This is a genomic window from Micromonospora sp. NPDC049201, assembly GCF_055586805.1.
In genome coordinates this window covers 1-57,671 of the sequence record NZ_JBVJHM010000015.1, presented here as the reverse complement: position 1 = coordinate 57,671, position 57,671 = coordinate 1, and the positions used below count along the sequence as shown (strand labels likewise).

General features: G+C 72.0%; 47 protein-coding genes, 1 tRNA gene, 1 rRNA gene and 2 pseudogenes (1 of these 51 running past the window's edge). 11 read left to right on the top strand and 40 right to left on the bottom strand.

Annotated features, from left to right (window positions below):
- Positions 1-877 carry the beginning of an ATP-binding protein gene (locus ACZ6O5_RS27650; protein ID WP_465980705.1) on the bottom strand. The gene continues 1,142 nt to the left of window position 1, outside the view, so the window shows 877 of its 2,019 coding nt (coding positions 1-877); its start codon is at positions 875-877; the stop codon falls past the left edge of the window.
- Positions 878-1,517: 640 nt separating this feature from the next.
- Here ACZ6O5_RS27650 and ACZ6O5_RS27645 point away from each other — a divergent pair.
- Both ACZ6O5_RS27645 and ACZ6O5_RS27640 read left to right on the top strand, forming a co-directional pair.
- Positions 1,518-1,946: a nuclear transport factor 2 family protein gene (locus ACZ6O5_RS27645; protein WP_357305627.1), complete on the top strand. Its 429-nt coding sequence runs from the start codon at positions 1,518-1,520 to the stop codon at positions 1,944-1,946.
- Between the two features lie 76 nt (positions 1,947-2,022).
- Positions 2,023-4,947, top strand: a complete 2,925-nt coding sequence (locus ACZ6O5_RS27640; RefSeq protein ID WP_465980703.1) for a TIGR03767 family metallophosphoesterase — start codon at positions 2,023-2,025, stop codon at positions 4,945-4,947.
- A gap of 117 nt (positions 4,948-5,064) precedes the next feature.
- Here ACZ6O5_RS27640 and ACZ6O5_RS27635 read toward each other — a convergent pair whose 3' ends face one another.
- The 6 genes from ACZ6O5_RS27635 to ACZ6O5_RS27610 form a co-directional block, all read right to left on the bottom strand.
- Positions 5,065-6,837: a PLL family lectin gene (locus ACZ6O5_RS27635; RefSeq protein WP_465980701.1), complete on the bottom strand. Its 1,773-nt coding sequence runs from the start codon at positions 6,835-6,837 to the stop codon at positions 5,065-5,067.
- Between the two features lie 89 nt (positions 6,838-6,926).
- Positions 6,927-9,047 (bottom strand): DUF8189 domain-containing protein, encoded by a 2,121-nt coding sequence (locus tag ACZ6O5_RS27630; RefSeq protein ID WP_465980699.1) that lies wholly within the window; start codon positions 9,045-9,047, stop codon positions 6,927-6,929.
- 274 nt (positions 9,048-9,321) lie between these two features.
- Entirely contained in the window at positions 9,322-10,968 is a 1,647-nt protein-coding gene (locus tag ACZ6O5_RS27625; RefSeq protein ID WP_465980697.1) for a PLL family lectin, read from the bottom strand.
- A 65-nt stretch (positions 10,969-11,033) separates the two neighbouring features.
- Positions 11,034-11,891 (bottom strand): tetratricopeptide repeat protein, encoded by an 858-nt coding sequence (locus tag ACZ6O5_RS27620; protein WP_465980695.1) that lies wholly within the window; start codon positions 11,889-11,891, stop codon positions 11,034-11,036.
- An 84-nt stretch (positions 11,892-11,975) separates the two neighbouring features.
- A complete protein-coding gene (locus ACZ6O5_RS27615; protein WP_465980693.1) occupies positions 11,976-12,137 on the bottom strand; it encodes a hypothetical protein in 162 nt (53 codons plus the stop codon).
- Positions 12,138-12,491: 354 nt separating this feature from the next.
- Entirely contained in the window at positions 12,492-13,205 is a 714-nt protein-coding gene (locus ACZ6O5_RS27610) for an MBL fold metallo-hydrolase (RefSeq protein ID WP_465980894.1), read from the bottom strand.
- A gap of 307 nt (positions 13,206-13,512) precedes the next feature.
- Here ACZ6O5_RS27610 and ACZ6O5_RS27605 point away from each other — a divergent pair, with 307 nt between their 5' ends.
- Positions 13,513-14,013, top strand: coding sequence for an SRPBCC family protein (locus ACZ6O5_RS27605; protein ID WP_465980691.1), 501 nt, complete (start codon positions 13,513-13,515; stop codon positions 14,011-14,013).
- Positions 14,003-14,572, top strand: a complete 570-nt coding sequence (locus tag ACZ6O5_RS27600; protein WP_465980689.1) for a TetR/AcrR family transcriptional regulator — start codon at positions 14,003-14,005, stop codon at positions 14,570-14,572. The genes ACZ6O5_RS27605 and ACZ6O5_RS27600 overlap by 11 nt, the downstream gene beginning before the upstream one ends.
- Before the next feature lie 239 nt (positions 14,573-14,811).
- Here the strand turns inward: ACZ6O5_RS27600 and ACZ6O5_RS27595 are convergent, their stop codons facing one another.
- The 5 genes from ACZ6O5_RS27595 to ACZ6O5_RS27575 all read right to left on the bottom strand — a co-directional run bounded on the left by ACZ6O5_RS27595 (position 14,812) and on the right by ACZ6O5_RS27575 (position 18,482).
- The gene (locus ACZ6O5_RS27595; RefSeq protein ID WP_465980687.1) at positions 14,812-15,351 is read right to left on the bottom strand and encodes a hypothetical protein; all 540 of its coding nucleotides are present in this window, start codon (positions 15,349-15,351) and stop codon (positions 14,812-14,814) included.
- 60 nt (positions 15,352-15,411) lie between these two features.
- Positions 15,412-15,978, bottom strand: coding sequence for a hypothetical protein (locus tag ACZ6O5_RS27590; protein ID WP_465980685.1), 567 nt, complete (start codon positions 15,976-15,978; stop codon positions 15,412-15,414).
- Positions 15,979-16,007: 29 nt separating this feature from the next.
- Positions 16,008-16,964: an ABC transporter permease gene (locus tag ACZ6O5_RS27585; protein ID WP_465980683.1), complete on the bottom strand. Its 957-nt coding sequence runs from the start codon at positions 16,962-16,964 to the stop codon at positions 16,008-16,010.
- Between the two features lie 220 nt (positions 16,965-17,184).
- Entirely contained in the window at positions 17,185-17,589 is a 405-nt protein-coding gene (locus ACZ6O5_RS27580; protein ID WP_465980681.1) for a (R)-mandelonitrile lyase, read from the bottom strand.
- The gene (locus ACZ6O5_RS27575) at positions 17,589-18,482 is read right to left on the bottom strand and encodes a helix-turn-helix transcriptional regulator (protein ID WP_465980679.1); all 894 of its coding nucleotides are present in this window, start codon (positions 18,480-18,482) and stop codon (positions 17,589-17,591) included. Before ACZ6O5_RS27575 ends, ACZ6O5_RS27580 begins: the two co-directional genes overlap by 1 nt.
- Positions 18,483-18,629: 147 nt before the next feature.
- On the opposite strand from ACZ6O5_RS27575, the gene ACZ6O5_RS27570 reads away from it, so the two are divergent.
- Genes ACZ6O5_RS27570 through ACZ6O5_RS27560 form a run of 3 tightly spaced genes read left to right on the top strand, consistent with a single transcriptional unit; the run spans position 18,630 to position 21,027 of the window.
- Complete coding sequence (locus ACZ6O5_RS27570; RefSeq protein WP_465980677.1) at positions 18,630-19,649, top strand: zinc-dependent alcohol dehydrogenase family protein; 1,020 nt, start codon at positions 18,630-18,632, stop codon at positions 19,647-19,649.
- A 4-nt stretch (positions 19,650-19,653) separates the two neighbouring features.
- A complete protein-coding gene (locus ACZ6O5_RS27565) occupies positions 19,654-20,229 on the top strand; it encodes a cyclophilin-like fold protein (RefSeq protein ID WP_465980675.1) in 576 nt (191 codons plus the stop codon).
- A 30-nt stretch (positions 20,230-20,259) separates the two neighbouring features.
- Positions 20,260-21,027: a glucose 1-dehydrogenase gene (locus ACZ6O5_RS27560; RefSeq protein ID WP_465980673.1), complete on the top strand. Its 768-nt coding sequence runs from the start codon at positions 20,260-20,262 to the stop codon at positions 21,025-21,027.
- A 2,421-nt stretch (positions 21,028-23,448) separates the two neighbouring features.
- Here ACZ6O5_RS27560 and ACZ6O5_RS27555 read toward each other — a convergent pair.
- Positions 23,449-23,667 (bottom strand): hypothetical protein, encoded by a 219-nt coding sequence (locus tag ACZ6O5_RS27555; RefSeq protein WP_465980671.1) that lies wholly within the window; start codon positions 23,665-23,667, stop codon positions 23,449-23,451.
- A gap of 43 nt (positions 23,668-23,710) precedes the next feature.
- Here ACZ6O5_RS27555 and ACZ6O5_RS27550 point away from each other — a divergent pair, with 43 nt between their 5' ends.
- Positions 23,711-24,070, top strand: a complete 360-nt coding sequence (locus ACZ6O5_RS27550; protein WP_465980670.1) for a DUF7662 domain-containing protein — start codon at positions 23,711-23,713, stop codon at positions 24,068-24,070.
- Between the two features lie 528 nt (positions 24,071-24,598).
- Here ACZ6O5_RS27550 and ACZ6O5_RS27545 read toward each other — a convergent pair.
- Positions 24,599-26,950 carry a PQQ-dependent sugar dehydrogenase gene (locus ACZ6O5_RS27545; protein WP_465980668.1) on the bottom strand — a complete coding sequence of 784 codons (2,352 nt, stop codon included), beginning with the start codon at positions 26,948-26,950 and terminating at the stop codon, positions 24,599-24,601.
- Between the two features lie 548 nt (positions 26,951-27,498).
- Between ACZ6O5_RS27545 and ACZ6O5_RS27540 the strand changes: the two are divergent.
- A pseudogene (locus tag ACZ6O5_RS27540) lies at positions 27,499-28,062 on the top strand (tyrosine-type recombinase/integrase); the annotation flags it as partial.
- A gap of 26 nt (positions 28,063-28,088) precedes the next feature.
- Here ACZ6O5_RS27540 and ACZ6O5_RS27535 read toward each other — a convergent pair.
- The 9 genes from ACZ6O5_RS27535 to ald form a co-directional block, all read right to left on the bottom strand.
- Positions 28,089-28,162 (bottom strand) — tRNA-Pro (locus tag ACZ6O5_RS27535).
- A gap of 170 nt (positions 28,163-28,332) precedes the next feature.
- Positions 28,333-29,739, bottom strand: coding sequence for a ribosome biogenesis GTPase Der (gene der / locus ACZ6O5_RS27530; protein ID WP_465980666.1), 1,407 nt, complete (start codon positions 29,737-29,739; stop codon positions 28,333-28,335).
- Positions 29,740-29,785: 46 nt separating this feature from the next.
- Positions 29,786-30,466: a (d)CMP kinase gene (cmk, locus tag ACZ6O5_RS27525; protein ID WP_465980664.1), complete on the bottom strand. Its 681-nt coding sequence runs from the start codon at positions 30,464-30,466 to the stop codon at positions 29,786-29,788.
- 173 nt (positions 30,467-30,639) lie between these two features.
- Positions 30,640-31,410: a pseudouridine synthase gene (locus ACZ6O5_RS27520; protein ID WP_465980662.1), complete on the bottom strand. Its 771-nt coding sequence runs from the start codon at positions 31,408-31,410 to the stop codon at positions 30,640-30,642.
- The gene (gene scpB, locus ACZ6O5_RS27515) at positions 31,397-32,410 is read right to left on the bottom strand and encodes an SMC-Scp complex subunit ScpB (RefSeq protein ID WP_465980660.1); all 1,014 of its coding nucleotides are present in this window, start codon (positions 32,408-32,410) and stop codon (positions 31,397-31,399) included. Before scpB ends, ACZ6O5_RS27520 begins: the two co-directional genes overlap by 14 nt.
- Before the next feature lie 25 nt (positions 32,411-32,435).
- The gene (locus ACZ6O5_RS27510; RefSeq protein ID WP_465980658.1) at positions 32,436-33,389 is read right to left on the bottom strand and encodes a segregation and condensation protein A; all 954 of its coding nucleotides are present in this window, start codon (positions 33,387-33,389) and stop codon (positions 32,436-32,438) included.
- 41 nt (positions 33,390-33,430) lie between these two features.
- Positions 33,431-34,354, bottom strand: a complete 924-nt coding sequence (locus tag ACZ6O5_RS27505) for a ParA family protein (RefSeq protein WP_091657002.1) — start codon at positions 34,352-34,354, stop codon at positions 33,431-33,433.
- Positions 34,355-34,707: 353 nt separating this feature from the next.
- The gene (locus ACZ6O5_RS27500; protein WP_465980892.1) at positions 34,708-35,697 is read right to left on the bottom strand and encodes a site-specific tyrosine recombinase XerD; all 990 of its coding nucleotides are present in this window, start codon (positions 35,695-35,697) and stop codon (positions 34,708-34,710) included.
- Entirely contained in the window at positions 35,694-36,809 is a 1,116-nt protein-coding gene (gene ald / locus ACZ6O5_RS27495; RefSeq protein ID WP_465980655.1) for an alanine dehydrogenase, read from the bottom strand. The genes ACZ6O5_RS27500 and ald overlap by 4 nt, the downstream gene beginning before the upstream one ends.
- A 170-nt stretch (positions 36,810-36,979) precedes the next feature.
- Between ald and ACZ6O5_RS27490 the strand changes: the two genes are divergently transcribed.
- Positions 36,980-37,351 (top strand): TM2 domain-containing protein, encoded by a 372-nt coding sequence (locus tag ACZ6O5_RS27490; RefSeq protein WP_465980653.1) that lies wholly within the window; start codon positions 36,980-36,982, stop codon positions 37,349-37,351.
- A 58-nt stretch (positions 37,352-37,409) separates the two neighbouring features.
- Here ACZ6O5_RS27490 and ACZ6O5_RS27485 read toward each other — a convergent pair whose 3' ends face one another.
- The 13 genes from ACZ6O5_RS27485 to ACZ6O5_RS27425 form a co-directional block, all read right to left on the bottom strand.
- On the bottom strand, positions 37,410-38,015 hold the full coding sequence (locus ACZ6O5_RS27485) for an NUDIX domain-containing protein (RefSeq protein ID WP_465980652.1): 606 nt from the start codon (positions 38,013-38,015) through the stop codon (positions 37,410-37,412).
- Entirely contained in the window at positions 38,012-39,757 is a 1,746-nt protein-coding gene (locus tag ACZ6O5_RS27480) for a CTP synthase (protein ID WP_465980650.1), read from the bottom strand. The genes ACZ6O5_RS27485 and ACZ6O5_RS27480 overlap by 4 nt, the downstream gene beginning before the upstream one ends.
- A gap of 154 nt (positions 39,758-39,911) precedes the next feature.
- Entirely contained in the window at positions 39,912-42,143 is a 2,232-nt protein-coding gene (locus tag ACZ6O5_RS27475; protein WP_465980648.1) for a hypothetical protein, read from the bottom strand.
- Positions 42,143-43,276, bottom strand: a complete 1,134-nt coding sequence (locus ACZ6O5_RS27470; RefSeq protein WP_465980646.1) for a glycosyltransferase family 4 protein — start codon at positions 43,274-43,276, stop codon at positions 42,143-42,145. The genes ACZ6O5_RS27475 and ACZ6O5_RS27470 overlap by 1 nt, the downstream gene beginning before the upstream one ends.
- The gene (gene murJ, locus ACZ6O5_RS27465; RefSeq protein WP_465980644.1) at positions 43,273-44,961 is read right to left on the bottom strand and encodes a murein biosynthesis integral membrane protein MurJ; all 1,689 of its coding nucleotides are present in this window, start codon (positions 44,959-44,961) and stop codon (positions 43,273-43,275) included. Before murJ ends, ACZ6O5_RS27470 begins: the two co-directional genes overlap by 4 nt.
- Before the next feature lies 1 nt (position 44,962).
- Complete coding sequence (locus tag ACZ6O5_RS27460; RefSeq protein WP_465980642.1) at positions 44,963-45,826, bottom strand: hypothetical protein; 864 nt, start codon at positions 45,824-45,826, stop codon at positions 44,963-44,965.
- A 61-nt stretch (positions 45,827-45,887) separates the two neighbouring features.
- On the bottom strand, positions 45,888-46,829 hold the full coding sequence (locus ACZ6O5_RS27455) for a copper transporter (protein WP_465980640.1): 942 nt from the start codon (positions 46,827-46,829) through the stop codon (positions 45,888-45,890).
- Positions 46,830-46,857: 28 nt separating this feature from the next.
- Entirely contained in the window at positions 46,858-48,036 is a 1,179-nt protein-coding gene (gene steA, locus ACZ6O5_RS27450; RefSeq protein ID WP_107160788.1) for a putative cytokinetic ring protein SteA, read from the bottom strand.
- 118 nt (positions 48,037-48,154) lie between these two features.
- A complete protein-coding gene (gene recN, locus ACZ6O5_RS27445; protein WP_465980637.1) occupies positions 48,155-49,912 on the bottom strand; it encodes a DNA repair protein RecN in 1,758 nt (585 codons plus the stop codon).
- 473 nt (positions 49,913-50,385) lie between these two features.
- Positions 50,386-51,270: an NAD kinase gene (locus tag ACZ6O5_RS27440; RefSeq protein ID WP_465980635.1), complete on the bottom strand. Its 885-nt coding sequence runs from the start codon at positions 51,268-51,270 to the stop codon at positions 50,386-50,388.
- Positions 51,267-52,115 (bottom strand): TlyA family RNA methyltransferase, encoded by an 849-nt coding sequence (locus ACZ6O5_RS27435; RefSeq protein WP_425790384.1) that lies wholly within the window; start codon positions 52,113-52,115, stop codon positions 51,267-51,269. The genes ACZ6O5_RS27440 and ACZ6O5_RS27435 overlap by 4 nt, the downstream gene beginning before the upstream one ends.
- A 23-nt stretch (positions 52,116-52,138) precedes the next feature.
- Complete coding sequence (locus tag ACZ6O5_RS27430) at positions 52,139-52,369, bottom strand: hypothetical protein (RefSeq protein ID WP_107160780.1); 231 nt, start codon at positions 52,367-52,369, stop codon at positions 52,139-52,141.
- Positions 52,366-53,004 carry a phasin family protein gene (locus tag ACZ6O5_RS27425; RefSeq protein ID WP_465980633.1) on the bottom strand — a complete coding sequence of 213 codons (639 nt, stop codon included), beginning with the start codon at positions 53,002-53,004 and terminating at the stop codon, positions 52,366-52,368. Before ACZ6O5_RS27425 ends, ACZ6O5_RS27430 begins: the two co-directional genes overlap by 4 nt.
- A 112-nt stretch (positions 53,005-53,116) precedes the next feature.
- Here ACZ6O5_RS27425 and ACZ6O5_RS27420 point away from each other — a divergent pair, with 112 nt between their 5' ends.
- Positions 53,117-53,452: an SCP2 sterol-binding domain-containing protein gene (locus ACZ6O5_RS27420; RefSeq protein WP_425790378.1), complete on the top strand. Its 336-nt coding sequence runs from the start codon at positions 53,117-53,119 to the stop codon at positions 53,450-53,452.
- Between the two features lie 49 nt (positions 53,453-53,501).
- On the opposite strand, the gene ACZ6O5_RS27415 is transcribed toward ACZ6O5_RS27420, so the two are convergent.
- The 4 genes and pseudogenes from ACZ6O5_RS27415 to rrf all read right to left on the bottom strand — a co-directional run.
- Positions 53,502-54,539, bottom strand: a complete 1,038-nt coding sequence (locus ACZ6O5_RS27415) for an HAD-IIA family hydrolase (RefSeq protein ID WP_465980890.1) — start codon at positions 54,537-54,539, stop codon at positions 53,502-53,504.
- Positions 54,540-55,068: 529 nt separating this feature from the next.
- Positions 55,069-55,681, bottom strand: a pseudogene (locus ACZ6O5_RS27410) (Replicase polyprotein 1ab); the annotation flags it as partial.
- Positions 55,636-57,441, bottom strand: a complete 1,806-nt coding sequence (locus ACZ6O5_RS27405; RefSeq protein ID WP_465980630.1) for a hypothetical protein — start codon at positions 57,439-57,441, stop codon at positions 55,636-55,638. The gene ACZ6O5_RS27405 and the pseudogene ACZ6O5_RS27410, both read right to left, overlap by 46 nt.
- A gap of 146 nt (positions 57,442-57,587) precedes the next feature.
- Positions 57,588-57,671 (bottom strand): 5S ribosomal RNA (gene rrf / locus ACZ6O5_RS27400); the annotation flags it as partial.

Sequence of the window (57,671 nt, the reverse complement as noted above, 5' to 3'; positions counted from 1 at the left end):
CCGCCAGGTTGCCCCGATACCAGTTGACCGCGATCATGTGGGCTCCGAACCAGCCGATCGAGTCGATGTCGCCCACCGCCTGCCCGGCTTTCGCGCAGGCGTTGGCGTGTTCCTCCGCGGCCGCGAGGTCGCCGGAGCGAATCGTCCGCATGACCTCCATGGCCTGCACGATGAACCCGACCGCCGCATGTGGCTGCTCCTGCAGCATGCCCTGCAGCTCCCGCAGCGACCGTTCGGCGTGGCTGTCGGCAGCGAGCAGCAGGTTCGACGTACGCCACAGCAGGCCGATCAGCAGGTCGCCGCGTCGCCCGGTGCGCAGGCTCGTCTCGATCAGTTCCTCGACGAGCCGCGTGCGAAGGTGGGCCTCATGGGGACCCATCACACAGTGATGAGCAAGGCTCAGCGCTTCCGCCAGCGCCACCGGATCCTGCAACCGTCGCGCATGCTCCACCGCAGCGAACACCCGCTCGTGCGCTCCTTCGCGGTAGTCGGCTTCGGCGGCCAGCCGGGAGCGCAGCCGAACCGCGAGCGGTGACTCGTCGTCCACCAGGTTCAGTGCGCGGCGCAGGCGCAGTTCGGTCAGCGCCGCCGTGGCCGCGCCGCGGTGCTCGTGCACCCAGAGGCCCCCGTAACCCACGGCGGCCAGCGCCTGACTCGGACCGTCCTGCTCGCGTTCGGCCGCGGTGAACGCCCGGTCGAACCATTCCCGGCTGGCCTGGAGGTTGCCGTCGTGGTGCAGGGCACGAGTCCCGTTGATGAGCGTCGAGTGCAGCTCATCAGCGACGGGACGGGATTGTGTCGGGAGATGGGCGGGCGCCGCGGCGAGGGCCAGACGGCTGCGGTCGGCCAGCTGGGACGACGGCAGACGGGCGATCACCGGAGGTCCTCCTGCAAGTGAGGGTGATACATCAACAGTCCGTTCGGATGGTGCGGGCGATCGGCAGACGCGGCGTGAAAGCCCAACTCGGGGCCAATGAGGAGGCTGCGGACAACCGCTTCAGGGCGCAGCCGCGGGGACCCGGCCCGCGCGGGTCACCGGGCCCCGGCGAGGCGGCAACCGTCGCCCGGGCAGATCGACGTCAAACAGCTCTTGCGCTCACGGCTGTTGGCCGCTGGCAGTCATGACGTGTGCGCGCGCCGGGCTGAGGCCGAGGTGATGGTACGTCTGCGGTGGTGCCATGAGGATCTTCTCCAGCGGTGGAGTCGCGGCCGCCCTCACGAAACCCCAGAGGAAGGGATCTTCCCGGGCCGGCCCACGATCATTATTTCAATGCACCCTTGCTCAGCACGCTGAAGTCGCGCTGACGTACCGCTGAGGGGAATTCGACCCTGATGGGCGCTTCATGTCCGGCTGTCCCGAAGTCGGGGCAGCGCGCCATGCGGCTCCGCCCGGGACAGGGGGCGACCTGGAACCGATGAGCTCTGGGCGTTCCGACTCGTTCCGGCCGCAACCTCGGACGCCCCAGCCGCCACCGCCCTACAATCCCGGCAGTTGCCCGTCAGACCGGAGGATCGACATGACTCCCCACGTATCGCCGCAGCCCGATCCGTCCGGTCCGACCGACCTCGACCTCGTACGTCGGATCTACGCCATGCTCGGCTCGGCGGGGGCCGCGGCCGCCGGCGCGACGACAGCCCACCCGGACATCAGCGTGTACCAGTCTGAGCAGTTGCCGTGGGGCGGCCGCTACACCGGCCGCGAGGGCTTCCAGCGCTTCGCGCAGGCTCTGGGCAGCGCGCTCGACAGCCGCGTGGAGATCGAGGAGCTCTACCAGGCGGGCGACCGCGTCGTGCAGAGCGGTCGGGCTCGCGGTGTGGTGCGAGCGACCGGCAAGCCGTTCGAGGCGCGTGAGGTGCACGTCTGGCAGATCCGCGACGGCCTCGTGATCAGCTTGGACATGTACGTCGAGACCGAGCCGATTCTCGAAGCGCTGCGCACCGACTGATCGCCCACCGCCCCGCTCAGCGGAACAGGTTGGAACGCACTCCGAGCCGACACATCGGCAACACTCGGAGGAAAACGTGCCCCTGTCCCGTCGGAATCTGCTCGCCGCTGGCGGCCTGGGGGTGATCGCGGCCGCGCTGGACCCCCTGGGAATCCTGCGCAACAATGGCGCCCCGGCTACCGCCGCGAGCACCCACGAGGTCGTCACGACCCTCACCCGGACCCTCTCGTACCTCGTCACCGAGGATTACCGCCCTATCGCCGAGGGTCCCGGGGAGCCGCACCTCGTCCGCGACGATCTCGCCCTCTACCCGCAGCCCGGCTACAAACGACCGCTCATCGCCTTCGCACAGATGAGCGACATGCACATCATCGACGACAAGTCCCCGTTGCGGGTCGAGTTCCTGGACGCCCCCGACGACGAGCACCAGTGGGGCACCGCCAGCGCGTACCGGCCGCAGGAGATGCTCTCGGCGCACATGAGCGACGCCGCGATCCGCGCGGTGCAGAAGTTCGGCAAGGGTCCTGTGACGAACCTGCCGTTGGCCTTCACGGTCGTCACGGGCGACTCGATCGACAACTCCCAGTACAACGAGCTCCGCTGGTACATCGACCTGATGGACGGCAACCCCGTCCGCCCGAACTCGGGCTCCCCCACCAAGGAGGAGAGCGTCTCCGGCGACCAGTGGCCGCCGCTGCTCGACTACTGGCACCCCACCATGCGGGCGTACGAGGAGGCCCACGGCACGCTCGACCGCTACTACATGGGTCACGCTCCCGGCTACACCCGCGTCTTTCCCAGCCTGCCCACGCTCTTCACCAACGCGCGCCGGGAGTTCCAGGCGCACGGCATCCGCATGCCGTGGTACGCCGCCTACGGCAACCACGACGCGCTGATCCAGGGCAACGCGCCAAAGAGCTTGCCGGAGATGGAGTTCCTCAGCGCCATGGCGGTCGGGAGCGAGAAGCCGGCGACGCCCGTCGCGCCGCTGCCCGACGATCCCAACATCCTGACGTTCATCGGGCTGATGCGGACCGGATTCCACTTCGCGACGGTGACGCCGGATCCCGACCGGCGCCTGCTCGATCGGGCGCAGTTCGTGCAGGCGCACTTCAACACGACCGGCCTGCCGGTCGGACACGGCTTCACGCCGGGCAGCGACCTGACGTACTACGAGGTCCCTGCTCTCGCCGACGACCGGCTGCGATTCCTCTGCCTGGACACCAGCCGCACCCAGTGGCCCGGCCCGCAGGGCGCTATCGACGGCGACCAGTGGCAGTGGCTCGTCTCGAAGCTGGAGTCCTACAGCTCCCGCAATCTGAAGAAGTGGCTCCCCTTTCAGCCCATCGACGGTCCCGGCCAGCGGATCACGGTGGAGACGCGTCCGAACGTGGACGACAAGCTGATCGTCGTCTATTGCCACCACACGCTGGACACCATCTCGAACGACTTCGACTATCCGACCGGCACGCCGTTCATGAACGGCGAGCAGCTCAAGGATCTGCTCCTGTGTTACCCGAACGTCATCCTGATGGTGGACGGGCACACGCACACGAACCGCATCCTCGCCCACGCCCGGCCGGAAGCGGCCCGCCCGGACAGCAGTTGGCGAGGTGGCTTCTGGGAGGTGACCACGGCCTCCCACATCGACTGGCCCATCCAGAGCCGCCTGATCGAGGTCGCCGAACAGGCCGGCACCATCTCGATCTTCACCACGATGATCGACATCGACGCGCCCCTCCAGCACGGTGGTGACCTCAGCAGCCCGGCCGGTCTGGCCTCGCTGGGTCGGGAGCTGGCCGCCAACGACCCGCAGGCCAAGCTGGAAGACGGCAAGCTCGCCCGAGAGGGCACGCCCGCGGACCGCAACACCGAACTGCTGGTGAAGGCACCGTTCCCGATGACTCCCGCCTACGGATCCCCACTGGCGGCCGCGCCCAACACCTCCGGCGTGCTGGAACTGGTCGCGGTCAACCGGCGGGACGAGGTCGTGCGCGCCACCCAGACCCCCGGCGGGTGGTCCCCGTGGGCTCAGTTCGACGGGGCGCTCCGCTCGGTCGCCGCCGTGCAGACAGCCGCGCTCACCACCCAGATCTTCGGCATCAACCGAGGCGGTGAGCTGTTCAGCCGCGCCCAGCGCACGACCGGCGGCTGGAACGGCTGGGTGAAGATCGACAGCGTGCCGCTGACCTCGGTCGCCGCAGGCTGCAACGGCGACGGTCGACTCGAACTCATCGCCACCGACCCCGACGGCCAGATCTGGCAGACCACCCACACGAGTCCCACCGACATCACCTGGAAGCCGTGGGTCCGGTTCGACGGCGAACTGCGTCAGGTCGCCATGACCCGGCTCAAGGACAAGCGGCTGGCACTGTTCGGCGTCAACGCGGCGGGCAAGGTGTGGCACCGCTGGCAGCAGCCGACCGGCGGGTGGTCGAGCTGGATGGATCTGAGCCTGGGCACCCCGGTGGCCTCGGTCGCCGCCGCCACCAACGGCGACGGACGTCTCGAACTGTTCGGCGTCGACCGGACGGGCGCCATCCTCCACCGCTACCACACCAGCGTCACCAACCCGACCTGGACGAGCTGGGAGCCCTTCGGCGGTGTGATCGGCACCATGAGTCACCTGGCCGCGACGACCACGACGGCCGGGCTGATGGAGGTGTACGCGACGGAACGCACCCGGGTGGAGGGCACCAGCCAACTCGGGACGCTGTGGCGGCGTTACCAGACCAGCTCGGGGTGGTCCGCCTGGACCCGGATGGCCGAGCCGGCGGGACAGTCGGTCACGGTGCCGAACATCGTCGGGAAGATGCTCATCGACGGAAAGAACGCCCTGCTGAGCGCGGGCCTGCTGTTGGGCGCGCAGGCGCCGTCGTCGGTGCCGGACCGGTACGACAGCGGTCGGGTGCTGTCCCAGAACCCGAGGGCCGGCGAGCAGGTCCCGGGCGGCACGTCGGTCAGCGTCGTCTACGGCGAGTACTCGGGCGGAAGCCGCTAGACCTCACGCAAGTCCTACCGCGGGCCGCTCCCCTCCGGGGAAGCGGCCCGCGGTGCGTGAAACCGAGATGAGGGCGGTGGGGTCCTCTCGGCCCCACCGCCCTCGGATCCTCAGCTGCTACAGGCCGCTGCCGGAGTTGTAGAACCTCACCTCGACATCGTCCTCACTCACGATGTCGTTATCGAGCACCAGCACGGCGACGTCCGATTCGGCTCCGCTGTCCCACTCGTAGCGGCCCAGCGTCAGACCTTCGATTTCGTCGTCGTCGGACGGGTCGAAGTCGACCACGCGTCGTCCGCCGTACGCGCCGTTGGCCAGGTCGTAGGCGCTGATGTCGAAGGTCGCGTTCGACGTCAGGTACAGATGGCCGCCGGCGGAGATGTGGCCGCCCTGCACCTCCTTGATCTCCCGAGACAGCGGGATCGACCGCAGCCAGCGGTATCCGTTGGCCGGGTCGTACACGTTGACCCGGTCGACGGACTTGATGGGCTGGTCGCTGCGCCCGAACGCCGAGCTGTAGAGCAGACCGTCCCGTGGATTGATCGCGACCCAGGGAATCGAGGTGCCCTGCGGCCGGTAGCCGTCCGCGCCGAGCGGTCCGATGAACTCCGTGCGCATCGTCTCCGGATCGACCACCCACACGTTTGCCGGTTCCACGGCCACCACGATCCGACGTCGCACGGGATCCCAGACCGGCGGACCAAGGTGGTTACCGCTGTTGGCGGGCAGCGCCAGGTAGCCGAGAACCCGATCGTCGCCCTGGGGGAAGCCCGGCCCGAACTTGTAGAGCCGGCGGTGATCGGAGTCGTTGCTGCCGACGTACCAGTTCACACCGTCCGTGGTCAGGCCCTGCGCCTCCTCGGTCCAGTCCTCGTTGCTGAAGTTCACCGTCGTCGTCGCGCGCCAGTTCGACGGGTTCGACATCGGCGGCGACGGCGGCAGGTCGCCCTCCAGGTCAGCCCACGCCGACCAACCGCCGGCATCGCTCTGCCATCGGTGCCGGACGTCGCCCTGGGCGTTGACCCCGATCAGCTCGATGCGACCGTCGTCGCGGCGATCGGCAGCCACCGACTGCAGGCTTCCGTCGAGCGCCGCCCACGCCGACCAGTTGTTCGCCCCGGCGGTCGTCTGCCTGCGCTGCCACAGCTCGTCGCGGCTGTTGGTGCCGATCAGCACCAGCGAGCCGGCGCGGTCGCGCGCGACCGCCAGCGACGCCAGCGTGCCGTCGAGTGAGGCCCAGGCCGACCAGCCGGCGGCCTGCTGCCAGCGGTGCCAGATCTGGCCCTCGGCGTTCAGCCCGAACAGCTCCAGGCGGCCGTCCGCGTTGGCCTCCACCGCCACGGACCGCAGCCCACCGTCCAACCGGGCCCAGGGCGACCACGTCGTCGACCCGGCCGCGGTCTGCCACCGGTGCCACACCTGGTCGTTGGTGTCGGTGCCGAACAACTCCAGGCGGCCGTCGGCGTTGCGCCCCAGGGCCAGCGAGCGGTACGTGCCGTCGAGCCCGGACCACCCCGACCAGCCGTTGCCCGCCTGCCGCCGGTGCCAGACCCTGCCCTCGGCGTTGACACCGAACAGCTCGACGCTGCCGTCCTGGTTCGCCTCCGCCGCCATCGAACGCAGTGTGCCGTCCAGCGACGACCACGCGGTCCACGTCTGCGCGTCCGAGGCGGACTGCGTGCGCACGCTGAGGCGGTCGGTGCCGTCCCTCCCGAACAACGTCAGCCGGCCGCTCGCGTCCCGGGCCACGGCCAGCGTGCCGTGCCCGAGAACCCGGTCGGTAGCGGCGTGCGTGGCAGCCGGCACCATGGTCACCGCAGCCGCCAGGACGATTACCGCGCCCAGGACCAGCGACCCGAGGCGACACGACCCTCGGATGGACTTCCTCACTTCGTCTCCCTTTCTAGAAACGCATGGAGAGCTGGCCCGGAGCCACCCCCGGCGGTCCCGGCGCGGCTCCGGGCCAGCCCGGAAGGCGGTCAGCCCGCGGTGGGGTACACGGTTCCGTTCGCCGTCACGTCGCAACGGCCGTCACCGTTGCGGTCACCGAATGCCGTCACCTTGTCGGCCGTGATGGTGGACTGGCGCAGGTGGTGCCAGCCGAGAGTCGCGGACTGGTACCACCAGTTCGCGCCGGACGCCAGGAAGGTGTCGTTGGTGCCGTCGCCGTCGAAGTCGCAGACATTGGACCTGGTGCCGGTCGTCGCGCTGAACCCGAAGGTGTTGGCCGAAGCGTGCAGTCCGGTTTCGTTCTGCACCATCGCCGCGTCGTCGAGCGCGTTGCCGAACTCCTGCCGGTGGGTGAAGACGTTGTTCGACACGTACATGCCGATGCTCGGCGTACCGCGCAGCTTGATGCCGGTGCCCGCGCTGTAGAGGATCGTGTTGTACCTGATGTCCATGAACTCACCGGCGAGTCCGCAGTTGTAGCTACTCAGGCCGCACGAGTCCCGGGCGTGCATGTCGATCATGTGGGTGTGGTAGACGTCGGTGTTCCAGCCGCCGTTGGGCAGGACCAGGTTGTTGTACATGCGGTAGCCGCTGCCCTCGCGGCCGTCGCCGGCCACCGCGTGCCGGTTCCAGTCGAACACGTTGCGTTCGATGAGGGCGAAGCCGCCGTTGCGCACCGCGACGCCGTACCCGCCCCCGTGACCGCCACCGAAAATGTCGCCGGTCTGGTGCTGGTTGTGGTGCATGTAGTTGTCCACCACACGGACCATGCTGGCGGGGTCGTCGTCCTTGCCGAGCCGCCCCTGCCCGTCGTCGACCAGGACGGTCGAGCCGCGCCAGCCGTACAGCTCACTGTGGTCGATCTGCACGTTGCGGCTGGAGAAGATCCGGATGGCGTCGCTGTCCTCCTCCTCGGTCTCCGCGGGCTCCTCGCCCTGCCCGCCGTCGAGGCGGATGCCGCTGATGCGGACGTTGTCGGAGGTCACCTGGGCCGGGTCGTGCCCCAGTTGGAACAGCACCCGAGGGAAGGACGTGGTGAACAGGCGGGGACCTCGCGGATGCACCGAGGTGTCACCGAGGATCTGCACGCCGGCCGCGATACGGATGAACTCGCGGCCGCTGAGGTCCAGGTTCACGTCGCCGACGATCTTGATGATCGCGTGGGGAACGGTCACCGCGTTCGCGAACAGCTCGGCCTGGGTGTTGTGGGTGATCCAGTACAGCGGGGCGAGGTCACCCGCGAGCGTGGTGAAGTCCGACCAACCGTCCTGCTGCTGCACGCGCACCAGGCTCTCGCCGGCGCCGTTCATGACGACGTGCGCGATCCGCCCGTTCGCGTCCGCCTCCGCCGCCATGGTGCGCGCCTGGCCGGGCACCGAGTCCCAGCCCGTCCATCCGACGCCGCCTCTGTCGATCTGCCGGCGGTGCCACATCTGCTCGGCCGCGTTGGCCCCGAACAGCTCCAGACGGCCGTCCGCCGCCTTGGCCACGGCCAGCGACTTCAGTGCGCCGTCGAGCTGGGTCCACGCCGACCAGCCGGCCGGGCGGGTCTGCGCCCGGTGGAAGATCTCACCTGCGTCGTTCAGCGCGAACAGCTCGACCCGGCCGTCCTCGTTGGTCTCCGCCGCGACGCTGCGCATCAGGCCGCCGTCGAACAGCGCCCACGGGCCGAAGGTGTGCGACCCGGCGGTCGTCTCGGCCCGATGCCAGACCTGGCCCAGGGTGTTGGTGCCGAAGAGCTCCATCCGGTTGTCCTGGTTGCGGGCGACGGCCAGGGACGTCAGGTTGCCCTCGATCGAGGTCCAGGACGACCAACCGCCCTCGGGGAGCTGCCATCGGTGCCAGATCAGGCCCTGGTCGTTGATGCCGAACAACTCGACGTGGTTGGCGCCGTTGCTCTGGGCAGCGACCGAGCGCAGTGACCCGTCGAGCTGGCTCCAGCCGCTCCAGGCCGAACCAGGCCCGGACTGCCAGCGGTGCCACACCCGGTCGGCGCCGTCCGTGGCGAACAACTCCATGGCGCCCAACGCGTTCCTGGTCAGCGCCGGCGTACCGAGGTCGAAGCTGATCGGCTCGGCGAGGGCCGGCGAGGCGGGCGCGGCGATCACCGACACGGCGGTCGCCACCACCAGCACCGCAGCCGCGGCCAAGCCCGTACACCGTCTTGCTGAACGTGCCGAGCCACGGACCCTTGCCCGCAGACTTGTCATCGTTGCCTCCTTGAGCCCGGCGGGCGTCCACGCGCCGCCGGCTGTTGTGCCTGTCTCAGGGACGGCGTGACGAGGCCCTCGGAACAGTGTTCCGAGGGCCTCGTCACGGTTGTCCTCGCTCACCCAGCCGACGTTCCATCGCGTTCCTTGGCGGCGGGTGCCAGACGGGCGTCGGGCGTCGCCCGTCGAGGAAGGTCAGGCGGCCGGGCCCGACCTAAGGTCTGATCTTGAGACCGTTGTCCAGCGCGGTCCAGCCACTCCAACCGGAGGCGGTCTGGTGGTTACCGGACACCTTGCCCGCAGCGTCCACCGCGAACAGCTCCACCCGGCCGTCGGCGTCGGACCCGGCCGCGACGCCGTAGTAGGTCCCGTTCAGCTGGCTCCAGGACGACCAGCCGTTGCCATCGGCGCGCTGCGCCCTCGTCCACAGCATCCCCTGCGCATTGGTGCCGAAGATCTCCAACCGCTGCTGCGCGTTGCGAGCCACCGCGACGGTCTTCAGTGTGCCGTCGAGCCGGTCCCAGTTCGACCAGCCGCTGGGAAGCATCTGCCAGCGGTGCCAGACTTCGCCCGCCGCGTTGAGCGCGAAGACCTCCACGCGTCCGTCGCCGTTCGCCTCGGCGGCCACGAAGCGAGCGGTCATCCCCAGGGTCGACCAGTTGGACCAGTCGCTGGTCGTGTTCTTGGTGTTCTGCCAGCGGTGGCTGACCTGGCTGTCCTGGTTCGTGGCGAACAGCTCGAGGCGACCCGCGCCGTTGCGCGCCACGGCGACGGACGTGAACGGACCACCCAGCGACGCCCAGGCCGACCATCCGCTCGTGGTCTGCCAGCGGTGCCAGAGGGTGCCCTCCTTGTTCACGCCGAACAGTTCGAGCCGCCCGTCGTCGTTCTTCTCCACGGCCATGGACCTGAGCTGCCCGTCGAGCTGAGACCAGGCGTTCCAGGTCGCCGATCCGGGCTGCTGCTGCGCGCGGCAGTGCACCGAATCGTGGATCGAGGCGCCGCACAGCCGGACGAGGCCGTCGCCGCCGGCCGCCGCCGCGATCGAGGATCCGTTGGCCGGGCCGGGGCCCCGCAGCGAGGCCAACGCCGCACGCGAGGTCGGGTAGCTGCTCACCTCGATGGCGCGGTCCCGTGCCTTGCTGTAGTCGAACGCCGGAAGCGGATCGCCGCGTCGCAACTGCGCGATGACGAAGTCGTCGCCGTCGTGGTTGAAGGCGGTGCAGCGCAGTCGCACCTCCACCGGCTGCGGATTCGGGTCGACGGGCCGGTCACCCCACAGCGGCGTCGCCCCGCACGTCGGTTCCAGCCTCTCCATGTTGCGCTGGTTCGCCGCGATGAGTTCGTCCTTGAGCAGGTTGGTGCTGAAGCCGGCGTTCGCCTGGGCGAAGAGGGCGATCGGTCCGACCGTGTTCACCGCGAACCCCATGACATCGACAGCGGCCCGGTTGTCCACGACGTTGATGTACGCCCTGGCCTTGGCCACACAGTCGGTCGCCTGGACAGCGAACGCCTGGGCGTTGTCGGGGCTGAGCGCCTCGATGTCGGCGAACGTGATCAGCGCGTTGCGGGTGCAGGTCTCCACGTCTGCCGCCGCGATCTCACCGATCTCGTCGAGCACCTCGGCCACCTGCTCGCCGACCTGGGCGATCGATGCCTGCAGCTCGTTGACCGCCTGCTCGAGCGTCATCTCGTTGCCCAACAGGGTCTTGTAGACGTCGTACGCGGTCTTCGCGTAGCCGGCGTACTTGCCGTACTCCTCAAGCTTGTCGAGGGTGTCCGCCCGGGCGGGCGTCGCCATCGTGAGCGCCATCATCGTGGCGACCACCGCCGTGGTGACGCGACGTGCGCCTCTTCGCACTTCCGACGATTTCACGTGTACCTTTCTATGGCTTCTGCATGGGTGATGCCGGTGACTGACGTTCGTCACGCGGTGTTCGGTCGTGGACGACGCGTTCCATGGCGTTCCTCTTCTGCCGGGACCTCGGCTGGCAGCTGGGCCAGTTTCCGCACGCAAGCGACGTAGGTCGCCTGCGACGACTGCACCTGGGGTCGCAGGATCGACACGGCCCAGGTGAGCAGGGGACGCACGCCGGCGAGGTCGCCCATCGCCTCACGACAGAAGGCAAGGTTGTAGAGGGTGGGAGCGAGGTCAGGATGATCTTCACCCAGGCAGGTCACCTTGATGCTCAGCGACTCCTGCAGAGCGTTGCTCGCCGCTGCGGCGTCGCCCTCGCGGAACATCAGGGACCCCAGGTTGTGCAGCGTGACGGCAACCTCGTGATGCGCGGGACCGTACTCGCGGCGGTGGTGGTCGAGGCAGCTTTCGAGCAGCCGTCTCGCCTCGTTCCACGAGCCGCGATCGATGAGGATCGCCGCCAGTGCCGCGTCGTCCGCGGCCAACGCCCGCCTGTCGACCTGCGTCTGGCCGGTCCGGACGGCGATGCCCAGCCGCGCCAGCCGCTCGGCGCGTCCCAGGTCCCCTCTGGCGTGCGCCACTCCGGCCTGATTGTGCAGCACCGCAGCGAGGTCACCCGCCCTCGTCGGCGTCCTGGACACGAGTGCGAGCGACCGGTCGTAGAGGTGCTCCGCCTCGTCTAGACGACCGGAATACTTGAAGAGCATGCCCAGCTCGTTGAGCAACACCACAAGCATGTCGCGGTCACCGGAACCGGCCTCGAGTGCGTCGATCGCGGCGGACGCCGTCAAGGCCGCCGAGGCGTAGTCGCCCTCGGCCGCCTGGCGACGGACGGCGCGGAGCGCGTTGTCTGCCTTCTGATCCACGGCTGTCTCCTCGGCAGGGCGCGTATGACGACGTGCCGGCGGACCAGGTCCACCGGCACGTCGACGTGCACGGTGCTTGGGCCGCTAGGCCTGTCCGGGTGGCCCGGCCGGGTGCGGGCCGATATAAAGCCCACCGGCGGCGGTCGGCGCGGCTTCGGTGGTGTCGCCGGCGGATACGGCTACCGCGCCGATCGCCAGGGCCAGGGCGGCGACGCCGGTCAGCACCGCCAGGTACATCCTCGTCATGACTTCACCTCTCCTCTGCTGTCGGAATCGGTTACAGCAGGACCTGGTTGTGGTTCTGGCCGCACGCCCAATCCGGGCACGAGTCTCGGAGGGCCTGCGTCCCCGCCTCGACGGGAGAGGTGTCACCCACATAGGCCGCGACTGCGCTCGCTCCGAGCAGCGCCGCGAGAATCAGGAGGCGGGGGAACCGCCTCACCCTGTCTTCGGCGGAGTGCGGTGGCGTCTTCACTAACGGCTCCTTCCAGGCACGTTGCGTCTCTCGGGTATCCCGTGCCGGTCCGTTCCAGCTGGTTCCCCACCAGCGTCCGGTCCGCCGGTGCGCGGATGCGCGACTGCGCCACGGCCTGGCCTCGGTCATCCCGAGCGGCGATCGCCGAGCTGCGTCACAGCAGCGCGCAGCAGAGCGGACGCCCCGTGGGTCAGCGGCTCCCCGTGCCCGAAGCAGGCGATCTCGACGTCCAGGTCGGCCTGCCGCTTCATGGACTCGGCCGCCTGCTCCGGATCGACGTTGAACACCCCGAGGATCACCGTCCCGTCGGGTAGTCGCGCGATCGTGTCGCCGGTGAACAGGACCCTTGACCGGGGCAGATGGAAGGAGACGCTGCCCGCGGTGTGCCCGGGCACCGCCACCGCGACGGCCGGCTCCCCACCGAGATCGATGACGTCACCGTCGTGAAGCCGGTGGTCAACCACCACCGGGGCGGCGGGTTGCGGGGGCTTCCCGCCGTGGACCTCGTCCCAGAGGCGCTGTTCCCAGTCGGTCAGCAGCGGCGGCCGGACCTGCTCATGACCCTCGAGCACCGGGGTGTCCGCCTGGTGTGCGTAGACCGTCACGTCCGTCCACGTCGTGATCTCCGCCGCCGAGCCGGCGTGGTCGACGTGATGATGCGTCAGTAGCAGGCGCCGCACGTCGGCCGGTCGGTGACCGAGGCTCTCGATCCCCGCCGCGATGGCGAGTGCCGATCCCGGAACCCCGGAGTCGATCAGCGTCAGCCCGTCCGCACCACGCCACAGGTACGCGTGGCCCACGGGAAAGCGAAACAGGTGGAGATTCGGTAGCAGTTGCATGACGTCCACAACCGGCGACGATATCTGTGACGGACCCTTGCCGACAAATGCGAATATCCCTTCTCGGCTCGCAGCGAACGAAAGCATCGATCGGCGATAGTCGAACCCGCCGGACGGAACAGCGTGGAACGGGATGGAACGCGGCCAGGACAGGGCTCGTGTCGATCATTGCGATCGGGATGATGCATCGGTTCTCGTTGTGGGCGGGTGCCCGACGACAATCCGTGGACTGCGGTCGTCCCCGCGACACGCGAAATTGCCCAGCTCTCTTCTTGCCATTAGCGGAATCGCATGTACCATCTGGTACATGAATTACGGAGAGACGATCATCACCACGGCGAAGACCGCGGCCGCCTGGGCGGCGGTGGCGGACGTGACGGGCTGGCCCGAGTGGACGGCCTCCATGGCGGAGGTGGCACCGCTCGACCGGCCGACACTGGGCCTGGGCAGCCGGTTCCGCATCCGCCAACCCGGCTTCCCCACGACCGTGTGGCGGGTCTACGACCTGCAACCGGGTGAGTCGTTCGCCTGGGAGACGCACGCGCCGGGGGTGCACACCTTCGCCTATCACCGGGTGGAGGCCCAGCCCGACGGAACGACCCGGATCAGCATCGGCATCGAGCAGAGCGGGGCCCTCGCCTGGCTGGTCGCGCTGCTGACCGCGTCGCGGACGCGACGGTACCTGCGGATGGAGGCGGCCGCACTGAAGGCGGCCGCGGAGTCAGGGACCATCCCGTCGCCCGCCCCGACCGACGAGGCCGCCGGGGACACCATGAACGAAGGGGTGCGCCGCGCCGGTGGCTGGTGATGCCCGGGAGTCGCTGCTCGACCGCTGCGTCAATCTTCTGAAGGAGGGCGGGTTCAGCCAGCTCAGCCTCCGCGAGATCGCTTCCGGCGCGGGCACGAGCCATCGCATGCTGCTCTATCATTTCGGCAGCCGGGAGGGCCTGCTCACCGAGGTCGTCCGGCGGGTCGAGGCGGAGCAGCGCGCCGCGCTGGCGGCCCTCGCCGCGGAGCTTGACGACCCGGTCGAGGTGAGTCGCCGTTTTTGGCGGCGCCTGGCCGACCCGGCCCTGGCGCCGGCGGAGCGGCTGTTCTTCGAGATCTATGCGCACGCCCTGTTCGAGAAGTCCTGGACCGACTCATTCCGCGCCTCGGTCGTCGCCGCCTGGGCGGGCCCCGTCGAGGAGTTGTTCACCCACTTCGGTTGGGCCGGCCCGGAGGCCAGGCGGCGGGCCCGGTTGAGTCTCGCCGCGACACGTGGCCTGTTGTTGGATCTGCTGATCACCGGCGACCGAGACGTCCTGGACGCCGCCGCCGAACTGTTCGCCGAGCTCATCACGGCACAGCCACCGACCGGGGCGTGAGCCCGCGGGTTCCGGTGAGCGTCCGCTCACGCCCGTGCCGGTTACGGCGCCGCGAATCGCAGCACTCCGACCGGTGCTTCATCCCCATCTCGTTGCCGATGGATGGGCATCCGCCGGGGCGGACGCCCATCCACCGCAGTTGCCTGACCATCCGGGCGATCGGGGGCAGCCAGAGCACTAGCCGAACGACGATCCGGCCAGGCAGTTGACCCGGAGCCGCACGGCACAGACGGCCGTGGTCAGCCCTCCCACTCCTCGAATTGTCCCCAGCCCCAGTCGACGCCGTACTGCATCTGACCGACCAGGTAGGCACCCCTCGTCAGGTTGAAGATCCGCTGACCACACTCGTGGGGCACGATCCGCCACTCATACACAGGCGTGGCCGACCACACCAGATTGATGCCCCACTCGCGCACGCCGTACTTCAGGTAACCTCCCCCCGGCAGGTAGATCGCAGCATTCGTCTCCGGGGTGACCCAGCCGTCATCAGGCAGGCCCTGACCGAGCACGGTTACCCGCGACTGTGGCCACTCGGTCGGGATGATGTTGATTCCCTTGGGCTGGCTGCCGTACTTGTAGGCGTTGTCGCCGGGCCCCTCGCTTATTCTCATGGGCCCGTAGCCCCCACTCCAGGTGGGAAGGCCGTGCCAGTACTTGCCATCTGCCGCTTCGCAATAACCGGGGCCGTAACTGCCGGCCGCCTTCGCAGGCACGGCGGGCAGTGCGGCAGTCACAGCAACCACCGCCACGGCACCCAACCGCTTCAGCGCCATCATCACGCTTTGCTCCTATAGTTCCGTCAACACCCGACGAGATGCCGGTGGACAAACGCGCCGCTCCTAGTACCGGACGGGCCCGGGGCCCCACCGCAGCATCGGCCCCTCGCCGGTGTCCGGACCCATCGCCAGATACGCATCAATAGACGCATCAGGCGTGCCGATGTTGTGAACCAGTTGATCGCCGGACGATCCGGCCGGCTCGATCAGCCACTCGTACACGGGGGTGCTGGACCAGGCCAGCCCGATGCCCCACTCCCGGGCGCCGTGCTTCAGATATCCGCCGCCGGGAAAGTACAGTGCGACCCTGGTCGTCGGCGTGATCGGCGCATCACGGGCAAGCCCCTCACCGTACACATAGATCTGCGACCTCGGCCAGTCGGTCCACCCGATGTTGATCCCATATCTACGGGTCTCATAGTGCAGAGAGTCGTCGTTCTTGTATGCCTGTCGGGCAAGGTTTCTCATCGGCCCGTAGCCCTGGCTCCAGGTGGGAAGGCCGCGCCAGTGGTAGTCCAGGTCCGAGGCCGTCCAGGCCGGCCCGACCACTGGCGCTCCGGCTGCCGTGGCTGCCGGCTGCGTCACCGCGAGCAGGGCCACTGCAACAGCCGCGGCCAAGCCCAGTCGCATTCTTCTCATAAGATCCTTTCAAGGTTTCGTCACCCTGCCCCGAGGACGTTCCAGGCCGTTCCGTGACGCGCCCGGTGGTCCTCATCGACACCGCTGCGCCGATGACGGCCGACCGGGCTCGAGAATCGCCGCTCTCGACCCATCACTCGAGGTCGTCCTGGGTTTCCTCCCCCGCTGCCAAGTGCCTCGGTGGGAGGCATGCGGGCTGCCCGAACCGCTGGGTAGATGCCGGCGACCGCACCGATGGTGATCGTCGAGCCGATGCCCGCGACGATCGCCCACACGGGTGTGACGGGAGGCCACTGCTGGAGGGAGACGTAGGTGATGGTGATGGCGGCTTCGAGCAGGACGCCGGCGATGCCACCGAGGGTGGACAGCAGCAGAGACTCCGTCAGGAACTGGAGGCGGATCTGGCCGCGGGTGGCACCCAGCGCGCGGCGTAGGCCGATCTCGGTTCGTCGTTCGAGCACAGAGATGATCGTGATGTTCGCGATGCCGACGCCGCCGACGAGCAGTGCCACCGCACCGAGGCCGAGCAGGAGCCCGTTGAAGGCTCGTTCGGTGGCACGTTTCGCGGTGAGGGCATCGGACGGTCGGGAGACGACGACCTCGTACGGTGCGGCCGGGTTGGCGGTCACGGCGAGCACATCGCGGACCGCGGTGACCTGGTGCTCAGCGGCGCGCAGGTAGACGATGCTCGGGCCGGTGTCGGCCGCGAGATAGTCGGCGGCTGCGCGGGCACCGATGAGGGCGGCGCTGTCGAGTTCGGGCACCAGCGGCACTGGTCGCAGGATGCCGACGACGGCGAAACGCTCGTCAGCGATCTGGACCAGGACGCCCGGCCCGGCAGTGGTGATGCCCAGCCGTCGGGCGGCTTCGGCGCCGAGGACGACTGCGGGGTGCTCAGCAGTGGCGGGGCTGAGCCAGGCGCCGTGGGGGCAAGCCGGATCGAGGAAGCGAGTTCCCGCAGTCGCCGAGCCGACCACCAGGCTGGCGCTGCGGCGTGGCCAGCGGGTGCGTGCAACCGGTGTACCGGAGCCAGCCGCGCCGGTCGAACGGGCCGAGCAGCGCAGTCTCGGGGTTACAGATGCTGCCAGTCACGCCACCGATGATGGCCTCCGTGGTGGCACTCGCCTGCTGGCGAAGCGATGGTATTCGAGACCTGCAGTATTCCCGCTGCCGGCATCTCGATGAGGAGAGGTGCCGTTAACGATGGTTTGCGGCGTATTCGGTGTCGGTGACGGGTTCGAGCCAGTGGACGACGTCGTGCTGGTCATCGGCTTCGTTGATGGCGAGGTGGACCATGAGCCGGTCGGGTGCGGCGCCGTGCCAGTGTTCCTCGTCGGCTTCGAATAGGACGCGGTCGCCGGGGCGGATGACCTCGACAGGGCCGCCGCGGCGCTGGCACAGGCCGACGCCCTCGGTGACGAAGACGGTCTGGCTGAGCGGGTGGCGGTGCCAGTGGGTGCGGGCGCCGGGCATGAAGTGGACCAGGTTCGCGGTGACCCGCGACGGCGCCGGTGCGCCGGCGACCGCATCGATGTACACGTCGCCGGTGAACCAGTCGCCGGGTCCCTTGGCGGTGACGATGGATGTGCGGGTGATCTGCATCAGGTTCCTTCCGAATCGCGGACTGCGGCGGTGGCAGTGGTGGCGGTGGCCGCCCAGGAGGCGAGCAGGCGCATCCGTTCCGCGGACGGCGACCCGGGTTCGGCCGTGTACACGAGCAGCACCAGGCCGGGTTCGGCGGTGATCGCGAGTTCCTCGTAGGCGAGGGTGAGTTCGCCGACGACGGGGTGGCGGAACCGTTTGGTGCCGGCGCCGTGGGTGCGCACGTTGTGGTCGGCCCAGAGCCGGCGGAAGTCCTCGCTGCGGGTGGAGAGTTCGCCGACGAGGTCCTGCAGCGCGCGGTCGTGCGGGTCGCGGCCGGCCTCGGCGCGCATGACGCCGACACACATCTCGGCGAAGCGGTCCCAGTCGGGGTAGAAGTCGCGCGAGGCCGGGTCGAGGAACTGGAACCGGGCCAGGTTCGGTGGGCGTCCCCCGTCGCCGATCACCGGTGCGTAGAACGCGCGGCCGAGCGCATTGGTCGCGAGCAGGTTCTGCTGCGGATCGCGCACGAAAGCGACTCCGTCGGTGATGGCCTCCATCGCCCATCGCAGGCTGAGGCGCTCGGCGGCCTTGGTGGCCGCGCGGCGGCGGGGCCGCCCCGAGGTCGGGATGCCGTCGGCGGCGCGGGCCAGGTCGAACAGGTGGGCCCGTTCGGTCTCGTCGAGCTGCAACGCCCGGGCCAGGGCCTCCAGCACGCCGGACGACGCACCGGCGATCTGGCCGCGCTCGAGGCGGGCGTAGTACTCGACGCTGAGCCCGGCGAGGGCGGCGACCTCGCTGCGTCGCAGGCCGGGGACGCGTCGGCTGCGGGTCGGCGGCAGGCCGACCTGTTCGGGCGTCAGCCGGGCCCGGCGCGTGGTCAGGAAGTCGCGCACCTCCGAACGGTTGTCCATGCGTCGAGCGTAGGCCGCGCGACACCGGGTAGGGGTGCCCTGTCAGTACACCTATCACCAGGGACTTCTCCCCGCTCGGGCGGGCACGTTGACTGGGTCCGTGGCCCTGCAGGGCCGTCGGAATCGAAGCGAACGGAGCGCACCAGGATGCGTCAGGTTGTCATGCACAAGCCCGGGGACGTGCGGGTCGAACAGCGCCCGGACCCGACGATCATCGAGCCGACCGACGCGATCATCCGGCTGGCCGCGACCTGCATCTGCGGCAGCGACCTGTGGCCGTACCGCGGCGCCGAACCGGTCGACCACCAGGTGATGGGTCACGAGTACGTCGGCGTCGTCGAGGCGGTCGGGTCCGAGGTGCGCACCGTGAAGGTCGGTGACTTCGTCGTCGGCTCGTTCTGGGCGTCCGACAACACCTGTGAGATCTGCCAGGCCGGATACCAGGCGTACTGCGTGCACCGCGTCCTGATGGGCACCATCGGCACCCAGGCGGAGCTGGCCCGCATCCCGCTAGCCGACGGCACCCTCGTCGCCACTCCCGGCCGGCCCGACCCGGAGCTGATCCCGTCGCTGATGGCGGCCTCCGACGTCCTCGGCACCGGCTGGTTCGCCGCGGTCGCCGCCGAGGCCGGACCAGGTAAGACCGTCGCGATCGTCGGGGACGGCGCGGTCGGCCTGCTCGGCGTCCTGGCCGCCCGGCAGCTCGGCGCGGAGCGCATCATCGCGTTCAGCCGCCACCCCGACCGGCAGGCCCTCGCGCGCGAGTTCGGCGCCACCGACATCGTCACCGAACGCGGTGACGCCGGCGTGAAGCGGATCAAGGAGCTGACCGGTGGCCTGGGCGCGCACAGCGTCATCGAGGCCGTCGGTACCCAGGAGGCCATGATGCAGGCCATCGGCTCCACCCGCCCCGGCGGCCACGTCGGGTTCGTCGGGGTGTCCCACGACATCGCCATCCCCGGCGACGAGCTGTTCATGTCCGGCGTGCACATCCACGGCGGCCCCGCCCCGGTCCGGCGGTTCCTGCCCGAACTGATCCAGCTGATCTGGGACCGCACCATCGACCCGGGCAAGGTCTTCGACCTCACCCTGCCGCTCGACCGGGCCGCCGAGGGCTACCAGGCGATGGATCAGCGCACCGCCACCAAGGTCCTGCTCACGCTGTGACCCGGTGGCGAACCCGACACCGGGAGATGCCATGCCAGCCACACGCACGGCCGTGGGCGTAGCGCTGTCGGCGCTGCTCGGCCTGAGCCTCTCCGGCTGCGGCGTCAACGTCAACGGTCAGTCCGGCGATATCGGCGGCGCAACGTCCGCGACGTCGCCCGGCAACGCCGGCCGGGCCACGGCACCACCGAGCGGCACCACCGCGCCCCGGGGAGAGCAGATGAAGATCCAGATCACCATCAACGACCAGCGCTTCCAGGCCACAATCTTCGAAAGCGCCGCCGGCCGTGACCTGCTTGCCCAACTGCCGCTGACCGTCAACATGATCGACCACGGCGCGGTGGAGAAGACCGGCCCACTGCCCGCACCCCTGTCGCTAGGCGGCCAGCCGGACGGCGCGGACCCCGACGTCGGCGATGTCGGCTACTACGCCCCCGGCAACGACCTCGTCCTTTACTACGGCGACCAGTCGTACTTCCCCGGCATCGTGATCATCGGCCGCCTCGACGGAGACGCCGCCAGCCGCATCGCCGACCTCGACGGCGCCGTCACCGTGACCGTCAAGCCCTTCGCCGCCTGAAGAACACCGAGCGCGCCACCGGGAGACACCATGAACCCCACCTACGACTTCACCGGCCAGGTAGCCCTGGTCACCGGCGCCAGCTCCGGCATGGGGCTCGCCACCGCGCAGGCGTTCGCCCACGCGGGAGCCGCGGTCGTCCTGGCCGACATCAACGACGCGGCCCTGCAGACCGCCACCGCCCAACTGCGGGCGGGCGGGCACGAGGCCCTCGGCATCCGGTGCGACGTATCCGACGAGGCGCAGGTCGCCGCCCTCATCGACCAGACCGTCGCGGCCTACGGCCGGCTCGACATGGCCTTCAACAACGCCGGCATCCAAGCCCCACCCTCCGACGCCGCCGACGAGCCCGCTGACACCTTCGACCGCGTCAACGCCGTCAACCTGCGCGGCGTCTGGGCCTGCATGAAGCACGAGCTGCGGCAGATGCGTGAGCAGGGCAGCGGCGCCATCGTCAACTGCTCCTCCCTCGGCGGCCTCGTCGGCCTGCCCGGACGCGCCGCCTATCACGCGTCCAAACACGGCGTACTAGGGCTCACCAGCAGCGCAGCCCTGGAATACGCGCCCCGCGGAGTCCGGATCAACGCCATCTGCCCCGGCACCTTCGAGACCCCCATGGTCACCGCCATGATCGCCAACGGTGAACTCGACACCGCCGAAGCGCTGGCCAACCAACCCATCGGCCGGCTCGGCCGAGCCGACGAGATCGCCTCCACCGTGCTCTGGCTGTGCAGCCCCGGCGCCAGCTTCGTCGTCGGCGTCGCCCTTCCGGTGGACGGCGGATACACCGCGCAGTAGGGCGGGCGGGCTTACCCGCCATGTGCAGGGCGACCAGGTGAGCCTCCTGCTTGACGCTGAGCTGGGTGCCCTGCCCGGCAACGGGTTGCGGGCTCCGTCCCAACAAAGAACGATCGATTTCCCGGGTGAGGTCAAGGCTGGACTGCCAGGTAGTCATCCCAGCTGTTGCCGGCGAACTGTGCCCATCGGTGGGCCGTGCCGGGGTGGATGCCGAACAGGTCCGCGATGACGATGGGTGGCAGTCCGCGAGGGTCTGCATCATGGCGGTGTTGCGGGCCGCGCGGACGGGAAGGTCGAAGCGCCGCATCGAGTCGGCCAGCCCGGCAGGGTTGCGCGGCCGGCCGGGGCTTCGACCGGGTAGGAGGTATCGGGTCGCGCTGTCCGGTCGGTGGTGGGGTGGGGCCGCGGTGCGGATGTGGGCTTCGATGAGCTGGGCCAGCGACGGTGGCAGAACAACCGGTTGGCGATTGATCGTCAGGTAGGCGTTGTCGTCGTGGCGGTAAAACTGGCCGGCGGTGAGCTCGACGATCCGGGTGAGCGGGAGCGCGTAGAGCCGGGTCAGGGCGCCCGCGATGCGGATCTGAAGTGGCAGTGACTTGTCGGTGAGGCACCGGCGCAGCTCGTCCTGGTGAACATCGTCGACCTGGAAGTGGCTGGGGCGCCGGTTGGGCGGGTGCGCGATGGTGAGCGCGGACGTCAGCTTCCGTGCGGCCGTCCAGCGGGTGAAGGGGATGGTTTGGGCCCGCAGCGTCGGGTTGCCGGCCGCCCAGGCGTCGAGGTGTTGTTGTCGCAGGGTGGCCAGCGTCAGCTGCTCCTCGTCCAGCCACGCCAGGAGTTGGCCAGCGGCGCGGATGTTGCCGGCGTCTCCTTTGTATGCGGCGAAGGTGTAGCGGCCGCGGGCGGACCGTCGTCGGGCGTCGCGCAGCACGTGCCACTCGGCGAGCGCCCGGATCAGGGCGCCGTGATGCTGGGGCAGCTTGGCGAGCATGCGGGTGAGCCAGTTGGTCAGCAGGGCGAGGTTCTCGTCGCGGTCCGGCAGGATGCCCGCAGTCACCAGCAGGCCGCGAACGTAGGCGGTCGCCGGCCCTGGAGTAAGGGCGTCGAGGGCCTCGTGGGTGAGCCGGTCCGGCTGTTGAGCGAGCCGGCTGAGCAGCCTGGCCGTCGGGCTGCGCCGCAGCCAATCGAGCACCCAGTAGTGGTTGTCGGCGCTGGCGAGCACCGCGCCCAGGGACGCGAGCGCGGTCGGGACCGGTCCGTTGCCGGCCGAGAGCAGGTCGGCCACGCGAGCCTCGAGGACAGCATCGGGGGCAGCTGCCGTCCGGCCGCAGGTCACCGGGCTCGCCGCAGGTCACGCAGTCGCGCGGCGGCTGGTCGGTGGCGCAACAGGTCGCGCACACGTCGGCGCCGTCCGCTGTGCGTCCCACGATGATGCGGCGCCGCGCGCACGACGTGCAGACCTTCGGTCGTGCACGGCTGCGCCGATAGCAGGAGTCGCAGACCGGGCCGAGCGACCAGAACGTCTTGATCGGCCGCGCGCGCCCGCAGACGCCACAGTCGTGCACCGGCCGGGGAACACAACCGTGGCAGTGGAATTGCCCCGTCCCGCCGCGGATGTGATGCCCGGGGCGGTTCCGGCCGCAGACGCTGCACTCCTTCGCCCTCCGCCGCAGGCATCGGCGGCAGGTGTCCGGCCGGCCGTCGGCTGCCCGCGCCATGATCGGTGCGACGGTCCCGCAGACTCCGCAGAGCCGCGGGGCGCTCGAATAGCAGGCGCCGCAGACCGGCCCGTCCGGGGTCCGCGAGTTAACCCGGCGCTCGCGGCCGCAGCGGCAGCACTGCTGGCGGGTCTTAGGCGCGCAGGTCTGGCACAGGTGCGTCCCGTCTGGCAGCCGGCGGCTGGGCGGCCGGAGCCGCTCGCAGCCCGCGCACTGCCGCAACGCGTCCGGTTCCTTCGCCCGACAAGGCCCGCAGATACCACCGTCGCGGCGACGCGCCTTGATCGCGCGAACGTTCCCGCACCGAGCGCACCCAGCCACCCGCGACCGCGCGGCGCAGCGGTGACACAACCGCCCCGCCGGACCGGCCGTGAGAGGCGGCGGATCGGACCGGCCACAGTCGGCGCAGCCCACCGGGCTGACCTTGTCGCCGTGGCCGGCGGCCACTAGCAGCACCTACCCGGCCCGGCTGCTCTGCCGACTCCTTGGCGTCGCCCACAGCGCCTTCTACGACTGCCTTCGGCAGGGACGCCACCGCGATCACCGAGCAGGCGTGGTCAAAGCACCGATCAAGCCGCCGACTTGGTCGAAGCTACACCCGCCCCCAGTTAGCGCGGGATAAGCATCAACACCGCTCCGTCCTCGGAGACAGCGGTGACGTCGTCGCTGGTCCCGCTGCACCGCCAGCCTTCGTGAGCCGCCGATCTCAATGATGGTTCGCCGCCCAGACGGGATCGGTCAGGGCCGCCACACGATCCCACTGCGGCACTCCGCCAGGAAGCATCCAAGCCCTGCTGGGTTTCGTCCCGAACTGCGGTGCCACAAGATCGTCGTCGGCGAACCGCCGTCGCTCAGCCACCAACGCGTCGGCGGCCCCTGGCGTGCCCTTGGAGATCTCGCGTTCGATGTGCGCGGTGGTCTCCACGAGCCTGCAGGTCGATCAACGTCTACCGCAATCGGTAACTCCGATGCTGACGCCGCTGTACCGCGGCCCCGGGCGGCTCTACGCGGTCCGGATCCCCCAGGAGGTCAAGGAGATTCTTGCTCCAACAGCGCTGCGATCGGACACGGAGATGGATCTGGAGTCAGTGGGCAAGTACAGGCCGCTCACCAGCTACCTCAGCGCCATCAGGGCCGACTCGACCTCGATGACCTTCACTGAAATAGAGGACATCCTCGGAGACACCCTGGCACCTTCCGCTAGAAAGCACCTCCCCTACTGGTACTCACCGCAGAACTCCCTTGGCAAGGCCATCGCTGCAGCCGGCTTCAAGGCGCGTGGTGTGCGGATTGACGCCGAGAAAGTCGAATTTCACCGACGAGGCTGAGGCGCCCTCGAGGACCGTTGAATGGCGGCAGCGGCAGCGGCAGCGGCAGCGGCAGCGGCAGCGGCAGCGGCAGCGGCAGCGGCAGCGGCAGCGGCAGCCCAGGGTCGAACGAGTCCTTGGGCAAGCGGCGACAGAGCGCCGGCGGCCTCCGTTCCTTGAGATCGACCACCCCTTGGGGGTACGCCGCGTCATGGCGCTCGGCGAATCCCGGCGTCCTGTCGCCCTCCCACCGGACTAAGACCGACGGCAGGCCGAGCGCGACTCTGTGCAGCCCGAACTTGCGCTTCCGTCGACACGCTCGACGGAGAGATCGGCAGCGGAGGCGATGTCATCCACGGATCGCGGCGATGTCGAGGAGAGGAATGAAGTTCCCCGACAGCTAGGAGGCCTTTCGAGCCCTCGCTGGAAGCCTGCCGAGCAGTTACCACCCCTACGACCCGCCGGCCGCCGGCTGGAGCGCGGCCGCCCCGTCTGGCAGGAGACGGGGCGGCCGGGATCCATCGCCGCGGACGACGGCTGTGCCTGCGGCTAGAGGCCTGGTCGCAGCAAAGTGATGCGGTTGGCGCCGAGTTCGGTCACGTACAGGTTGCCGGTGGCTGTGTCCTCGGTGATGTCCAGCGGCTGGCTGAAACCGGTCAACCCGGCCAGGCCCGTCGTGCGGTTGGACAGCGCCCCGCCGGGTACCACGTCGAAGGTCTCGATGTCCTGACCGGCCGAGTAGCGCACCACCAGCAGTTTGCCACGCAGCGCACCGCCGAAGGCGCCGCCGCGGTACTCGACCGCGCCGTTGGCGGAGGCGTGCAGGCCGGCGTCGTACGTGCCGGCAAGGTCGAAATTCGGGTCGGGCTGAGTGCCCACGGGATAGGCGGGTACCTCGAACGGGTCGGTGCCGGCGGTCGGATTGCCGCCGGCGAGCGCCCACTCGCAGCGCAGCGGGTTGGGGTGGCCGTAGTAGCGGCCCCGCTTGACGTCGAAGACGTAGTCGGTCTCCGCCGTCGGCACGCCGGTCAGAGCGGGAACCGCCGGGCCGGTGTAGCCGCGGCGTGTGCACGAGGCGGGCAGCGGCGTGGGCGTGGCGGGGGTGTTGCCTCCCGCAGCCGAGCCGTTGGTCGGCGCGTAGAGGTGTCCGTTGCTGTGCCACACCAGGTCGAAGGCGTTGCGCACGCCGGTGGCGTAGAGCGTCAGTGGCGCCCCGGTCGCATACGGGTCGTAGACGCCGCCCGCCTCGGTTCGGACGTCCAGCGGCAGAGTGGCCGGCAGCCGGGCGGGGTCCAGCCGCAGCACGGCGGCGCTGAGCAGGCGCTCGGGTCGGTTGCCCCAGGTGGAGTCGGCGGCGCCCATGGCGTTGTTGGCGCCCTGGCTCAGGTAGAGTGCGCCGTCCGGGCCGAAGGCCAGTGAGTTGGTCTCATGGTCCTTGACGGAGCGCGGTAGGTTCACCACCACCGAGGTGTACGTCCCCAGGTCGGCGCCGCTGAGCCGGCCCACCCGCCCGGACCAGTCCGGCACGTTCAGCGCCCCGACGTACTGGTAGTTGTCGGTGACCCACAGGATCGGCGCGGTGGGCGTGGAGGTCGGGTCGAAGGCCATGCCGATGATCGTGCGGGCCGGAGCGCCGGGCAGGCCGAGGGCGGTGGCGTTGGTGCGCACCGCGGCGATGACCGTCGGCGTGCCCAGCGTGCCGTCGGCGTTGATCGGGAAGCGGTAGACGTAGCCGTCCAGGGTCCCGGCGTAGAGCCGGCCGTCGGGCCCCTTGACCACGGTGGTGAAGGACTTGCCGGTGGCCACGCCGACGGTCTTGTCGAAGGCGATCGGCCCGCTGCCGCCCGCGCCCGCGCCGGTGGTGAACACGATGGAGTACGGCGCGAACGGCTTGCCGGTCACGTCGGTGACGCCGCTGGTGATGCTGAACCGGTACGCCGTGTTGGACGCGAGCGGTGCGGTCGGGGAAAGGTTGATGACGTCGCCGCCGCCGCTGGTGATCGTGGTGGCGGGCACCGCCGCGCCGTCGGAGAGGCGGGTGAGCCGCACCGTCGACGAGGTGAGCGTGGCTGCGGCCACCCCTCCGTTGGGCAGCACCAGGTCCTCCACCACGCTGGTCGTGGTGGGCACGCCGGTGGCGCCGTTGGCCGGGGTGCTGGTGCGTACCGTTGGGGTGGTGGCCGAGTCGACCACGCTCGTGATGTCGAGGTACGCGAACTTGGTGTTGGTGCCGCCCGTCGGGGTCACCGTGAGCTTGCCATCGGTGACGCTCACTGTGCGGGTGACGGTGGCGAACCTGGTCGTGGAGGCCGGCACGAAGGCGGCGATCGCGTTCTGGTCCTCGATGTTGACCCAGTGCACGCTGTCGACCGCAGCGCCAGCGTCGCCAACCGCGACGGTGACCGTATAGCTGCCGGTCGGCACCGCAGCCTCCCAGGCGCCGGGCGTCGGCACGCCGGCGCTCCCGGCCGGCAACTGGGCGTGTATGAAGGTGGCCAGCCGCAGATCGCTCTGGCCAGCTGCCGGGTTACGGTTGCGGCCGTTGCCGACAAGACTCACCGGAGTCCGCTCGCCCAGGTCGACCCAGCCGTACCCGCGAGTCGCCAGGTATGCCTCGCCGAAGTCGCGGACGTAGCCGGTGGCCGGCGCGGTCGCCGCGTCCGAGAAGTCGACCTTGAGGGAGAACGGGATTGGCGAAACGGCGGCGACCGAGGCGAACCGCGCGTGGTCCGGCCCGATGCCGCCGATCCCCTCGATGTCCGCCGTGGAGCCGGCCGGGACGCTCACGCCAGTGAGCCGGGGCTTCATGTCGGCCACCGGCGTGACCGTGGCGAGCGCGGGCGCGGAGGTCAGCAGGGGTGCGGCAGCCAACAGCAAGGTGGCGAGAATTGCGGTGGGCACGATGCGTAGCCGAGTTGTCCATGATCGCCGATGCACTGCAGTCCCTTCGTCGGATCGACCCTCGCGGGCCTGGCGTGGCCAATCTCGCACGCGCATCTCCTGGCGGGACTGTGCAATTTCCGTCACGGTCAACAACCCAGCTCAGGGCGGTTGGCCGAGAGGCAGGTTTCGAGATGGCGGGAAATAGGGAACCGCTGGCGATCACGTACGAACCGTCCTCAGGACGAACAACTGGGCGCTCAGGAAGCTATTCGAGCTGTCCAACGCAATGCCCTACGGTGGATAACTTCTTGATCAAGAGATCGACTGGTACAGGCCCTGGTTTACCGCCGCCGCACGATTGAGGGCCCCCGCGGCGGGTCCGTCAGAAGGGACGGACGAACCCTCGTACGTCGGCTTGGCCAGCCACGCTAATGACGACGGTATCCAGGGGGCATCCCCGCGAGCAGTTTGATCGGGATCTGCGCATACCGCTCGCCGCTGTCCGGTCGACGCCCTGGTCTACCTGGAACCGGGGCCCGTCAGCCTCGTCGCACGGCCGCTACCCGGGCTGGGGTGAGGTGGTGATGTTCGCGGCCGGCACGGCGGCGCGGATCGGCGAGGTGTCCGGCGTGCGCAAGGGCGACGTCGACCGGGACACGTGGTTGTGGACGGTGCGCCGGCAGACCACCACCGGACCTGGCGGCCTGGTCGACAAGGGCACCAAGGGCAAGCGGGCGCGTCAGGTGCCCATCATCGAGGAGCTGCGGCCGATGGTGGCCGCGAAGCTGGACCGGATCCCCGAGGATGACGGCCGGCTGTTCGTCGGCCCTCGTGGCGGTCGGATCAGCACGGCGGTGCTGCGCGACGCGACGCACTGGGACGAGGTGGTCGGCTCGCTGGGCTTCGAGTACCTGCGGCGGCACGACCTGCGGCACACCGGGCTGACCTGGATGGCGGATGCCGGCGTGCCGGTGCACGTCCTACGGAAGATTGCCGGTCACGGCTCGCTGATGACGACTCAGCGTAATCTGCATCCGGATCGCCAGTCGATCCGGGCCGCCGGTGAGGCGCTGTCTTCGCATCTCACCGGCCTGAGGTCCCCAAATGGTCCCCAGCGGGGCATCGCATGATCTCGCGAAATGCCCTTCCACCTGCGTCGGGACGGCCGGATTCGAACCGACGACCCCTTGACCCCCAGTCAAGTGCGCTACCAAGCTGCGCCACGTCCCGATGCCCCCGCGCGTCTTTCCCCGCGGCAGCCGGTACAGCTTAGCGCAAGATCTTCGCACCGTCCGCACAGGGCCCCTCGACGACGCACAGGGTCGGCGTCACTCCCCCTAAAGCGTCCTAGGAAGGAGGTCGCCGGGGCGCGGGCCCCGGCGACTTCTCCATGGCACCGCTCAGCCGTGCGCCTTGCCGCGACCGCCCGGGCCCAGCTTCTTGCGCGGGCGCACCGAGATGTCGATCGGGCTGCCCTCGAAGCCGAACTCCTCGCGCAGCTTGCGCTCCACGAACCGCTGGTAGCCGGCGTCAAGCGGGCCGGTGGTGAACAGCACGAACCGCGGCGGCGCCACCCCGGCCTGGGTGGCGAACAGGATACGCGGGGCGCGCCCGCCGCGTACCGGGTGCGGAGTGGCCTGGACCAGCGCGGTGAGCCACTGGTTGAGCTGCGCGGTGGGGATCCGCGTCTCCCAGCTCGCGAGCGCCTTGCGCAACGCCGGGGCGAGCTTGTCCACCGCCCGGCCGGTCTGCGCGGACAGGTTCAGCCGGATCGCCCACGGGATCCGTCGCAGCTCCCGGTCGATCTCCTTGTCCAGGTAGTAGCGGCGGTCGGCGTCGACCAGGTCCCACTTGTTGAACGCGATGACCAGGGCCCGGCCGGCCTCCACCACCATGGTGAGGATCCGCTGGTCCTGCTCGCTGATCACCTCGCTGGAGTCCAGCAGCACCACCGCCACCTCGGCCGCCTCGATCGCCGAGGCGGTACGCAGGCTGGCGTAGTATTCCGTGCCGCTGGCCTTGCCGACCCGCTTGCGCAGGCCGGCGGTGTCGACCAGCTGCCAGGTCTCGCCGCCGATCTCGACCAGGCTGTCCACCGGGTCGACGGTGGTGCCGGCGACCGAGTCGACCACCGCCCGCTCCTCGCCGGAGAACCGGTTGAGCAGGCTGGACTTGCCGACGTTGGGCCGGCCGACCAGGGCCACCCGACGCGGCCCGCGCGGCCGGTTCTCCACGATCGGCGGCGCCTCGGGCAGCGCGGCCATGATGGCGTCGAGCAGGTCGCCGGAGCCGCGGCCGTGCAGCGCCGACACCGGGAACGGCTCACCGAGGCCGAGCGACCACAGCGCGGTCGCCTCCATCTCGATTGTGGTGTTGTCGGCCTTGTTGCCCACCAGGATCACCGGCTTGGCGCTGCGCCGCAGCATCCTCACCGCGGCCTCGTCCACGTCGGTCGAGCCGACCATGGCATCCACCACGAACAGCACCACGTCGGCGGTGGCCACGGCTGCCTCGGCCTGGGCGGCGATGGCGGCGGCCCGGTCCTTGGCGTCGGGCTCCCAGCCGCCGGTGTCCACCACGGTGAACGCCCGGCCGTTCCACTGCGCGTCGTACGGCACCCGGTCCCGGGTCACGCCGGGGACGTCCTCGACGACCGCCTGGCGACGGCCGATGATGCGGTTCACCAGTGTGGACTTGCCCACGTTGGGGCGGCCGACCACGGCCACCACGGGCTGCGGGCCGGTCGGCTCGTCGGCCTCGACCTCCGGCTCACGCAACTCCACCCAACCACCGAAGTCGTCGGTCATGCCGAGTCCCCCTTCGTCCGCGCCTGCGGCGCCCGCGAGAACCCGTTCATGCCACACCCCGCTCGGTGAGCAGGTCACGCAGGCGGGTGACGACCTCGTCGATGCCCAGTTCGGTGGTGTCCAGCACCACGGCGTCGGGAGCCTGCTGGAGCGGGTTGACGGTGCGGGTCGAGTCGAGCCGGTCCCGGCGGGCCAGGTCGGCGGCGGTCGCCGAGACGTCGGCGGCGTCCTCGGCGCTGCGCCGCTGGGCGCGCGCCGACTCGGAGGCGGTCAGGTAGACCTTCAGGTCGGCGTCGGGCGTCACCACCGAGCCGATGTCGCGGCCCTCCACCACGATCCGGCCCGCCTCGTCGACCAGCCGCCGCTGCCGGTCCACCAGCAGTTCCCGGACCGCGCCCACGGCGGCCACCGCGGAGACCGCGGAGGTCACCTCCGGGCCGCGGATGTCGGTGGACACGTCGGTGCCGTCGACGGTGACCGCGTACCCCTGGGGGTCGGTGCCGATGCGCAGGCCGGCCTCGCCGGCGACCTTGGCCACCGACTCGGTGTCGGTCAGCTCGACGCCGGAGCGCAGGACCGCCCAGGTCAGCGCCCGGTACATGGCGCCGGTGTCGAGGTAGCGGGCGCCGAGGCTCACCGCCAGTCGTCGCGACACGGTGGACTTGCCCGAACCGGACGGCCCGTCCACCGCGACCACGCAACGCCCGGCCGGTACCTTTTCCTCCACCGTTGTCCTCCTCAGTCCGTACCTCGCAGGTCGTCACGGAGCGACGCCGTTGAGCGGATGGTTTCTCGTCGTCAATCATGCCCGCGCCGCGCGGGCGACCGTCGGGGGCGCGTGCGCGCCGGCCCGCGGACCGCGTCGAAGCCTACCGGTCGCCCTACCCCGATCGTCTCCGGTCAGTCACCCACGGACTTGAACAGGGCGGCGACCTCCGCGTTGGTCAGCCGCCGCAGCCGCCCGGTGCGCAGGTCGCCGAGCTTGATCGGACCGATCGAGGTACGGATCAGCCGGGACACCGGATGTCCCACCTCGGCCATCAGGCGTCGGACGATGTGCTTGCGTCCCTCGTGCAGGGTCAGCTCCACCTGGGCGGTTTTGCCCAGCGTGTCGACCACCTTGAACCCGTCGACCTTCACCGGCCCGTCCTCCAGCTCGACGCCGCCGGTCAGCCGCTTGCCCAGGTTGCGCGGGATCGGCCCGGCCACCTCGGCGAGGTAGGTCTTGAGCACCTCGTACGACGGGTGCATGAGCTTGTGGGCGAGGGTGCCGTCGTTGGTGAGCAGGAGCAGGCCCTCACTGTCGGCGTCCAGTCGCCCGACGTGGTAGACCCGCTGCTCCAGCCGCGCGCCGATGAAGTCGGCGAGCTCCGTGCGGCCCTTCTCGTCAGCCATGGTGGTGACCACTCCGCGTGGCTTGTTCATCGCCACGTACACCAGGCGGACGTCGGCCTGGAGCCGCTCGCCGTCGACGTGGATCACGTCGCGTGCCGGGTCGGCCTTGTCACCGAGCTGCGCGACCCGGCCGTTCACCGTGACCCTCCGCCGGAAGATCAGGTCCTCGCAGGCCCGCCGCGAGCCCACCCCCGCGGCGGCGAGCACCTTCTGGAGGCGCTCGGCGCTCTCGTACACGGGGGCGTCGGACTTCGGGGCACGGTCATCGCGTCGCATCGGCAAGCTCTTCTACGTCGTCGGGTAGGAACGGGGCCAGGGGCGGCAGGTCGTCCACCGAGTTGAGCCCCAGCTTCTCCAGGAACATGGTGGTGGTCCGGTAGAGGAACGCACCGCTGTCCGCTTCGGTGCCGCACTCCTCGACCAGGCCGCGACCCACCAGGGTACGGAGCACCCCGTCGCAGTTGACACCCCGGATGGCCGAGATGCGCGACCGGGTCACCGGCTGGCGGTAGGCGACCACGGCGAGGGTCTCCAGCGCGGCCTGGGTCAGCCGGACCGACTGCCCCTCCAGCACGAACCGCTCGACGTAGGTGGCGTATTCCGGCCGGGTGTAGAGACGCCAGCCACCCGCGGCGCGGCGCAGCTCGAACCCGTGCCCGGCCGAGGTGTAGCCGGTGGCGATCTCGTCGAGCATCGCGCCGACCCGTTCCGGGGCCTGCTCCAGCACCTCGGCCAGCACCAGCTCGCTGACCGGCTGGTCCACCACCAGCAGGATCGCCTCCAGCGCGCCGCGCAGCTCCGCGTCGTCCAGGACGGGCGCGGGCACCGGCTCCGGCGCCGCCCGCCGCCGCCCCCGCCTCGGGGGTACGCCGCCCCCGTCGCCGCCAGGACCGACAGCGCGATCGACAGCCGGCCCGACGCCTGCGCCGGCAGCCGCACGAACGCCGCAGTCGACAGCCGCGTCAGCTCCAGCTCCAGCTCCAGCTCCAGCTCCGGCAAAGAGATCACCGTCGTCCCTCCCGCCCAAGCCCGAGATCTTGGTACGCTCGCGCCCCTCAGAGGGCGCCCCCGTACCAAGATCCGACCCAGTCGCGGCGATTTTGGAAGAATTCGGCCCCTCTGAGGGCCCGTTGCTTCCAAGATCTGCTTCGGGGGTCTCCTGCTCGGCGACGGAGGCGTCGTCCGGGGCGGGATCGGGCGGGGTGGGGCGCGCCCACGGAGGCACCCAGGCGGCAGCCTGGTCGGCCAGGGAGTCCCGGCGTTCCTCGTCGCTCATCAGGTCACTCCTGCGTCGGTGCGGACTAGCCCGCGGGCTCAGCGGCGGCAGCGGATGGTGCGACGTCAGCCGGTCCGTCGCCGCTGTTCTCGGCGACGTCGGCGGGCCCGGGGGTGTTGGTGGGTTCGGGGGCGCCCGCGTACTCGTCGACGGTCAGCTCGGCGTCGCCTTCGGCCGGGCCGGTCCAGCGGACCGTCAGCTCCTCCAGCGCCTGCTCCTGCACGAACGCGACCAGGCCCTGCCGGTACAGCTCCAGCAGCGCCAGGAACCGGGCCACCACCTCCAGCGTGATCTCGCAGTCGGCGCAGAGCTGCGAGAAGGTGGCGACACCGGCCCGGCGCAGCCGCTCGGCGATGATGCCGGCGTGCTCCCGGACGCTGACCCGGACCATGTGCACGTGCGCGATGGACACCTCGGGCACCGGCTTCGGGCTCATCGCCTTGACCGCGAGCCGGAGCAGCCGCTGCGGGCCGATGCCGAGCACCAGGTCGGGCAGCGCCTCGGCGTACCGGGGTTCCAGGGTGACCGCCCGGGGGTAGCGCCGACCGCCGACCGCCTCCAACCCGGCGATGTGCGCCGCCGCCTCCTTGTACGCCTTGTACTGCAACAGTCGGGCGAAGAGCAGGTCCCGTGCCTCCAGCAGCGCCAGGTCCGCCTCGTCCTCCACCTCGGCCGAGGGCAGCAGCCGGGCCGCCTTCAGGTCGAGCAGGGTGGCGGCGACCAGCAGGAACTCGCTTGTCTCGTCCAGGTCCCACTGGTCGCCCATGGCGCGCAGGTACGCGATGAACTCGTCGGTCACCTTGTGCAGCGCGACCTCGGTGACGTCCAGCTTGTGCTTGCTGATCAGCTGGAGCAGCAGGTCGAACGGGCCGGTGAAGTTGTCCAGCCGGACCGTGAAACCGCTGGTCTCGGCGGGCCCGGTGTCGACCTCGGTGGGGTCGCCGGCGCCGTGCGGCGGGTCGAGGGGCGGCGCGGTCACCGGGAAACCGTAGTCGACGCGGTGGGCGGGTGGCGGACGCCCTACCGGTCCGTCTCGGCGGCGATCACCTCTCGGGCGAGCTGCCGGTAGTTGCGCGCGCCGGAGGAAGCCGGGTCGAGCGTGGTGATCGGCGCGCCGGCCACCGTCGACTCGGGGAACTTCACAGTCTTGGTGATGACGGTCTGGTAGACCTTGTCGCCGAACGCCTCGACCACCCGTTGCAGCACCTGACGGCAGTGGGTGGTGCGGCTGTCGTACATGGTGGCGAGGATGCCTTCGAGTTCGAGGTCGAAGTTGAGCCGCTCGCGCACCTTGTCGATGGTGTCCAGCAGCAGCGCGACGCCGCGCAGGCTGAAGAACTCGCACTCCAGCGGGATGAGCACGCCGTGCGCCACGGTCAATGCGTTGATCGCCAGCAGGCCCAGCGAGGGCTGGCAGTCGATCAGGATGAAGTCGTACTCCTTGCGGATGGTGCGCAGCACCCGGGCCAGGGCCATCTCCCGGGCGACCTCGTTGACCAACTGGATCTCGGCGGCGGAGAGGTCGATGTTGGCCGGGAGCAGGTGCAGCCCGGCCACGTCGGTCTTGATCAGGACGTCCTCGGCGGTGACGTCGTCCTGCATGAGCAGGTTGTAGACCGACAGGTCGAGGTTGTGCGGGTTGACGCCCAGGCCGACGGAGAGGGCGCCCTGCGGGTCGAAGTCGACGAGCAGCACCTTGCGGCCGTACTCGGCGAGCGCGGCGCCCAGGTTGATGGTGGTCGTGGTCTTGCCGACGCCACCCTTCTGGTTGGCCATCGCGATGATCCGCGCCGGGCCGTGCCGGTCGGTCGGCATCGGTTCCGGGATCGGCTTGCGCATCGTGTACGCGGCCGGGTCGGCGGGGCCGAGGTCGGCGCCGAGCGTCGCCTGCTGCTCACGGAGCTCCGACGTCCAGGTCTCGGCACGGTCACCGTTTCCTGCCATGTCCTCGTTGCCCCCTCCCGACGACCAACCCGGCGTCGGAGCCGTCCGACGTCCCTCGCGGCGCCGCTGCGCACCCCCGGTCCGTCGTACCTGGAGGCCCGCGCCGATGCCGACTGTACGCCACGGGCGAGCAGCACGTTCGGCAGCGGGTCGGCGTGTCGGCCGGCCGTCAGGCTGAGCCACCTTCCGTTCGCGACTGCGGGGCTCGCAACCCCGGCTCACTCCTCACGCTCACCCGAGCCACCTTCCGTTCGCGACTGCGGGGCTCGCAACCCCGGCTCACTCCTCACGCTCACCCGAGCCACCTTCCGTTCGCGACTGCGGGGCTCGCAACCCCGGCTCACTCCTCACGCTCACCCGAGAGCGCGCGGATGCGCGGTGGCGTACACCTCGCGCAGTCGGTCCACGGTGACCAACGTGTACACCTGGGTGGTGGTCACCGACGCGTGGCCGAGCAGTTCCTGCACCACGCGCACGTCCGCGCCACCGTCGAGCAGGTGGGTGGCGTACGAGTGGCGCAGCGTGTGCGGGGAGACCGCGTCCGGCCCGTCGACCGGCAGGCCGGCCCGGTCGGCGGCGGCGCGCAGCACACCCCAGGCGCCCTGCCGGGTGAGCGGCCCGCCCCGGGCGTTGACGAACAACGCCGGGGTGCCCCGCCCGGTGGCGAGCAGCGCCGGGCGGCCCCGGGTCAGCCAGGCGCGCACCGCGTCGGCGGCGTACCCGCCGACCGGCACGAGGCGGGCCTTGCCGCCCTTGCCGCGCAGCAGCACGGCGCCGGCGTCCAGGTCGAGGTCGTCGACGACCGCGCCGACCGCCTCGGAGACGCGCGCGCCGGTGCCGTACAGGAATTCCAGCAGCGCCCGGTCGCGCAGCGCGCGGGGCGCGTCGTCGCCGGTGGCGGTCGCCGGGCCGGTGGCGTCGATCAGCCGGAGCACGGCGTCGACAGGCAGCGCCCGGGGCAGCCGGCGGGGCGGGGTCGGCGGGCGGACGTCGCGGCCGGGGTCGCCGCCGGTCAGGCCCTCGCGCAGCGCGAAGCGGTGCAGGCCGCGTACCGCGCTGGTGGCGCGGGCGGTGGACGAGACGGCGAGCGGCGGGTGGTCGTCGTCGCCGGCCCGCAGCCGGGCCAGGTGGGCCTCGACCTCGCCCGGGCCGGCGGCGGCCAGGTCGGTCACCCCGGCGGCGGCCAGCGTGTCGAGGTAGCGGTCCAGGTCCCGGCGGTACGAGGCGAGCGTGTTCCCGGACAGGCCACGCTCGACGGTGAGGTGGTCCAGGTAGCTCCGGACCGCGCGGCGCAGGGCCGGCGCGGGTGTCGCGCCGGCCCGGTGCGCCTCGGGGTCGGTCAGCTCAGCACCTCGGCCAGCGGCAGCACGTCCATGCCGTGCGCCTCGGCGACCGGGCCGTAGACGACCCGGCCGTCGTGGGTGTTCAGGCCCAGCGCCAGCGCCGGGTCGCCGCGCAGCGCCGTGCGCCAGCCCTGGTCGGCCAGTTCGAGCGCGTACGGCAGGGTGACGTTGGTCAGCGCGTAGGTGCTGGTGTTCGGCACCGCGCCGGGCATGTTCGCCACGCAGTAGAAGATCGAGTCGTGCACCTTGTAGACCGGGTCGGCGTGCGTGGTGGGGCGCGAGTCCTCGAAGCAGCCACCCTGGTCGATGGCGATGTCGACGAGCACGCTGCCCGGCTTCATCCGGGAGACCAGCTCGTTGGAGATCAGCTTCGGGGCCTTCGCACCGGGCACCAGCACCGCGCCGATGACCAGGTCCGCGTCGAGCACGGCCCGCTCGATCTCGTACGCGTTGGAGGCCACGGTCTGCAGGTGGCCCCGGTAGATGGCGTCGGCGGAACGCAGCCGGGCCACGTTCTTGTCCAGCAGCAGCACCTCGGACTGGAGGCCCAGCGCGATGGCGGCGGCGTTCAGGCCGGACACGCCGGCGCCGATGACCACGGTCTTGGCCGCGTACACGCCGGAGACGCCGCCGGGCAGCACGCCCCGACCGCCGCCGGTACGCATCATGTAGAACGCGCCGACCTGCGGGGCGAGCCGGCCGGCCACCTCGGACATCGGGGCGAGCAGCGGCAGCGACCGGTCCGGCAGCTCGACCGTCTCGTACGCGATGCCGGTGACCTTGCGGTCGACGAGCGCGTCGGTGCACTCACGGGAGGCGGCCAGGTGCAGGTAGGTGAAGAGCACCTGCCCCTCGCGCATGCGGGGGTACTCCTCGGCGATCGGCTCCTTGACCTTGAGCACCAGCTCGGCGGTGTCCCAGACCTCGTCGGCGGTGGCCAGGATCTTCGCGCCGGCGGCGGCGAACTCCTCGTCGGTGATGCTGGAGCCGACCCCGGCGCCCGCCTCGACGAAGACCTCGTGACCGTGCCGGGTGAACTCGTTGACGCCCGCCGGCGTGATCGCCACCCGGTACTCGTGGTTCTTGACCTCGCGGGGGATTCCGACCTTCACGATGCAGACACCTTCCTCCGGGGCGCGGCTCACCCCCGACAGCGCGGCGCCGCGACGGCTCCGTTGCCGACGCGGTCAGGTCCCGCCGGCGGCAGTCTAGGCGCGCGGACGGCGCGGGGACGCCGACACTGTGACATCCGGTGCCCGGTGGTGCTGACGGAGTGTCAGGCATGGACCGGGCTGGCCGGTGGAGACGCCATCAGCCGACAGGACAGACTTCGGTAAATATCTTCCCACCGGTGGGGTGCCGGGGCGCGCGGAACGCGAGTGGATCACTATGGTGTCCGCTCATGACCACTCCTTACCAGCAGCACCCGTACGGCGTCTCGGACAAGAGCAAGGTCGTCGCGGGCATCCTCCAGATCCTCCTCGGCGGCTTCGGCATCGGCCGGTTCTACATGGGCGACACCAAGACCGGCGTCATCCAGCTCGTGGTCACACTCGTGACCTGTGGCTTCGGCGCGATCTGGGGCCTCGTCGACGGCATCCTGATCCTGGTCAACGGCGGCGTCGACGGCCAGGGCCGCCCGCTGCGCGACTGAGCGGCGAACCGAAAGGGGCCGTGCGGCGTCTGCCGCGCGGCCCCTTCGTCGGTTCCGATCAGCGTGGCAGCGGCGCCTCCGGGCGACGCAGCTCGGTGAAGCCGGTCTCCCGGGCCCGGGCGGTGGCGAGCAGGCCGGCCACGCAGGCCGCGTTGGTGATCTCCCCGGCCAGGACCATCCGGACCGCCTCGTCGAGGTCGACCCGGACCACCTGGAGGTCGGCCTCCTCCTCGCGGCGGTCGTGCCGCTGTGCCGCCGGCACGTCGGCGAGGTCGCGGGCCAGGAAGACGCGCACCACCTCGTCCGAGAAACCGGGCGAGCTGTGCAGGTCGACGAGCACGTCGACGCGCCCCGCGGTCAGGTCGGCCTCCTCGGCCAGCTCCCTCGCCGCCGCGGCGGCCAGGTCCTCCCCGCTGACGTCCATCAGCCCGGCGGGCAGCTCCCACAGGTGCCGACCGACCGGGTGCCGGTACTGGCGGATCAACACCACCTGACCGGCGTCGTCGAGCGCCACCACCGCCACCGCGCCGACGTGCCGGACGTAGTCGCGGGCCGCGGTGCCGCCGCCGGGCATGGTCACGTCGTCGCTGACCACCGAGAAGATCCGGCCGGACCAGACGTCCCGGCGCGCGGTCACCTCGTACCGGTGCTCGACGCCGCTCACTTCGCCGCCGCCTTCGTGCCACCGTTGCGGTCGGCCTTCCTCGCCGCGGCGGCGTCCGCCGGGCCGTCCAGGTCGACCGGGAGCTGGTCGGACTCGGAGTACGCGACCGCGGCGTCCACGAACGCCGCGAACAGCGGGTGCGGGCGGGTCGGGCGGCTCTTGAGCTCCGGATGCGCCTGGGTGGCCACGAAGAACGGGTGCAGGTTCCGGTCCAGCTCGACGAACTCGACCAGCCGCCCGTCCGGCGAGGTGCCGGAGATGGTCAGACCGGCCTTGGTGAGCTGGTCGCGGTAGGCGTTGTTCACCTCGTACCGGTGCCGGTGCCGCTCACTGACCTCGGTGCTGCCGTACGCCTGGGCGACGATCGACCCCTCGGCCAGCGTCGCCGGGTACGCCCCGAGCCGCATGGTGCCGCCCAGGTCGCCGCGGCCGGCCACGATGTCCTCCTGGTCGGCCATGGTGGCGATGACCGGGTGTACGGCCTCCTCGTCGAACTCCAGCGAGTTCGCCCCGTCCAGACCGGCCAGGTGGCGGGCCACCTCGATGGTCATGCACTGGAGGCCGAGGCAGAGGCCGAGCAGCGGGACGCCGTTCTCCCGGGCGAACCGGGCGGTGCCCACCTTGCCCTCGATGCCGCGCACCCCGAACCCGCCGGGGATCACGATGCCGTCCACGCCGGCCAGCGCGGCGGCGGCGCCGGCCGGGGTGACGCACTCGTCGCTCGGCACCCACTTGAGCTGCACCCGGGCGCGGTGACCGAACCCGGCCGCCCGGATCGCCTCGCTCACCGACAGGTACGCGTCGGGCAGGTCGACGTACTTGCCGACAAGCGCCACGGTGATGGTGTGGCGCGGCTGGTGCACCCGCTCCAGCAGGTCGTCCCAGCGGGTCCAGTCGACGTCGCGGAACGACAGGCCGAGCCGGCGCACCACGTACGCGTCCAGGCCCTCGCGGTGCAGCACCTTCGGGATGTCGTAGATGCTCGGCGCGTCCGGGGCGGCGGTGACCGCCTCCCGGTCCACGTCGCAGTAGAGCGAGAGCTTCTCCTTGACCTTGTCCGGGATCTCCCGGTCGCAGCGCAGCACCAGCGCGTCGGGCTGGATGCCGATGCTGCGCAGCTGCGCCACCGAGTGCTGGGTCGGCTTGGTCTTCAGCTCGCCCGACGGCGCCAGGTACGGCACCAGCGACACGTGCAGGTAGAAGCAGTTGTCCCGGCCCAGGTCGTGCCGGATCTGGCGGATCGACTCCAGGAACGGCAGCGACTCGATGTCGCCGACCGTGCCGCCGACCTCGGTGATCACCACGTCGGGGACCTGGCCGTCGGCGTCCGGGTCGGCCATGCCGAGGATCCGGGCCTTGATCTCGTTGGTGATGTGCGGGATGACCTGGACCGTGTCGCCCAGGTACTCCCCGCGCCGTTCCTTGGCGATCACCGCCGAGTAGATCTGCCCGGTGGTGACGTTCGCCTTGCCGGAGAGGTCACGGTCGAGGAACCGCTCGTAGTGGCCGACGTCGAGGTCGGTCTCCGCCCCGTCCTCGGTGATGAACACCTCGCCGTGCTGGAACGGGTTCATCGTGCCGGGATCGACGTTCAGGTACGGGTCGAGCTTCTGCATCACCACGCGCAGCCCGCGCGCGGTCAGCAGGTTGCCGAGGCTGGAGGCGGTGAGGCCCTTGCCCAGCGAGGAGGCGACTCCCCCGGTGACGAAAATGTGCCTGGTCGTCCGTGCTGAAGGGGCCAAGGCCTGCTCCCGTGTCGTCCGTAGCGGTCGTGCGAACCGCCGTGCCGATCAGACAAGTGATCACGCGATCCACGGGATTCCACGGTAACACCATCCGGACCGTGAGCCGGCGTCGCACCCGCTGTCGGCGCACGTGGGGCCCCGTCGCCCGTGATCAACTCCGGTGCGCGGGGGTGGCTGCCCCCGGCGCGGTGGCCACCGCGGTCGCCCCCGGACCCGCCGGGCCCGCGCCACCGGGACCGGACCCGTCCGACGACGCCCCGCCGCCCTCTCCCCCGGGCCGGCCGCTGTCCGGCAGCGTGCGGTCGGTGGAGTGGTCGAGCACCCGCAGCGCGGCCAACGCCGCCATCGGCACCACCAGCGCGCCGGCCGCGCCGGCCACGTCCAGCGCGGAGCCGCCCAGCACGCCGCCGAGCCCGGCGGCCACCCCGGTGCCGGCCATCGCCGCCCGGATCGCCGGATAGATGCCGAACAGCCGCATCAGGCCGCCCCACGGCTGGAGCAGCGCCAGCCAGACCAGCGCGGCCCCGGCCAGGGCCAGCACGGTCAGCGGACTGTTCACCAGCGTCTGGAAGTTCGAGGTGCTGGACCGGTGCACGGTCAGGCCGCCGGTGCCGTCCCCGAGCGCCGCCAGGAAACGACCCAGGCTGCCCCGCTCGGCCGCCGGCCGCCCCAGGTCGACGAGCGCGAAGCCGATGGTGACGGCCAGCCCGGCCATGGTGGCCCAGGCGAGGCGGCTGACGGTCAGCCAGCCACCGCCGCAGATCGCCGCGGCCACGCTCACCCCGGCGGTGAGCGCGATCGCGCCGATCGAGTCCGCGCCCAGGTACGGGCTGCCCACGATCACCACCGCGGTGCCGGCCACGGCCACCATCACGGTCGGCCGCCAGGTACGGCGGACCCGCTGGGCCAGCCAGCCCCCGCAGAGCAGCGACCCGGCGGTGAACACGCCCAGGCCGACCGTGCCCAGGCCGGCGTACCGGCCGCCCTCCAGCGCGGAGTAACCCACCACGCCGTTGAGTTGCAGCCGGGAACCGGTCAGCACGTCCACGCCGACCACCAGCGTGGCCAGCCCGGCCACCGCGCCGAGCGGCCCGAGCGTGCGGTCGTGCCCGGGAGCGAACCGGACCAGCGCCGTGCCGCCGACGATGAGCAGGGCGGTCACCGAGGCGAACCACCAGCCCGCGTGGGTCCCGCGCCACCAGGGCACCGCGTCGGCCAGCAACGCCGCCGGCACCGCCAACGCGGCGGCGACCAGCAGCAGCTCCACCACCGCGACGACCCGCCGGGACACCGGCTCCGGCCCGTGCGGCCCGGCGAGCCGGCGGGCCCGGCGCAGCAGCGGCAGCACCGCCACCGCGAGAGCCATCTGGGCGGCGGCGAGCAGCGTGAAGAACCAGCCGGCGACCCGGCGTTGGGCCGCCGCCTCCCGGTCGGCGTCGGCCGGCGCCGTGATCGCCTCCGGCAGGTCGTCCGGCCGGTCGTCGACGGTCACCGCGGGCCGGCCGAGGAACAACCGCTCCGGCATCGGCCGGCCCAACGCGGCGAGCGCGGTCGGGGCCAGGTCGACCAGTTGCAGGTAGCCGGCCCGGGCGGTGCTCGGCGACGTCAGCCAGCCGCCGTCCCAGCCGGGACCGTCCGCGACGGCGACGTGCAGCCGCGCCGGCGTGTCGGTGTCGGAGACGCCGGCCACCAGCACCAGCGAACGCGGTGGCCGGGCGGCGAGCACCCGGGCGAGCCGGGCGTCGGCCTGGCGCGCCTGGGCGGCCCGGACGGCCGGGTCGTCGTCGTCGACCGTGCCCACGTCGACGATGCTCAGCACGCAGGAGCCGAGCAGCTCCGCCGGGTCGTCGGGCAGCGCCGGCTCGTACCTGTCGACCCGGCCGAACGGGCGGGCGGCGGCCACCGCCGCGCCCGGCCCGACCGCCACCGAACAGCGCACCGACTCGGCCAGCGCGCCCGGCACCGCGCCCCAGGCGAGCTTCTCCTGGTTGTGGGCGACGACGCCCGGCTGGTCGGGCAGGTTCGCGCCGATCCCGTCGGGCTGCTCGACGGTCACCCCGGCGGCCGGACAGCCGCCGGGACGGCTGCCGTTCCAGGCCGCGAAGTTGCCCGCGCCGAGCGTCAGCCAGCCGTCCACCGGGCAGGTGGGGCGGTGCGCGGAACGCACCGACAGGGAACCGATCGCGCCCTGCTCGGCCATCCGCCACAGCGTCGGCGTGTTCCGCGGATCCACGTCGTCCCAGCGCAGGCCGGCCGCGCCGACCAGCACCACGAAGTCGGCGCTGCGCCGGGGCCCGCCGTCGTCCGGGCGGGCGGCCAGCGCGGTGATGCCCAGGGCCACCACCACCAGGGTCAGCAGCACCGGGGTCAGTCGGCGCAGCATCAGCGGTTCCCCGGAGAATGCTGCGGCGTCAGCTCGGCGTACAGGTCGGCGAGCGTGGCCACGGTGTCCGCCTCGGTGGGCCAGGTCGCGGCGCGGGCCGCGCCCCGGCGGCCCAGGTCGGCGCGGCGGGCCGCGTCGTCGAGCAGCTCCCGCACCGCCGCGTCGACCGCGTCCACGTCGCCGGCCGGGACCAGCACCGCGGCGTCGCCGACCAGCTCCGGCAGGCCACCGACCGCGGTCGCCACCAGCGGCACACCGGCACGCAGCGCCTCCTGCGCGAACAGTTGGCGGGCCTCCCAGTCGCTGGTGACCACCGCCAGGTCGGCGCCGGCCAGCAGGTCCGCCACGTCGGTGCGGTGCCCGAGCAGGGTCACCGGCGCCCGGGCGGCCGAGATCCGCGCCGCCAGCGGCAGGTAGGCGGGTCCACTGCCGGCGATCACCACCACCGGGGCGGGGACCCGGGTCCGCCAGCGGGCGGCGGCGTCGATCAGCACGTCGTACCGTTTCTGCGGGTGCAGCCGGCCCACCGACAGGATCAGCGGGCGGTCGGCGGTGACGCCGAACTCGGCCCGCACCGCGGCGCGACGGCGCCCCGGCGGGGGCAGCGTCGGCGCGGCGACCGGCGCCAGCCGGGCGTCGGCGGCGCCCAGCGCGGCGGCCCGCTCGACCAGGTCGGCGGAGGCGCCCAGCGCGACCCGTACGGAACGGGCGACGACGCGCTCCACCAGCCGGGACGCCGCGCCGCGCAACCCGCCGGCGAGCACCGCGTTGTGCCAGGTGACCACCAGCGGGACGGTGGGCCGGGCGAGCGCGGCCACCAGCCCGGCGCGCAGGCCGTGCGCGTGCACCACGTCGACAGGCGTCTCCGCCAGCGCCCGGCGCAGGGCGCCGACCGCGCGCGCGTCCCCGGGGGTGGGGCTGGCCGGGATCTCCACCGGCGTGAACCGGGCGCCCGCCTGAGTGAAGGCGAACTGCTCCTGGGTGGCGGCCGGTCCGCAGACCAGCACCGACGCGCCGGCCCCGGTCAGCCCGCGGGCGACCGAGCGGACGTGCTGCCCCACCCCGCCGGTGCTGGAGGCGAGCACCAGCGCGACCGACCCGGGCCAGCGCGGTGCCGGCGAGGCGTCCGTCATGAGGAAACGATCTCCTTTCCGTCGCCCCGCTCGCCGGGGTGCTGCTCCGCCGGCGGGTCGTCGGCCGGTCGCCGGCGACGCAGCCGGCGGGTCACGGCCGCGAGCAGCGGCCGCAGGTCGCGGGCGTCGGTCAGCCAGGCGACGGCGAGGAACAGGACGCCCACCACGACCCCGGACAGCATGCCCTGCGCGAGGGCCGCGAGCGTCGTCGGGGTCCCGTCCCCCAGCCGCTCCAGCCAGCGGGCGGTGGCCACCCCGCCCGCGGCGGCGACCGCGGCCGCCAGCAGCCCGGCCGCGCCGGCCCGGCCGATGCCGGCCAGCGCCTCCGGGCCGGCGGCGCGCCGTACGGCAGCAACCAGCAGCGCGCCGAGCAGCAGCATGCCGGCGGACGTGGCAAGCGTCACCGCCGGCACCCGGTCGGCCAGCGGCAACGCCTGGCCGGCCAGGACCGCCAGGGCGGGCACACTCAGCCAGCCGAGCGCGGTGGCGACGGTGGCCGAGCGGGTCTCGCCGCGGGCGTAGAGCGCCCGGGTGAGAACCGCGAACAGGCCGTAGCCGAGCAGGCCGGGGGCGAAGCCGGCGATGCCGGCCGCGGCGGTCCGCGCGTCCACCGGGTCGGGGAAGAAGAAGTGCCCGACCGGGATCGCGGTGCCGGCCAGCGCGGCGGCGCCGAGCAGGCTGAACAGCACCACCCCGCGCGCGGCCGGGGCCAGGGTGTCCCGGTAGGCGCGTTCGTCGCCGCCGGCCCGGGCCGCCACCAACGTCGGGTACGCGGCCACCGCGAGCGGCACCGCCAGCACCGACCAGGGCAGGAAGTAGACGGTCTGGGCCAGGTTGTAGACCCCGACGTCGGCGACCCGGCCGTAGGTGACCTGGTTGAGCGTGACGACCAGGGCGATCTGCTGGGCGGTCACGGTGACCACCCCGGCGGCCACCAGGCCGCCGACGCGGGCCCGGGCGTCGACCGGGAAGCGGTAGCCCCAGCGGGGCGGCAGCCGCAGCCGGCGCAGCGGGATCAGCAGGGACAGCGAGAGCACCACCACACCGAGCGTGGTGCCGCCGGAGAGCAGCAGTTCCCCGCCGCGGCCCACCTCGCCGATGCCGGCCCGCCGCCCCTCGGCGGCGGTGAAGGCGAGGTAGACCGCGATGACGGTGACGCTGGACAGCAGCGGCGCGAGCACCGGCCAGGCGAACCGGCGGTGCGCCTGGAGCACCCCGGTGAGCACGATGCCCACGCCGTAGAGCGGCAACTGGGGCGCGAAGACCCGCAGCATCCGCGCCCCGGCCGCCTGCTGGACCGGGTCCAGGCCGTGCCCGAGCAGGCCGGTCAGCGGCTCGGCGAGCAGCGCCACCAGCACCGCCAGCGGGACCAGCAGGCTCAGCGTCCAGGTCAGCAGCGCCCCGGTGGTGGCGGCCACCGCCCGCCGGTCGCCCGCGGCGACGGCGCCGGCCAGCAGCGGTACGACCAGACTGGCCAGCGCCCCACCGGCGACGATCTCGAAGATGACGTTCGGGACGTAGTTCGCCACCAGGTAGGCGCCACCGAGGTCGGTGGGGGCGAGCGTCCAGGTGAACACCGCGGTGCGACCGAAGCCGACGAGCCGGCTGACCACGGTGAGCACGGCGATGAGGGCAGCCGCCCCGGCGACACGGCCGACGGCGGCGAGGGGTGCCGGTTTCGTCACGTCAGTCGGCGAGCCGGCCCAGCTCGTCGAGGTGCCGCAACCCCGGTGTCCGGTGGATGACCTGGGTGAAGCTGACCTTCTCGCTGGCGGCGGTGAGCGCGGCGAGCACGGCCAGCACCCCGGCCCGCCCGAGCGGCCCGGTACGCGCGGCGAGGCTCACGCCGAGCAGTGCGCCGAGCGCGTTGGCGCCGCTGTCGCCGACCATCACCCGCTCGCCCAGGTCGTCACGCAGCAGGCCGGCGGCGGCGCCGACCGCGCCGGCCGCGATGCCGCCGTGCGGGCCGGTGGACAGCGGAGCGCCGAGCAGCAGGCCGGACTTCAGCGCCCGGCCGGGGCGCAGGTCGAGCAGGTTGACCAGGTTGGCGGTGCCGGCCACCACGCCGGCGCCGAGCAGCACGTCGACCCCGCGGCCGAACGCGCCGGCCCGCTGGCGACGCGGATGGGCGGCGACCCGCCGGTCGGCGGCGAGCAACGCCGCGGCGCCGAGCCCGGCGGCGCCCACCCCGGCGACCTTGACCAGCCCGGCGGTGACCCGGCCCTCGCGCAGCGCGGCGAGGTGACCGGCGAAGCCCTTGGCGGCCTTCTGCTCCGGGCGCGCGCCGACCACGTCGTCGTAGAGCCCGACCGCGCCCGCGCCCACGCCGGCCAGCAGCGCGGCGGCGCCGGCCGGGACGCTGCCGGCGCCGAGCGCGCCCGCGGTGGCGGCGCCCACGGCCAGGGCCGGGCCGGCGGCCAGGGTCACCGTGCGGCCCCGGTAGTTGGTGCGCTCCAGCGCCGGCGCGCTCGGTGACATGCGCACCTCCCGAAGCGCGTAGCGGGCGGCCAGCACCCCCGCGCCCACGGTCAGCAGCCGACCCAGTCTCACGCGACCCCTCCGATCCGGATCTCCCACGCGGCGCGGCACGGACCGGACGGCCCGGGCGCGATCACTCGGGCAGTTTAGGCAGCCGGGAGGCGGCGTTGTCGCCCACGCCGTACTGGCCGGCCTTCTTCCCGGTGAGCTGCTCGGCCAGGGCGAGGCTGGTGACCAGCTGTCCCTGCACGGTGTTGGCGTTGTCGACGGTGGAGATGGTCTGCGACAGCACCGGGTCGCCACGGACCACGGCCACCAGGTTGCCGCCGGTCGAGCCCATGCCGGCGACCACGACCGCACCGGCGCGGTCGAACTGCTCGGCGACCTTCACCACCGACTCGTCCTTCTTCGCCGAGTCCTTGTCCACGTACGGCTGGCCGGTAACCAGCACCACCGCCTCGGCGGGACCGGTGATCCGGTCCTCCGGAGTGAGGTAGCCGGCCTCCGCGTACTTCTGGAGCACGCTGCGCCGGTCGGCCTCGCTGACCGTCGGGTTGCCCGCCGGGCGCTCCAGCAGGACGTTGGCCAGCAACGCGCTGGAGGTCTCCACGCCGTGCCCGTTGCCGGGCAGGTTGGCGGTGGGGGCGCTGTTCGGGCGGGCGGCGGTGACGGCCAGCTCCAGCAGGTTGTTGTTGCTGTCCGGGTTGACGAACTTGTCCTGCACGGTGACCCGGCCGGTGACGTCCGCGCCGGCGGTGCGGAGCATCTTCACCACGCCCTCGGTCTGGTCCCGGCCGCTGGGCAGCGTCAGCACCACCACCCGCCGGCCGGCCAGCTTCCCGGTCAGGACCAGCGGCGCCATCTCGCCGACGAAGTCCTCCTCGGTCTCCAGCTGCTTCTGCATGTCGTTGACCGACTGACGCATCAGCGAGTTGTCCTTGCGCAGGCCGTTGACGTTCTCCCGGAGCGAGTCGGCCACCGGGCCGTTGAGGGCGGCTGTGCCGACCACCAGGCCGATCGCCAGCGCGAGGAAGACCGCGGTCAGGGACACCACGTGGTAGCGGAAGTTGATCACGCTTGCAGCCTCTTGATCGTCGGGGGAGCTAGAAGAGCTGGCCGAGCTGGAACACGAAATTGTCCCACCATTCGGAGACCACGCCCAAATACGCCTTCCCGACGGTGGAGACGGCCACCGCGGAGGCCATCGCGGCAACCGCGGAGAGGACCAGCAGCAGCAGCGAGGACCCGGAGATGCTCTGCCGGTAGAGCCGGCTGACGCCCTTGGCGTCGACCAGCTTGCCGCCCACCTTCAGCCGGGTGAGGAACGTCGACGCCATGCCGCCGCGGCCCTTGTCGAGGAACTCCACCAGGGTGGCGTGGGTGCCGACGGCCACCAGCAGCGAGGCGCCCTTCTCGTCGGCCAGCAGCATGGCCAGGTCCTCGCTGGTGGCCGCCGCCGGGAACGTGATCGCGGGCACGCCCAGGCCGTTGACCCGGGCCAGACCGGGAGCCCGACCGTCCGGGTAGGCGTGCACGATCACCTCGGCGCCGCAGCGCAGCACGTCGTCGGTGACCGAGTCCATGTCGCCGATGATCATGTCGGGGGTGTAGCCGGCCTCGACCAGCGCGTCGGCCCCGCCGTCCACGCCGATCAGCACCGGCTTGAACTCGCGGATGTAGGGCCGCAGCACGTCCAGGTCGGCCTTGTAGTCGTAGCCCCGGACCACGATCAGGCAGTGCCGGCCCTGCATCTGGGTCTGGATCTCCGGCACGCCGACGCCGTCGAGCAGCAGGTCGCGTTCCTGCCGGAGGTAGTCCATCGTGTTGGCGGCGAACGCCTCCAACTGCACCGACAGGCCCTCCCGGGCGTCGGCCATCGACTTGCCGACCGTCTCCGCGTCCTGGAGCGCGCCGTGCGCGACCGGCTCCGTGCCCACGAAGACGGTGTTGCCCTCGATGCGCACCAGATCGCCCTCGCGGACCTGCTCGAAGACGCCCTCGCCGAGGTCGTCCAGGAGCGGGATGCCGGCCGAGACCAGCACCTCGGGGCCGAGGTTGGGATAGCGCCCGGACACCGACGGCTTGGCGTTCAGCACCGCGGCCACGCCGACCGCGACGAGCGAGTCGGCCGCCACCCGGTCCAGGTCGACGTGGTCGATGACCGCGATGTCACCCGGACGCAGGCGGCCGACCAGCCGTTTCGTCCGGCGGTCGAGGCGCGCGGTGCCGAGGATCGAGCCCGGTTCCGCGTTCCGGGTCCGGCGCAGTGTGGGTAGACGCATCGTGACCATCCTGGCATGTTGGGCAGGTTCTGCTGTCGCGACATGCCTGAGCAGGGCCGCCTACCCAGGGAAGCACACCGGGGCGCGCCCCGGTGTGCTTGCGCTCACAATCGGGGTATCACGGACGCCGTTCCTTGGCCGCCACGGCCAGGAGCTCCTCGGCGTGGGCGATACCCAGATCGGAGTCCGGCAAACCGGCGAGCATCCGGGCCAGCTCCCGGGCCCGCTCGGTGTCCTCCACCACGCGGACGCCGCTGGTGGTCACCGCGCCCCCGGTGTCCTTCGCCACCACCAGGTGCCGGTCCGCGAACGCGGCCACCTGGGGCAGGTGGGTCACCACGAGCACCTGGTGGCTGCGCGCCAACCGGGCCAGCCGCCGGCCGATCTCCACCGCGGCCTGCCCGCCGACACCGGCGTCGACCTCGTCGAAGACCAGCGTGGGCGGACCGCCCGAACCGGCGAAGACCACCTCGATGGCGAGCATCACCCGCGACAGCTCACCGCCGGAGGCGCCCCGCTGCAACGGCAACGACGGCGCGCCGGGATGCGCCAGCAGCCGCAGCTCGACCTCGTCGGCGCCGTCCGCGCCGACGCCCGCCTCGACGCCGTTGACCGGCAGGCTCGGCTCGGACCGCCCGGCCGCCCGCAGCAGCACCGCCACCTCGATCCGGGCGTGCGGCATGGCCAGCCCGGCCAACTCGACGGTGACCTGCTCGGCGAAGCGACCGGCGGCCTCCTGCCGGGAGGCGGAGACCCGACCGGCGAGGTCGGCCACCTCACCGGCGAGGCGGGCCGCCTCCCGGTCCAACTCGTCAAGCAACTCGTCGGAGGTGTCCAGTTCGGACAGCCGGACGCGGGCCCGCTCGGCCCAGGCCACCACGCCGTCCACGTCGTCGGCGTACTTGCGGGTGAGCCCGCGCAGCGCGGCCCGTCGCTCGTAGATCGTCTCCAGCCGGGCCGGATCGGCGTCCAGCGCGGTCAGGTAGGTGGACAGCTCGGCGGCCACGTCGGTGACCAGCGTGGCGACCTCCTCCAGCCGGGCCGCCAGCTCACCGAGCGCCGGGTCGGTGCCGGCCTGCGCCTCCAGCGTGCGGCGGGCGGTGCCGAGCAGCACGGCCACGTCGGGCGTGTCGTCGGTCGCCTCCACACCGCCGGCCACGCACTGCTGCGCCACCTGCGCCGCGGTGCGCAGCCCCTCGGCGTGCTCCAGCCGCTGCGCCTCCGCCTTCAGCTCGTCGTCCTCCCCCGGCTGCGGATCGACCCGGGTGATCTCGTCGAGGCCGAGCCGGAGCAGGTCGGCCTCCTGGTTGCGCTCCCGGGCGTTGCGCCGCCGGTCGGCCAGGTCGTCGACCACCGCCCGCCACCGCGCGTACGTCTCGCGCAGCGCGTCCAGCAGCTTCTCGTGCTCGGCGCCGGCGAACCGGTCGAGCGCGGCCCGCTGCTCGGCCGGACGCAGCAGGCGAAGCTGGTCGGACTGGCCGTGCACCGCCAGCGCCTGCTCGCCGACCTCGCCGAGCGTCGCCACCGGCATGCTGCGCCCGCCCAGGTGGGCCCGTGAGCGCCCCTCGATCGTGACGGTGCGGCTGAGCAGCAGTGAGCCGTCCTCGTCGGGCTCGCCGCCGGCGTCGATGATCCGGGCGTGCACCGCCTCGGCCACCCGGCCGCGCAGCCGCAGCCGCCCCTCCACCACCGCGCGGCCCGGCTGCGCCCGCACCCGACCCGCGTCGGCCCGGCCGCCGAAGAGCAGGCCGAGGCCGGTCACCACCATGGTCTTGCCGGCGCCGGTCTCGCCGGTGATGACGTTCATCCCCCCGGCCAGCGGCAGCGTGGTGTCCTCGATGACGCCCAGTCCGGTGATGCGCAGCTCTTCCAGCACAGCACCCGACAGTAGCCCCGCCGGGTGACAGTTGACCAGCCGGCACGGTGACCGGCGCCGGTCGCTTCGCGCTTTCCCGGAAAGAGTGGCTGTCCGGCGCCGGACAGCCACTCTTTCCGGGAAACAGCGCGCACGGCAATGGGGGGGTGGGGTGTGGAGAGTCGGGGCGCCGGGCGTCGGCCAGCTCGTGTGCCGCCGCTTCCTCCGGCGGCGGCTCAACGACCTGTCGGCCCGACCGGGGTCGACACCCGACCGGGCCGGACGTGCCGGTCCGCCCGCCGCGGCCGGCCACGGCGCTCCGGCACCCCGACCGTCGCGGGCTCCGACCACCCCCTGGCCGAACCCGCGACCGTCGGGCCACGCCACCTCCGAGTCGGCGGGCCTCACCGCCGCGCCCGGACTCACCTCGACGCGGCCCGTCCCGCCCACCGTAACGCGCCGCGGCGTACCGGGCACCGAAGCTGAGCCGTCGATCAGCGGCGGCTGCCGCGCCAGCCCTGCACGGGCAGGTCGAACTTGGCCACCAGCCGATCGGTGAACGGCCGGTCCCGCAGCCGCACGATGCGCACCGGCAACGCGCCCCGACGCACCGTGACCCGGGCGCCGGGCGGCAGGTCGTAGACCCGCCGGCCGTCGCAGCAGAGCACCGCGAGCGTGGTGAACGGATCGACGGTGATGACGAACGTGGAGGTCGGCGCCGTGACCAGTGGGCGGCTGAACAACGCGTGCGCGCTGATCGGCACCAGCAGCAGCGCCTCCACCTCGGGCCAGACCACCGGCCCGCCACCGGAGAACGCGTACGCGGTGGAGCCGGTCGGGGTCGCGCACACCACGCCGTCGCACCCGTACCGGGACAGCGGCCGACCGTCGACGTCGACGAGCAGCTCCAGCATCTGGGCCCGCTCGCCCTTCTCCACGCTGATCTCGTTGAGCGCCCACGACTCGATGGTCGGCCCACCGTCGAACTCGGCGGTCACGTCGAGGGTCAACCGCTCGTCCACCGTGTAGTTACGCGCGACCACGTCCCGCACCGCGGCGTCCAGGTCGTTCATCTCCGCCTCGGCCAGGAAGCCGACCTTGCCGAGGTTGATGCCGAGCAGCGGCGCCTTGGCCGGACGGGCCAACTCGGCGGCGCGCAGGAACGTGCCGTCCCCGCCCAGCGCGAACACGATCTCCGCGCCCTCGGCCGCCTCCGGACCGGTCACCGGCACCACGCCCGGCAGGTCGAGGTCGTCGGCCTCCTCGGCCACCACCCGGACCTCGAACCCGTTCGCGATCAGGTCGGCAGCGACCGCCCGGGCGTGCTCGGTGCTGCGTCGACGGCCGGTGTGCGTCACCAGCAGCGCGGTGCGACTCACCCGGACACCTCCTCGGTCGTGGCCGCCGTCGCGGCGGCACCCTGCGGACCCGCGGCCACCACCGCGCGTACCCGGTCGGGGTCGGCGGCGGGCGCGTCCCGGCGCAACCATACGAAGAACTCGACGTTGCCGCTCGGCCCGGGCAGCGGGCTGGCCGCCACGTCGGCCAGGCCGAGACCGAGCCGCGCGGCGGCGGCGGCCACGTCGAGCACCGCCTCGGCGCGCAGCGCCGGGTCCCGCACCACCCCGCCGGCGCCCACCCGTTCCTTGCCCACCTCGAACTGCGGCTTCACCATCAGCGCCAGGTCGCCGTCGGGCCCGGTGCAGCCGGCCAGCGCCGGCAGCACCAGACGCAGCGAGATGAACGACAGGTCGGCCACCGTCAGGTCGACCGGCCCGCCGATCGTCTCCGGCGTGAGGGTACGCACATTGGTGCGCTCGAGGACCCGGACCCGCTCGTCGGTGCGCAACGGCCAGGCGAGCTGCCCGTAGCCGACGTCCACGGCCACCACCTCGGCCGCGCCGGCGCGCAGCAGCACGTCGGTGAAGCCCCCGGTGGAGGCGCCCGCGTCCAGGCAGCGCCGGCCGGTCACCACCAGCCCGCCCGGCGCGAACGCGGCCAGCGCGCCGGCCAGCTTGTGGCCGCCCCGGGAGACGTACTCCTCGGCCGGGTCCTCGCCGGTGACCAGCAGCGGGTCGGCGGGGTCGACCATGGCGGCGGGCTTGCGGGCCGGCACCCCGCGCAACTGGACGCGACCGGCCTCCACCAACGCGGCGGCCTGCTCGCGGGAGCGGGCCAGACCACGGCGGACGAGTTCGGCGTCCAGTCGGGTACGTCGAGCCATCGGTGTCCGTTCTCCGCCTCTGCTCAGGCCTGGTCGATGCCGGCCAGGGTCTCGCGCAGCGTCTCGTACGCCGCCTCGTACTGGGCAATCTGGTCCGCCGGGGCGAGCGCCTCCGCGTTCGCCATGCCCCGCACCGCGGCGTCCACCGCCGGGTGCCGCGCCTCGCCGACCTCCTCGACCGGCGCGGAGCGTACCCCCGGGGGCGGACCGGGCCGCGGACCCGGCGGCGGACCGGGCCGGAACGGCGCGCTCACGAGCCGTCCGCCCGACGGCCGGTGGCCTTCCGCGCCGGTCGGGCGGACGCGGCCGGCGGCTCGTCGACCGGCGACTCGTTTGCCGACGGCTCGTTTGCCGGTGTGCGCGCCACCGTGGCCGCGGGCTTGCGCGCCACCGCCTTCCTGGCTACCGCCTTCTTCGCGACCGCCTTGGTCGCCGTGGTGCCGCCGGGAGTGGCCGCGGCAGTCGTGGCCGCGGTCGGCACGGTCCCGCTCGACGCCGACGCGGTCGACGCCGGTGCGGGCGGCTCGGGAGCGGTCGACGCCGACGCGGTCGACGCCGGTGCGGACGTGGTCGTCGGCTCGACGGGCGTGCGCGCCTCGCGCAACTGCCGTTCCAGGTCGTGCACGCGCCGGGTCAGCTCGGCGACCTCGTCGGCGGTGGCCAGCCCGACCGCGCCCAGCGCCCGGTCGACCTCGAAGCGGACCAGTTTGGTCAAGGCCTCCCGGTTCGCCAGGCCGGTGGCGACCAGTTCCTCGGCGAGCGACTGGAGCTGACCGGCCGTCGCGCCGCCCTGATCGACGACGCGCATCACCGCGTCCTGCGCCTTCTTCCGGGGCGCCTCCGTCAGGCCCATGGCCAGCGAGAGGTAGGCGCGCCACGCGTCCTGCATGCCTGAGTCCTTCCACGGGGCGAGGTGTGCAGGTGCCACGCTACCGGGCACCGGGGACGAACCATTGCGGTACGGTGCCGGGGAACGGCATGGCTCATGGTGAGGAGACGATGTGGCCAGCGTGGACGAATGCCGGCAGGCGTTGCAGGACCTGGCCGACCGGCTGGACCGGCACGCCGAGGCGCAGGGCAAGATCGATCTCGACCGCACCCTGGCCTGCCGGATCACCGACCTGGGCACCGCGTTCCACGGTCGGCTGGAAGGCGGCCGGTTGGTCGGGCTGACCGACGGCGACGACCCGAAGGCCAAGATCGCGCTGAGCATCGCCGGCGACGACCTGATCGCCCTGGTGCACGGCAACCTCGACATCATGTCGGCGGTGGCGTCCCGCCGGGTCTCCGTCAAGGCGAACCCGTTCGACCTGATGAAACTCCGCAAACTGCTCTGACGACGCCGTCGCCGGGCGCTCGCCCGCAGCGGGGTGCCGGCCGGCGGGCTCAGCCGTCGACGCGGTCGAGCCCGAACGCGGCGAGCGCTTCCGCCGCCGCCGGGGACGCGGCCCGCGCCCGCGGGTCGGCCGCCGTCGACCAGGCCACCGCGCAGAGCGCCGCGAGCGCGTCCAACGGCCGTCCCGCGCCGTCGAGAACCAGCTCCCCGTCGGTCGCCGTCACCGACCAGCCGCCGGTCTCGGGTCGGCCGGGCACCGCCACCACGGCCGCCGCGTCGAAGAGCCCCGCCAGGTCGAAGGAGACGTACGCCGGCCGGCGCGACTCGGGCGCCGCCAGCAACTCGGCCGCGTCGCTCACCCCGGTCAGCACCAGCAGGCTGTCCAGTCCGGCCCGGCGGGCCCCCTCGATGTCGGTGTCCAGGCGGTCGCCCACCACGAGCGCGCGCCCGGTTCCGGCGCGGCGCGCGGCGGTGGCGAACAGCGCCGGTTCCGGCTTTCCCACCACCACGTCGGGATCCCGGCCCAGCGCGGTACGCAGCACCGCCACCAGTGAGCCGTTCCCGGGCAACGGCCCGCGCGGGCTGGGCAGTGTGCGGTCGGTGTTCGTGGCGTACCAGGGCGCGCCCGCCCGCACCGCCAGGGACGCCTCGGCCAGCTCGGACCAGCCGACCTGCGGACCGTAGCCCTGGGCCACGGCGGCCGGCTCCTCGTCGACCGTCGACACCGGCCGCAGGCCCACCGCACGCAGTTCCGCCCGCAGCGCCTCCGCGCCGACCACCAGCACCGCCGCGCCGGCCGGCAACCGGTCCCGGAGCAGCTCGGCGGTGGCGGCCGCGGAGGTCAGCACCTCCACCGGCTCGGCCGGCACACCCATGCCGGTGAGCAGGTCAGCCACCTCGCTGGACCGGCGCGAGGCGTTGTTCGTCGCGTACGCGACCGCCCGCCCCTCGGCCCGCAGCCGGCCGACCGCCTCGACCGCGCCGGGGATGGGCCGGTCGATCAGGTAGATGACCCCGTCCAGGTCGAAGACCACCAGGGCGTACCCGTCGACCAGCCGCCCGTCCGCCCCGGCGCGAGCCCGCTCCACCCCGGTACCGGCACCGGTGTCGGTGTCGGTGTCCCCGGCGTGCCCGCTCACCGGCGCTCCGCCGCCTCGTCCCCGCCCGGCGCGTGCCCACCGGCCGTCGGCCGGTTCTCCGCCTGGTCGGCGGGAGCGTCGTCGGTGGCGGCGAGCGAGCCGGCCTCGTCGTCGGTCAGCTCGTCGTCGGTCAGGTCGGCGGCGTCGCGGTCCCGGTACCCGGCCCGAGCCGCGTCGCCGGCACCGGACGTGTCGGCGCGGTCGCCCTTCGGGCCGGCGTCTTCGTCGAGGTCGTCGTCCTCGTCACCGTCCCGGTCGAGGTCGTCGTCGTCCTCGTCGTCGTCCCGGTCGAGGTCGTCGTCCTCGTCGAGGTCGTCCTCGTCGTCTTCGTCCTCGTCGTCTTCGTCCTCGTCGAGGTCGTCCTCGTCGTCTTCGTCTTCGTCTTCGTCGAGGTCGTCCTCGTCGTCCTCGTCGAGGTCGTCCTCGTCGTCGGAGTCGCCGTGCGTGGCCGAGGAGTCCGCGCCGGTCGGAGCGTCGTCCGACTCGTCGTCCTCGTCGTCGCCCTCGATGACCACGCCGTCGAGCTCCAGCAGCCGCTCGGCGGCGTCGGTCTCACCGTCGGAGTCGATGTCGGAGGCGCGGGAGAACCACTCTCGCGCCTCCTCGCGCCGGCCCACCGCGAGCAGCGCGTCCGCGTACGCGTAGCGCAGCCGGGCCGCCCACGGCTCGGCCGACTCGGCGGTCAGCTCGCGGACCTGGAGCATCGCCACGGCCGCGTCCTTCTGGCCCAGGTCGCCACGCGCGCCGGCGGCCACGATCAGCAGCTCGATGGCGACGGCCTGGTCGAGCTTGGCCTGATCCGCCCCACGGAACAGGTCGATCGCCCGCTCCGGCCGGCCCAGCGCCCGCTCACAGTCGGCCAGCACCGCGAGGTGGCTCTGCAGGCCGGTCATCCGGTGGTACGTCCGCAGCTCGGCGATAGCCGTCTGCCACTCCCCCGAGTGGTACGCGGCCAGCCCGACCGCCTCACGCACCGCGGCGATCCGCGAGGCCAGCCGTCGGGCCGCCATCGCGTGCGCCAGCGCCAGCGTCGGGTCCTCGTCGATCAGCAGGCCGGTCGCGACCAGGTGCCGGGCGACGGTCTCCGCCACCGGCTTGGCGAGCGAGAGAAGCTCCGCCCGTACGGTCGAGTCGAGGTCGCTCGCGACCACGTCGTCCGGCAGCTCCGGCGCCTCTCCGGTACGTCCCTCGCCCCGCTCGTCCTGACGCTCGCGCTGCGGGCCGAAGCTGCCCGGCCGACGGTCGTCCCGATCCGGCCGGTCGCCGTAGCTACGGCGCTCCCCGTCCCGCTCGGTACGCCCACCGCGGTAACCGCCCTCCCGGCGGTCACCAGTGGGTCCGCCGGCACGGTCGTCGCGACGGAAGCCACCCTCGCGACGGTCACCACCGCCGAAGCCGCCCTCACGGTCGTCGCGACGGAAGCCACCCTCACGGCGGTCCCCGCCCCGGAACCCGCCGTCACGGTCCCCGCCTCGGAAACCACCGGAGCGCTCACCGCCACGGAAGCCGCCGTCACGGTCGCCGCCCCGGAAGCCACCCGAGCGCTCGCCACCACGGAAACCGCCCTCACGACGGTCACCAGTGGGTCCGCCGGCACGGTCGTCACGGCGGAAGCCGCCCTCGCGACGATCGCCGCCCCGGAAGCCGCCCTCGCGGTCACCACCGCGGAAACCGCCCTCACGACGGTCACCACCTCGGAAACCGCCCTCGCGGTCGCCGCCACGGAAGCCGCCTTCACGGCGGTCGCCACCGGAGGTCCCGCCGGCACGATCGTCGCGGCGGAAGCCGCCCTCACGACGCTCGCCGCTCGGCGCACCACCGGCACGGTCGTCACGGCGGAAGCCGCCCTCGCGACGCTCGCCGCCCCGGAAGCCGCCCTCGCGACGCTCGCCACCGGAAGCGCCACCGGCACGGTCGTCACGGCGGAAGCCACCCTCACGACGGTCCCCACCGCGGAAGCCACCATCACGGTCGCCGCCGCGGAAACCGCCCGAGCGCTCGCCACCACGGAAACCGCCCTCGCGGTCCCCGCCTCGGAAACCGCCCTCGCGACGGTCCCCACCGCGGAAACCACCATCACGGTCGCCGCCCCGGAAACCACCCGAACGGTCGCCACCACGGAAACCGCCGTCACGACGGTCACCGCTCGGCGCGCCACCGGCACGGTCGTCACGGCGGAAACCGCCCTCACGACGGTCACCGCTCGGCGCACCACCGGCACGATCATCGCGGCGGAAACCGCCCTCACGGCGCTCCCCGCCTCGGAAACCACCCTCGCGGTCGGCGCCGCGGAAACCGCCCTCACGACGGTCCCCCCCACGGAAACCACCGTCACGGTCGCCGCCCCGGAAACCACCCGAGCGCTCGCCACCACGGAAACCGCCCTCACGACGGTCGCCGCTAGGCGCACCACCGGCACGATCGTCACGGCGGAAACCGCCCTCACGACGGTCCCCACCACGGAAACCACCGTCACGGTCCCCGCCGCGGAAACCGCCGGAGCGCTCGCCACCACGGAAACCACCATCACGGTCGCCGCCCCGGAAACCACCCGAGCGCTCGCCACCACGGAAACCGCCCTCACGACGGTCGCCGCTAGGCGCACCACCGGCACGATCGTCACGGCGGAAACCGCCCTCACGACGGTCCCCACCACGGAAACCACCGGAGCGCTCACCGCCACGGAAACCGCCCTCACGACGGTCACCGCTCGGCGCACCACCGGCACGATCGTCACGGCGGAAACCGCCCTCACGACGGTCACCACCACGGGTGCCGCCGGCGCGGTCGTCGCGACCGCCCCGGTACGAGGGGCGATCATCGCGGCGGGCGTCGCCGCGCCCCTCGCCACGGTCGGCGCGATCCTCGTAGCGACGGGGGCGGTCCCCGCCCTGGGGTCCAGAGCTCACAGGTGCATCCTTCCTGATGGCGTCTCCGCCAGAAACGCTAACGCAGTCGAGGGCCGACCCTCATGGGGCGGCCCTCGACTGGAAGATTGTCCGGCGGTGTCCTACTCTCCCACACCCTCCCGAGTGCAGTACCATCGGCGCTGGAGGGCTTAGCTTCCGGGTTCGGAATGTA

What these genes read in the sequence shown, in the direction of transcription:
- ACZ6O5_RS27645 (WP_357305627.1), top strand. Translation starts at nt 1,518, where the DNA reads ATGACTCCCCACGTATCGCCGCAGCCCGATCCGTCCGGTCCGACCGAC.
- ACZ6O5_RS27615 (WP_465980693.1), bottom strand. Translation starts at nt 12,137, where the DNA reads ATGACGAGGATGTACCTGGCGGTGCTGACCGGCGTCGCCGCCCTGGCC.
- ACZ6O5_RS27610 (WP_465980894.1), bottom strand. Translation starts at nt 13,205, where the DNA reads ATGCAACTGCTACCGAATCTCCACCTGTTTCGCTTTCCCGTGGGCCAC.
- ACZ6O5_RS27605 (WP_465980691.1), top strand. Translation starts at nt 13,513, where the DNA reads ATGAATTACGGAGAGACGATCATCACCACGGCGAAGACCGCGGCCGCC.
- ACZ6O5_RS27590 (WP_465980685.1), bottom strand. Translation starts at nt 15,978, where the DNA reads ATGCGACTGGGCTTGGCCGCGGCTGTTGCAGTGGCCCTGCTCGCGGTG.
- ACZ6O5_RS27580 (WP_465980681.1), bottom strand. Translation starts at nt 17,589, where the DNA reads ATGCAGATCACCCGCACATCCATCGTCACCGCCAAGGGACCCGGCGAC.
- ACZ6O5_RS27575 (WP_465980679.1), bottom strand. Translation starts at nt 18,482, where the DNA reads ATGGACAACCGTTCGGAGGTGCGCGACTTCCTGACCACGCGCCGGGCC.
- ACZ6O5_RS27570 (WP_465980677.1), top strand. Translation starts at nt 18,630, where the DNA reads ATGCGTCAGGTTGTCATGCACAAGCCCGGGGACGTGCGGGTCGAACAG.
- ACZ6O5_RS27560 (WP_465980673.1), top strand. Translation starts at nt 20,260, where the DNA reads ATGAACCCCACCTACGACTTCACCGGCCAGGTAGCCCTGGTCACCGGC.
- ACZ6O5_RS27550 (WP_465980670.1), top strand. Translation starts at nt 23,711, where the DNA reads ATGCTGACGCCGCTGTACCGCGGCCCCGGGCGGCTCTACGCGGTCCGG.
- der (WP_465980666.1), bottom strand. Translation starts at nt 29,739, where the DNA reads ATGACCGACGACTTCGGTGGTTGGGTGGAGTTGCGTGAGCCGGAGGTC.
- ACZ6O5_RS27520 (WP_465980662.1), bottom strand. Translation starts at nt 31,410, where the DNA reads ATGCGACGCGATGACCGTGCCCCGAAGTCCGACGCCCCCGTGTACGAG.
- scpB (WP_465980660.1), bottom strand. Translation starts at nt 32,410, where the DNA reads ATGAGCGACGAGGAACGCCGGGACTCCCTGGCCGACCAGGCTGCCGCC.
- ACZ6O5_RS27505 (WP_091657002.1), bottom strand. Translation starts at nt 34,354, where the DNA reads ATGGCAGGAAACGGTGACCGTGCCGAGACCTGGACGTCGGAGCTCCGT.
- ACZ6O5_RS27490 (WP_465980653.1), top strand. Translation starts at nt 36,980, where the DNA reads ATGGACCGGGCTGGCCGGTGGAGACGCCATCAGCCGACAGGACAGACT.
- ACZ6O5_RS27475 (WP_465980648.1), bottom strand. Translation starts at nt 42,143, where the DNA reads ATGCTGCGCCGACTGACCCCGGTGCTGCTGACCCTGGTGGTGGTGGCC.
- ACZ6O5_RS27470 (WP_465980646.1), bottom strand. Translation starts at nt 43,276, where the DNA reads ATGACGGACGCCTCGCCGGCACCGCGCTGGCCCGGGTCGGTCGCGCTG.
- steA (WP_107160788.1), bottom strand. Translation starts at nt 48,036, where the DNA reads ATGCGTCTACCCACACTGCGCCGGACCCGGAACGCGGAACCGGGCTCG.
- ACZ6O5_RS27435 (WP_425790384.1), bottom strand. Translation starts at nt 52,115, where the DNA reads ATGGCTCGACGTACCCGACTGGACGCCGAACTCGTCCGCCGTGGTCTG.
- ACZ6O5_RS27425 (WP_465980633.1), bottom strand. Translation starts at nt 53,004, where the DNA reads ATGCAGGACGCGTGGCGCGCCTACCTCTCGCTGGCCATGGGCCTGACG.